The 57671-nt window shown below is 66.6% G+C and carries 49 protein-coding genes (1 of these 49 running past the window's edge); 25 read left to right on the top strand and 24 right to left on the bottom strand.

The window, feature by feature from the left end; translation table 11 throughout:
* From KBY97_RS06000 to KBY97_RS05990, 3 genes are all read right to left on the bottom strand, one after another.
* Positions 1-235, bottom strand: partial view of a glycosyltransferase family A protein gene (locus KBY97_RS06000; RefSeq protein WP_255145786.1) — the 5' end (the start) only. 449 nt of this gene lie to the left of the window's left edge; only the first 235 of its 684 coding nucleotides appear in the window; the start codon lies at positions 233-235; its stop codon lies off the left edge, out of view.
* The gene (locus tag KBY97_RS05995) at positions 232-2064 is read right to left on the bottom strand and encodes a PqqD family peptide modification chaperone (RefSeq protein ID WP_255145785.1); all 1833 of its coding nucleotides are present in this window, start codon (positions 2062-2064) and stop codon (positions 232-234) included. Before KBY97_RS05995 ends, KBY97_RS06000 begins: the two co-directional genes overlap by 4 nt.
* A gap of 170 nt (positions 2065-2234) precedes the next feature.
* Positions 2235-3548, bottom strand: a complete 1314-nt coding sequence (locus tag KBY97_RS05990; protein ID WP_255145784.1) for a nucleotidyltransferase family protein — start codon at positions 3546-3548, stop codon at positions 2235-2237.
* 91 nt (positions 3549-3639) lie between these two features.
* On the opposite strand from KBY97_RS05990, the gene KBY97_RS05985 reads away from it, so the two are divergent.
* A complete protein-coding gene (locus KBY97_RS05985; protein WP_255145783.1) occupies positions 3640-4638 on the top strand; it encodes a hypothetical protein in 999 nt (332 codons plus the stop codon).
* Positions 4639-4730: 92 nt separating this feature from the next.
* On the opposite strand, the gene alaS is transcribed toward KBY97_RS05985, so the two are convergent.
* Positions 4731-7433, bottom strand: a complete 2703-nt coding sequence (alaS, locus tag KBY97_RS05980) for an alanine--tRNA ligase (protein ID WP_255145782.1) — start codon at positions 7431-7433, stop codon at positions 4731-4733.
* 103 nt (positions 7434-7536) lie between these two features.
* Between alaS and KBY97_RS05975 the strand changes: the two genes are divergently transcribed.
* The 10 genes from KBY97_RS05975 to KBY97_RS05930 all read left to right on the top strand — a co-directional run bounded on the left by KBY97_RS05975 (position 7537) and on the right by KBY97_RS05930 (position 20493).
* Positions 7537-7959 carry a hypothetical protein gene (locus KBY97_RS05975; protein WP_261356347.1) on the top strand — a complete coding sequence of 141 codons (423 nt, stop codon included), beginning with the start codon at positions 7537-7539 and terminating at the stop codon, positions 7957-7959.
* Between the two features lie 21 nt (positions 7960-7980).
* Complete coding sequence (locus tag KBY97_RS05970) at positions 7981-11166, top strand: DEAD/DEAH box helicase (RefSeq protein WP_255145780.1); 3186 nt, start codon at positions 7981-7983, stop codon at positions 11164-11166.
* 70 nt (positions 11167-11236) lie between these two features.
* Entirely contained in the window at positions 11237-11899 is a 663-nt protein-coding gene (locus KBY97_RS05965) for a DUF47 family protein (protein WP_255145779.1), read from the top strand.
* A gap of 15 nt (positions 11900-11914) precedes the next feature.
* Positions 11915-13027, top strand: a complete 1113-nt coding sequence (locus KBY97_RS05960) for an inorganic phosphate transporter (RefSeq protein WP_255145947.1) — start codon at positions 11915-11917, stop codon at positions 13025-13027.
* Positions 13028-13504: a protein phosphatase gene (locus KBY97_RS05955; RefSeq protein WP_255145778.1), complete on the top strand. Its 477-nt coding sequence runs from the start codon at positions 13028-13030 to the stop codon at positions 13502-13504. It begins immediately after the preceding gene.
* Entirely contained in the window at positions 13501-14142 is a 642-nt protein-coding gene (locus KBY97_RS05950) for a 2OG-Fe(II) oxygenase (RefSeq protein ID WP_255145777.1), read from the top strand. Before KBY97_RS05955 ends, KBY97_RS05950 begins: the two co-directional genes overlap by 4 nt.
* 790 nt (positions 14143-14932) lie before the next feature.
* Positions 14933-16273, top strand: coding sequence for a hypothetical protein (locus KBY97_RS05945; protein WP_255145776.1), 1341 nt, complete (start codon positions 14933-14935; stop codon positions 16271-16273).
* Between the two features lie 204 nt (positions 16274-16477).
* Positions 16478-17158 carry a hypothetical protein gene (locus tag KBY97_RS05940; protein ID WP_255145775.1) on the top strand — a complete coding sequence of 227 codons (681 nt, stop codon included), beginning with the start codon at positions 16478-16480 and terminating at the stop codon, positions 17156-17158.
* 390 nt (positions 17159-17548) lie between these two features.
* Complete coding sequence (locus KBY97_RS05935; RefSeq protein WP_255145774.1) at positions 17549-19339, top strand: N-6 DNA methylase; 1791 nt, start codon at positions 17549-17551, stop codon at positions 19337-19339.
* Positions 19336-20493 carry a restriction endonuclease subunit S gene (locus KBY97_RS05930; RefSeq protein WP_255145773.1) on the top strand — a complete coding sequence of 386 codons (1158 nt, stop codon included), beginning with the start codon at positions 19336-19338 and terminating at the stop codon, positions 20491-20493. Before KBY97_RS05935 ends, KBY97_RS05930 begins: the two co-directional genes overlap by 4 nt.
* Positions 20494-20623: 130 nt before the next feature.
* Here KBY97_RS05930 and KBY97_RS05925 read toward each other — a convergent pair whose 3' ends face one another.
* Both KBY97_RS05925 and KBY97_RS05920 read right to left on the bottom strand, forming a co-directional pair.
* A complete protein-coding gene (locus KBY97_RS05925) occupies positions 20624-20893 on the bottom strand; it encodes a Txe/YoeB family addiction module toxin (protein WP_255145772.1) in 270 nt (89 codons plus the stop codon).
* The gene (locus KBY97_RS05920) at positions 20880-21155 is read right to left on the bottom strand and encodes a type II toxin-antitoxin system Phd/YefM family antitoxin (protein WP_399217421.1); all 276 of its coding nucleotides are present in this window, start codon (positions 21153-21155) and stop codon (positions 20880-20882) included. Before KBY97_RS05920 ends, KBY97_RS05925 begins: the two co-directional genes overlap by 14 nt.
* Positions 21156-21206: 51 nt before the next feature.
* On the opposite strand from KBY97_RS05920, the gene KBY97_RS05915 reads away from it, so the two are divergent.
* The 4 genes from KBY97_RS05915 to hsdR all read left to right on the top strand — a co-directional run bounded on the left by KBY97_RS05915 (position 21207) and on the right by hsdR (position 25543).
* Complete coding sequence (locus KBY97_RS05915) at positions 21207-21392, top strand: hypothetical protein (protein ID WP_255145770.1); 186 nt, start codon at positions 21207-21209, stop codon at positions 21390-21392.
* Positions 21393-21398: 6 nt separating this feature from the next.
* The gene (locus KBY97_RS05910) at positions 21399-21662 is read left to right on the top strand and encodes a type II toxin-antitoxin system PemK/MazF family toxin (RefSeq protein ID WP_255145946.1); all 264 of its coding nucleotides are present in this window, start codon (positions 21399-21401) and stop codon (positions 21660-21662) included.
* A gap of 150 nt (positions 21663-21812) precedes the next feature.
* Positions 21813-23069 (top strand): ATP-binding protein, encoded by a 1257-nt coding sequence (locus KBY97_RS05905; RefSeq protein ID WP_255145769.1) that lies wholly within the window; start codon positions 21813-21815, stop codon positions 23067-23069.
* Positions 23070-23203: 134 nt separating this feature from the next.
* Positions 23204-25543: an EcoAI/FtnUII family type I restriction enzme subunit R gene (gene hsdR / locus KBY97_RS05900; RefSeq protein ID WP_255145768.1), complete on the top strand. Its 2340-nt coding sequence runs from the start codon at positions 23204-23206 to the stop codon at positions 25541-25543.
* Positions 25544-25903: 360 nt separating this feature from the next.
* On the opposite strand, the gene KBY97_RS05895 is transcribed toward hsdR, so the two are convergent.
* From KBY97_RS05895 to KBY97_RS05880, 4 genes are all read right to left on the bottom strand, one after another.
* On the bottom strand, positions 25904-26341 hold the full coding sequence (locus tag KBY97_RS05895; RefSeq protein WP_255145767.1) for a hypothetical protein: 438 nt from the start codon (positions 26339-26341) through the stop codon (positions 25904-25906).
* The gene (locus KBY97_RS05890; protein WP_255145766.1) at positions 26322-26501 is read right to left on the bottom strand and encodes a DNA-binding domain-containing protein; all 180 of its coding nucleotides are present in this window, start codon (positions 26499-26501) and stop codon (positions 26322-26324) included. The genes KBY97_RS05895 and KBY97_RS05890 overlap by 20 nt, the downstream gene beginning before the upstream one ends.
* A 64-nt stretch (positions 26502-26565) precedes the next feature.
* On the bottom strand, positions 26566-27831 hold the full coding sequence (locus KBY97_RS05885) for a type II toxin-antitoxin system HipA family toxin (RefSeq protein WP_255145765.1): 1266 nt from the start codon (positions 27829-27831) through the stop codon (positions 26566-26568).
* Positions 27828-28205 (bottom strand): helix-turn-helix domain-containing protein, encoded by a 378-nt coding sequence (locus tag KBY97_RS05880; RefSeq protein ID WP_255145764.1) that lies wholly within the window; start codon positions 28203-28205, stop codon positions 27828-27830. The genes KBY97_RS05885 and KBY97_RS05880 overlap by 4 nt, the downstream gene beginning before the upstream one ends.
* 222 nt (positions 28206-28427) lie before the next feature.
* Here KBY97_RS05880 and KBY97_RS05875 point away from each other — a divergent pair, with 222 nt between their 5' ends.
* Positions 28428-31337, top strand: a complete 2910-nt coding sequence (locus tag KBY97_RS05875; protein ID WP_399217367.1) for a valine--tRNA ligase — start codon at positions 28428-28430, stop codon at positions 31335-31337.
* A 15-nt stretch (positions 31338-31352) separates the two neighbouring features.
* On the opposite strand, the gene corA is transcribed toward KBY97_RS05875, so the two are convergent.
* From corA to KBY97_RS05860, 3 genes are all read right to left on the bottom strand, one after another.
* Positions 31353-32270, bottom strand: a complete 918-nt coding sequence (gene corA / locus KBY97_RS05870; protein ID WP_255145763.1) for a magnesium/cobalt transporter CorA — start codon at positions 32268-32270, stop codon at positions 31353-31355.
* A gap of 15 nt (positions 32271-32285) precedes the next feature.
* On the bottom strand, positions 32286-32462 hold the full coding sequence (locus KBY97_RS05865; RefSeq protein ID WP_255145762.1) for a hypothetical protein: 177 nt from the start codon (positions 32460-32462) through the stop codon (positions 32286-32288).
* 222 nt (positions 32463-32684) lie between these two features.
* Positions 32685-32927, bottom strand: coding sequence for a type II toxin-antitoxin system Phd/YefM family antitoxin (locus KBY97_RS05860; RefSeq protein WP_255145761.1), 243 nt, complete (start codon positions 32925-32927; stop codon positions 32685-32687).
* 210 nt (positions 32928-33137) lie between these two features.
* Here KBY97_RS05860 and vapB point away from each other — a divergent pair, with 210 nt between their 5' ends.
* Together vapB and KBY97_RS05850 are read left to right on the top strand one after the other, a co-directional pair.
* A complete protein-coding gene (vapB, locus tag KBY97_RS05855; RefSeq protein WP_255145760.1) occupies positions 33138-33374 on the top strand; it encodes a type II toxin-antitoxin system VapB family antitoxin in 237 nt (78 codons plus the stop codon).
* 51 nt (positions 33375-33425) lie between these two features.
* Positions 33426-33866, top strand: a complete 441-nt coding sequence (locus KBY97_RS05850) for a type II toxin-antitoxin system VapC family toxin (protein WP_255145759.1) — start codon at positions 33426-33428, stop codon at positions 33864-33866.
* Between the two features lie 120 nt (positions 33867-33986).
* Here KBY97_RS05850 and mscL read toward each other — a convergent pair whose 3' ends face one another.
* On the bottom strand, positions 33987-34385 hold the full coding sequence (mscL, locus tag KBY97_RS05845) for a large conductance mechanosensitive channel protein MscL (protein WP_255145944.1): 399 nt from the start codon (positions 34383-34385) through the stop codon (positions 33987-33989).
* Between the two features lie 120 nt (positions 34386-34505).
* Positions 34506-35768, bottom strand: a complete 1263-nt coding sequence (locus KBY97_RS05840) for a M14 family metallopeptidase (RefSeq protein WP_255145758.1) — start codon at positions 35766-35768, stop codon at positions 34506-34508.
* Between the two features lie 253 nt (positions 35769-36021).
* On the opposite strand from KBY97_RS05840, the gene KBY97_RS05835 reads away from it, so the two are divergent.
* A complete protein-coding gene (locus KBY97_RS05835) occupies positions 36022-36636 on the top strand; it encodes a TVP38/TMEM64 family protein (RefSeq protein ID WP_255145757.1) in 615 nt (204 codons plus the stop codon).
* Positions 36637-36642: 6 nt separating this feature from the next.
* Here KBY97_RS05835 and KBY97_RS05830 read toward each other — a convergent pair whose 3' ends face one another.
* From KBY97_RS05830 to KBY97_RS05810, 4 genes are all read right to left on the bottom strand, one after another.
* The gene (locus KBY97_RS05830; RefSeq protein ID WP_255145755.1) at positions 36643-40821 is read right to left on the bottom strand and encodes an alkaline phosphatase D family protein; all 4179 of its coding nucleotides are present in this window, start codon (positions 40819-40821) and stop codon (positions 36643-36645) included.
* 175 nt (positions 40822-40996) lie between these two features.
* On the bottom strand, positions 40997-46444 hold the full coding sequence (locus tag KBY97_RS05825; RefSeq protein ID WP_261356340.1) for a choice-of-anchor I domain-containing protein: 5448 nt from the start codon (positions 46442-46444) through the stop codon (positions 40997-40999).
* Between the two features lie 248 nt (positions 46445-46692).
* On the bottom strand, positions 46693-48843 hold the full coding sequence (gene ligA, locus KBY97_RS05815) for an NAD-dependent DNA ligase LigA (protein ID WP_255145752.1): 2151 nt from the start codon (positions 48841-48843) through the stop codon (positions 46693-46695).
* 27 nt (positions 48844-48870) lie between these two features.
* Positions 48871-49293: a hypothetical protein gene (locus tag KBY97_RS05810; protein WP_255145943.1), complete on the bottom strand. Its 423-nt coding sequence runs from the start codon at positions 49291-49293 to the stop codon at positions 48871-48873.
* Between the two features lie 82 nt (positions 49294-49375).
* Between KBY97_RS05810 and KBY97_RS05805 the strand changes: the two genes are divergently transcribed.
* The 4 genes from KBY97_RS05805 to KBY97_RS05790 all read left to right on the top strand — a co-directional run bounded on the left by KBY97_RS05805 (position 49376) and on the right by KBY97_RS05790 (position 51417).
* Positions 49376-49918: a SprT family zinc-dependent metalloprotease gene (locus KBY97_RS05805; RefSeq protein ID WP_255145751.1), complete on the top strand. Its 543-nt coding sequence runs from the start codon at positions 49376-49378 to the stop codon at positions 49916-49918.
* A gap of 9 nt (positions 49919-49927) precedes the next feature.
* Entirely contained in the window at positions 49928-50056 is a 129-nt protein-coding gene (locus KBY97_RS05800) for a hypothetical protein (protein WP_255145750.1), read from the top strand.
* A gap of 63 nt (positions 50057-50119) precedes the next feature.
* The gene (locus KBY97_RS05795; RefSeq protein WP_255145749.1) at positions 50120-50797 is read left to right on the top strand and encodes a hypothetical protein; all 678 of its coding nucleotides are present in this window, start codon (positions 50120-50122) and stop codon (positions 50795-50797) included.
* Between the two features lie 98 nt (positions 50798-50895).
* The gene (locus KBY97_RS05790) at positions 50896-51417 is read left to right on the top strand and encodes a DUF1269 domain-containing protein (protein WP_255145748.1); all 522 of its coding nucleotides are present in this window, start codon (positions 50896-50898) and stop codon (positions 51415-51417) included.
* A gap of 14 nt (positions 51418-51431) precedes the next feature.
* Here KBY97_RS05790 and KBY97_RS05785 read toward each other — a convergent pair whose 3' ends face one another.
* The 4 genes from KBY97_RS05785 to mnmG all read right to left on the bottom strand — a co-directional run bounded on the left by KBY97_RS05785 (position 51432) and on the right by mnmG (position 55643).
* Positions 51432-51974: a hypothetical protein gene (locus KBY97_RS05785; protein ID WP_255145747.1), complete on the bottom strand. Its 543-nt coding sequence runs from the start codon at positions 51972-51974 to the stop codon at positions 51432-51434.
* 58 nt (positions 51975-52032) lie between these two features.
* Positions 52033-52731, bottom strand: a complete 699-nt coding sequence (locus tag KBY97_RS05780) for a chorismate lyase (protein WP_255145746.1) — start codon at positions 52729-52731, stop codon at positions 52033-52035.
* Positions 52732-52812: 81 nt separating this feature from the next.
* Positions 52813-53694, bottom strand: a complete 882-nt coding sequence (locus KBY97_RS05775) for a hypothetical protein (protein ID WP_255145745.1) — start codon at positions 53692-53694, stop codon at positions 52813-52815.
* Positions 53695-53729: 35 nt separating this feature from the next.
* Entirely contained in the window at positions 53730-55643 is a 1914-nt protein-coding gene (mnmG, locus tag KBY97_RS05770; protein ID WP_255145744.1) for a tRNA uridine-5-carboxymethylaminomethyl(34) synthesis enzyme MnmG, read from the bottom strand.
* 64 nt (positions 55644-55707) lie between these two features.
* Here mnmG and moaB point away from each other — a divergent pair, with 64 nt between their 5' ends.
* A complete protein-coding gene (gene moaB, locus KBY97_RS05765; protein ID WP_255145743.1) occupies positions 55708-56289 on the top strand; it encodes a molybdenum cofactor biosynthesis protein B in 582 nt (193 codons plus the stop codon).
* Positions 56290-56341: 52 nt separating this feature from the next.
* Positions 56342-57223, top strand: a complete 882-nt coding sequence (locus KBY97_RS05760) for an MOSC domain-containing protein (protein ID WP_255145742.1) — start codon at positions 56342-56344, stop codon at positions 57221-57223.
* A 169-nt stretch (positions 57224-57392) separates the two neighbouring features.
* On the opposite strand, the gene KBY97_RS05755 is transcribed toward KBY97_RS05760, so the two are convergent.
* Positions 57393-57671 (bottom strand): transposase (locus KBY97_RS05755; RefSeq protein WP_399217360.1); only part of this gene is annotated, 279 nt, incomplete at its 5' end.

The following is a 57671-nucleotide window of genomic DNA, read 5'->3' as shown; positions in this document are numbered from 1 at the left end:
CCAGCCCGGCATTGCGGGCGTGGGCGATGCCGCGGCACGGCTCCTGCACCAGCTGGACCCGATCGCCGAACGCCTGCTCCACCAGGCCCACCGTGCCGTCGTCGGAGCCGTTGTCCACCACGATCAGCTCCAGCTCCAACCCCGGCAGCTGGCGGGGTTGGACCAGCACGCTTTCGAGCGCCGCCGGCAGGAACCGTTCGCCGTTCAGCACCGGCACGATCACGCTCACCTTCATCGGCCGGTGAGCGCCTCGATCACAGCCGGCAGCAGCGAGGGGTCGGCGCCGAGGTGCAGCACGTAGGCGGGCAGGCCGGCGACCAGCTGCACCAGACGGCGGCAATCGCCGTCATCCGCGGCGGGCAGCTGGCCCACCGTGCTCGGCACCAGCGAGAGCAGCAACTCAGCAACGGAGCAGGGTTCGAGCCGCGGTGCGGGGTCGCTGCTCAGACGGGGCAGCAAAATCGCCTGCAGGGGCAGGCCTGCGGCCATGCGCTCGGGCCAGAGCGAGGCCACCGGCAGCACCGCCTTGCCGGTGCCGCCCCGCTCGAACGCATCCGCATTGATCGCCTGGCCCTCCAGCCCGGGCAGGCGCTGGAAATCCTCCGGGCCCTTGAGCTTGCCGGTGCCATAGAGGCTGTGGATCCAGCCGCGGGCAGGGTCCGCCAGGCAGTAGTCGTCGCCCACGTAGCGCAGGCCGGCAGCCACGCACATCAGGGCCGTGGTCGACTTGCCCGCACCGCCTGGGCCAGCCAGCAGCACTCCGCCGCGGGAGCCGCCCACGCAGGCTCCGTGCACGAACTGCAGACCCTCGGCCGCGAACCACTCGTGCAGCAGGAACCGCAACGGCGAGCCCAGCTCCCAGAACGGCAACGGGGCCTCGTCACGCTTCACCACCCAGGCCTGCCCACCGCTCCCGTCGAGCACCGCCAACAGCCGGGTGCCCGGGTCGTAGTGGCCGGAGAGCCCCGACCCCTGCAGGGCCAGCAGCTCCCCCCGCAGGCCGATCGCATCGGAAAAGTTGATGCCGAGGGTGAGCAACACCTGCGCCAACGGCGCCGACGCCGGCAGGTCGGTGGCGGTGAAGAGGGTGATCGTCAGGGCTGGCGGGTTGTCGGCTGGAGCGGCATGGGCTGGCGCGTGCTGGGCGGAGGGAGCCGTCTCGGCGCGATGGGCCAGGGCGGGCAGCAGGGCTTCGATGTCCTGGCCGGGGAGGGTGCGCAGAACCAGGTGGCGGTCGCCGAGACGGAAGCCCTGCTCCAGAAAATCGCTGCCGCAGCGCTCGGCCGTGGTGGCGGCATAGGCGTCGAAGGCGGCCGTGATCACCTGGGCAGGCAGTGGCTCGGCGGCAGGCAGGGGGCGGGGGCGAGTGATCCAGGGCCGCAGGGTGTCCACCAGGTCGCGGTGGAGGGTGGGGGCGAGCGGTGGGGCCGGCAGGGGCTCGGGCGTGGTGACGATCGCCTCACTGGAGGGCGCGAGGGTGCCGACCGGGGGTGCCACCACGGCGAATCCAGCCTGCAGCAGGGCAGCGGTGAAAGGGCCGGTGGTCAGCGTTGTGGGGCCGCTGGCGATGCGGCTCCAAAGCTGGTTCGCTTCCCCTTCAAGGGCGGCATAAAGGCCCGTGGTGCGATCAATCAGCAGCGTGACGTCGGGGGCGCGGGCCACCAGCAGTTCGTGGTCGGGGGCGACCACCAGGGCCACGCTGCTGCCCTGCCCAGGCAAATGGGGCCATCCAACCGCCGGATCCACCTCATGGACCGGATCCAGCAGAAACAGATCCTGCAGATCGCTGTGCTTCTGCAACGCAGGAGGCCCGTAGGCCTGCACCTGCCCTTCGGGGGCCGGCAACGGCGATGGGCATTCGGTGATGGGAACGATCAGATCATGGGCGAATAGCTGATCAACGAACTGGCAAACATCAGCTTCGATCACGTCAGTGGAATCGGGCCAGATGCTGCGCATGGCAGCAGCCAGGCCCGCTGTGGAGACCCCCTCGGGGCCCACCATCTGCCAGGCCGTGGCGGCGGAATCGCTGAATCCGAAATAGGCGCCGGAGCGCAGATCCACCACAACGACCTCATCCTCGAAGACCTGATGAATCACATCGGGTTCATTAATCTTGAATCCGCTGATCCCAGCATCACCCTGCCGCCAAGCCTCTTCATCCCGGCCCACAGGATCAGCCTCTTCAAGCATCAAATTCAAGCACCAATGCCAAGAACTCTAGCCTCATTGAGTTATGTCGAATCCGCCTGTCCAGAGGCCTGGGGCGTGGATCTCGCCCAACCCAGACGTCGCTGAAGCTGCGCCAGCGCATAGGCATCGAGCGACGGCAGATCCGGTGCCCCGAGCACGTGGCGGACAAACCGGTGGAAATCAGGCACCGGGTCTACGGCCCGTGTTCGCCGTCGCAGCTGGCGCCAGCGCCGGTGGAGATAGCGCACTTCCTCGACGCCACCACGCCAGTCGGGGCTACCCGGTTGCACCGGAGCCAGCAACCGCTCCCGCCGCGACCGGCGCACCTCCGCCAGCTCTCGCACCACTGCCGAGGGCACAGCCGCCTGCGCCTGCTCCTGCAGCAGCGCCAGCATCGGCGCCACCACGGCCGTGAGCCTGCGGCGGCGCGCCTCCAGCCGCAGGCGGTCCCAATCGAGGGTGGGGGCCGCGCGCAGCAGCAGCGCCGCATCCGCCAGCCAGCGCACCGCTGGCACCACATCCCAACGGGCCGCATGGCTGAGCACCAGCAACAGGTGATCCGCTGGATCGGGCACCAGCAGCAGCGGCGATGGTTGGCAGCCTGGGGCCCGGTTCACGGAGGCCAGAGCGGCGGCCCCGCGCCAGATCCCTTCGTCGACGCCGGGATCGCAGTGGCCCTGAAAGACAAACCAGTGCAGGTCGGCTTCCAGGCCGCTGGCATGGCGAAAGCCATGGCTGTGTCGCACCTGAAGGAACAGCGCATCGAAGGCCTGCAGCGGCCGCGGCTGCAGAGCCCAGGGCGGCAGAGCGGCTTCGCCCTCCTCACCGCTGGAGTGCTTGAGCGGCGTGGGCAGCGGCCGCCAGCCGGAAGCCGCCAGCACCTGCAGGGCCGGTTGCACCTGGGCGAACGGCACCACCAGGTCGAAGTCGCCCATAGGGCGCAGACCGAGGTCCCCGTAGGCCTGCAGGGCCAGGGGCAACCCCTTCACCAGCATCACCGGCACACCGACTGCCGCCAACTGTTCGGCCAAGGCGTTGGCGGCCTTGAGGCGGCGGTGGTTCTCCAGCCAGGTGCGCTTCACCTCAGCCAGGCTCTCCGCCACAAGCGCATGGGCAGCCGCAGCCTCGCCGGTGTGTGGCCACCGGCGCCAGCGCGACCACAGCAGCGGCAACAATCTCCAGGTGGCCGCATCGCTGAGCAGCGACGCGGTGTGGGGCGCTGTGTGGGCGGCCCAGGCGCGAAAGGCCGCCTGGGCCGGTGCCTCAGGCAGCAGACAGGCCTGCAGCAACTGCTCCTGCGCCGGGGTCGGTCGCCAGGTGGGAACAGCGGCAGGCGCAAAGCTGGATGCAGCCATCGGGCGCAGGCGGGGAAGCAATGGGCCGGGAACCTTGGGAGCGCTGGGGGGATCATCCTGCGGCAGGGTGGGCGCTGCCTTCCTGGCATCGATGACGGCCTTTGATCCCCGACGGGTCCGGCCCTGGGTCGGCCCCGCACCCGATCTGGCCCTGCGCCGGCTGCTCGCCGCCTGCCTGGCGGAACCACCGCTGGCTCTGCGCCGTTGGCAGGAGTGGCTGGAGCACGTCGACTTTGAGCACGAGAATGGCGCCGGCTTCGAGCTGGCCGCCCTGGCAGTGGCACGGCTGGGCAAGGCGGCCGGCAACGGGTCGGTGGCGGCGCGCTGCCTGGGGCTTCAGCGGCGCTCCTGGCTGCTGAGCGGCCTGGCCCTGCGAGCCGCCGAGCAACTCGGCGCAGCGGCCGCGCACAACGGCCTCACCCTGCTGGCCGAGGGTGACCTGGCCAGCCACCTGGGGCCGGTCCGCTGCGGTGATCAGCCCTTGCCGGTGCGGCGGCTGGAGCTGGTGGTGATGGGCGCGGCGGGGGGGATCACTGGCCGGGCGTGCCGCCAGGCGGTGGCCACCCTGGAGCGCACAGCGCTGGAGGGGGCGGCCGGCGAGGCCGTGCGCACGGGGCGCCTGCCCCTGCAGATCCGCTCCTTGCGGCTGCTGGGCTCGAGGCAGGCCGCCAGCGCCTGGCACGCCCCGCCGCAGCCCTCGGCCCTGCCGGGGGTGCTGCTGCCGGATTCCGGCGAGCATCTGGTGGGGCTGATCGTGCAGGGCTGGCGCTGCCATCCGCCCGCAGGGCTGCGCTGGATCGTGGAGCTCACCCACCGGTTCCAGCTGCTGTGCGGGGAGGCGGAGCCAGCAAGCGGTGATCCGGCGGCGGCAGCCCCTGACGCCGCAGAGCTGGTGGCTGCCGTGGTGGCCGCCATGGGGCGCCGCGGCGAGCGTGCTGCCGTGGGCAGCGCCGTGCAGGCGCTGTTGCAACTGGAATGCAGCGAAAGCCTGCTGCCCCTGCACAAGGCGATTGAGCAGGCAGGGGCACCAGGCCTTGTCTCCCGCTGGCGACTTCGACGCCGGCTGCCACGGCGGCTGCGCACGCGATAAAGGCAGCAATGGCTGTCTCACGCGCCTCAATGCCGGATCAATGCAGCCCCGAAGCCGGCTCAATGCCGCCTCAATGCAGCCCCTGAGCCGCCTCAGCCCAGGGCCGCCGCCAGGGCATCGCGCGCCTCAGCGAGGGCCGCCGGCAGGGCGGCGCCGTCGCGGCCGCCGGCCTGGGCCAGGGCCGGGCGGCCGCCACCGCCACCGCCGCAGCGTTTGGCGATGGTGCCGATGAAGGTGCCCGCCTTGGCGCCCGCCTGCACCACCGCCGCGCCGAAGGCGGCCACCAGGATCACCTTGGTGAGGTCGGCGGGATCGGACAGGCCGCCCAGCACCACTGCGCCGCCTTCGCCCAGCTGCTGCTGCAGCTGCTGGGCTGCCCCCTGCAGGCCGGCACCTTCCACGCCATCGAGGCGGGCCACCAGCAGCTGGAAGGAGCCGAGCGGTTCCGCCTGAGCCGCCAGCGCCGCTGCCTTCGCCAGCGCCAGTTCGGCGCGGGCGGCGGCCAGGGCCTTGCCGGTGGCCTTGAGCTCCTCGGCCATGGCGCTCACCCGCTCCACGATTTCCGCGGGCTGGGCCTTGAAGCGGTCGCCCAGTTCGCGCACCACCGCGTCCCGTTCGTTCAGGTAGGCCAGCACCGCCGGACCCGCCACCGCCTCGATGCGGCGGATGCCGGCCGCCACGCCGGTTTCGCTGACGATCTTGAACAGACCGATCTCGGCGGTGTTGGCCACATGGGTGCCGCCGCACAGCTCCATCGACACCCCCGGCACATCCACCACCCGCACCTGGGCGTCGTATTTCTCACCGAACATCGCCACCGCCCCGGCCGCCCGGGCCCGCTCCAGCTCCATCTCCTGCACCTCCAGCTCGTGGGCATCGGCGATCCAGCCGTTGATCAGCTCTTCAACCCGCTCCAGCTCCTCACGGCTCACGGCGCGGGGGCAGTGGAAGTCGAAGCGCAGGCGGTCGAAATCCACCAGCGAACCCGCCTGGGCGATCGCGGGATCCACCAGCTGCTTGAGCGCCGCCTGCAGCAGGTGGGTGGCGGTGTGGTGCGCCTGGGCGCGGCGGCGGCAGGCCCGGTCGACCCGGGCGATCACCCGATCACCGAGGCCCAGGCTGCCGCGCTCCACCCGGCCCTGGTGCACGAACTGCTTGCGCAGGCGGCTCACCGCCTCCACCCGCACGATCACGCCGGCGTCACCGGCGCCCTCGCTGCCGAGCACACCGCCCAGCAGCAGGCCCCGGTCGCCGATCTGGCCGCCGGATTCGCCATAGAAGGGCGTGGCATCCAGCATCACCTGCACCGCCTCGCCCGCCACCGCCCGCTCGGCCGGGCTGCCGTTCACCACCAGCGCCAGCACCTGGCTGGGATGCTCCAGGGCGCCGTAGCCCTCGAAGCGGGTGTCGGGGAGGTCGGCCGCCGCGGCCGCCAGCGCCCCCTGCACGGTGAGGTCCACACTCACGGCCGCCGCCTTGGCGCGCTGCCGCTGGGCCTCCATCGCCGCCTCGAAGCCGTCACGGTCCACCGTGAGCCCGTGCTCCTCGGCGATCTCCTCGGTGAGCTCCAGCGGGAAGCCGTAGGTGTCGTAGAGCTCGAAGGCCTGGGCGCCGCTGATGGCGGCAGGGCGGGAGGCCAGCACCTCCGCCAGCAGCTTCTCGCCGCGCTCGAGCGTGTCGAGGAAGCGGGCCTCCTCGCGGCCCAGCTCAGCGAGGATCGCCTCACGCCGCTCCAGCAGCTGCGGGAAGGCCGGCGCCATCAACGCAATCGCCGCCTCGCCCATGGCCTGCAGGAAGGGCTGATCGATGCCCAGCAGGCGGCCGTGGCGCACCACCCTCCGCAGCAGGCGCCGCAGGATGTAGCCGCGGCCCAGGTTCGACGCCGTGACGCCATCGCAGATCAGCTGGGTGATGGCGCGGCTGTGGTCACCGATCACCTTCAGGGAGGTTTTGCCCTTCTCTTCGAGCTGGCTGTAATCCACGCCGGCCAGGGTGGCGGCGGTGTGAATCAGCGGAACGATCAGATCGGTTTCGTAGTTGTTCGGCACGCCCTGCAGGATCTGGGCCATGCGCTCCAGACCAAGGCCGGTGTCGATGTTGCGGTTCGCCAGAGGGGTGAGTGTTCCTTCCGCATCGCGGTTGAACTGCATGAACACCAGGTTGTAGAACTCGATGAAGCGGCTGTCGTCCTCCAGATCGATGGCGTCATCGCCGCGTTCGGGGTGGAAGTCGTAGTAGATCTCCGAGCAGGGGCCGCAGGGGCCGGTGGGGCCCGACACCCAGAAGTTGTCGGCTTCATCCATGCGGATGATCCGCTTCGGGTTCACCCCCACGACCTCGCGCCAGATCGCTTCGGCCTCGTCGTCTTCGCGGAACACGCTCACCACCAGGTGGCGGGGATCCAGGCCGAACACCTCGGTGGAGAGCTCCCAGGCCCAGGCGATCGCCTCGGCCTTGAAGTAATCGCCGAAGGAGAAGTTGCCCAGCATCTCGAAGAAGGTGTGGTGCCGCGCCGTGCGGCCCACGTTCTCGATGTCGTTGGTGCGGATGCACTTCTGGCTGGTGGTGGCCCGCGCCGCCGGCCGTGGCGCCTGCCCCAGGAACACCGGCTTGAAGGGCAGCATGCCCGCGATCGTGAGCAGCACCGTGGGGTCGTCCGGCACCAGCGAAGCGCTGGGCAGGCGCCGGTGGTCGCGGGCGGCATAGAAGGCCAGGAACGCCTCGCGGATCTCGGCGCCGCTGCGGGGGCGCGGCTGGCCCGCCAAGGAGGCGCTGGAAGAAGGTGCGGCAGCCATGGCCCGTCGCGACGAAACAATGCGAAGCGCCCATCTTCGGCGAGCGCGCCCCTGAGCGGATCCGGGGCGGCGCTTACGCTGCGCCCGCCCCGCCGTCGCCGTGCTGCCCGCCTCCGACCCGCCCCAGCCCCGCGCGCGCCTGCGGCTGCAATCGATCAGCTGGGCGCTGCTGGCCGGGGGCGCGGCGGCGGCACTCGGCCTGGGCGGGGGCCTGGAGCCGGCCCTGCGGGCCGGGGGCTGCGGCTTCTTCTATGGCCTGCTGGCCTTTCACCTGCAGCGCGTCGACCCGGATGACGGGCACCTGCAGGCCGGGCTGGTGGGGGCGGTGTGCGGCCTGCTCAGCCTCGGCGCCGCCTTGGATCTGCCCGCGTTCGCGCCGCTGCCGTGGGGCCGGAACCTGGCGCCGGGCCTGTCGTCGTTGATGATGGCGCTGATTCGTGCCTGGCTGCCGCTCTGGCTGCCTGTCGCGGGCGCTGCCCTGCTGCTGCAAGGTGCCCAGCGTCTGCTGCCCGCACTCCGGCCTTGATCAGGTCCTGACCCCCCGGCCATGAGCCTGCTGCATGCCACCTGGCTGACTTCCGGTATCGCCGCAGGGGCGACGGTGGGCAGCTTCGACCGGCCCGGTCTGCTGATCTGGGCCGACACCTGGCGGGTGGCGGCGCCGGTGGCACCGAAACGCACGCCGGAGCCCCATCCGCTCAGCCTCGACCAGGACGACCTGGGCGCCTGGCTGGAGGAGCACGAGCTGTGGTCGGAGGCCTTCCGCCCCGCCGTCGCCACGCTCACCCTGCCGAGCCGCAGCCAGAGCGCCCGCGGCAGCAAGAGCAGCGCCAGCGGCCCCTGGAGCGGCCTGCCCCTGCAGGCCGGTGAACCGATCCCGAAAGCGCTGAGCTGGTGGCCGTGGCAGGTGGAGGGCCTCTGGCTCAAGCCCGCCGCCGCCGCCGACTGGCTGGGGCAGCTGCCCCTGTCCGGCCATCACCCCGATCTGGCCGATGAACTGCGCTGGTGGAGCCACCTGCAGCGCTGGGCGCTGAGCCTGATCGCCCGCGGCCGCTGGCTGCCCCAGGTGGAGCCCAGCGCCGGCGCCGCGGGCGGCCGGGCCCGCTGGGTGCCGCTGCTCAACCGGGAAGAAGATCGCCGGCGGCTGGAAGATCTGGCCGCGCAGCTGCCCCAGGTGGCGGTAGCGGCGCTGGCCCCCTCCGGCAACGGCCCTGGCGGTGGCGGGAGTGCTGGCGGCGGCCTGGGCCTCAGCAATGGCGCCGCGCCGCTGGCCTGCTGGCGGCCGGGATCGGGCCGGTTGCGGGTGGTGGCGATCCTCGCCGACCTACTCGATGGCCAGCTGCGCGAGAGCTTCGTGCCGGCCACCGAAGGGCTGGATCCGCTGCTGGCGGCCTGGCAGCGGGCGCTGGGCCCCGGCGATGGGCGGCTCGATCTGTCGGCGGAGGACGCGGAACGGCTCGCCACCGCCACCCACCACTGGCGGGAAGCGGTGGCCGGGCGCGTGGCGCCGGCCCACACCTGCCTGGAGCTGGAGATCCCGGCGGAAGGCGAGGAGCTCTGGCCGCTGCGCTTCAGCCTGCAGGGGGAAGCCGATCCAAGCCTGAAGCTGGCCGCCTCGGCCGTGTGGGCCGCCGGAGCCGGCACCGTGCAGCTGGGCGAGATCGCCGTGCAGCAACCCGGCGAGCTGCTGCTGGAGGGCATGGGCCGGGCGCTGCAGGTGTTCGAGCCGATCGAGCGCGGCCTCGACACCGCCACGCCGGAGCAGATGGCGCTGACCCCCGCCGAAGCGTTCGTGCTGGTGCGCACCGCCGCCGCCCGCCTGCGCGACGTGGGTGTGGGCGTGGTGCTGCCGCCGAGCCTGAGCGGCGGCCTGGCCAGCCGCCTGGGGCTCTCGATCGAAGCGGAACTGCCGCCCAGCTCGCGCGGTTTCAGCCTGGGCGAATCGCTGGATTGGCGCTGGGAGCTGATGATCGGCGGCGTCACCTTGAGCCTGCGCGATCTGGAGCGCCTGGCGGGCAAGCGCAGCCCGCTGGTGCAGCACAAGGGGGCCTGGATCGAGCTGCGGCCTGGCGATCTGCGCAACGCCGAGAAGTTCTGCGCCCTCGATCCACCGCTCAGCCTCGACGACGCCCTGCGGGTGACGGGCAACGAAGGGGAAACGCTGCAGCGGCTGCCGGTGCACCGCTTCACGGCGGGGCCCCGGCTGCAGGCGGTGCTGGAGCAATACCACCAGCAGAAGGCGCCCGATCCGCTGCCGGCCCCGGAAGGCTTCGCCGGCCAGCTGCGCCCGTATCAGGAAAGGGGCCTGGGCTGGCTCGCCTTCCTGCACCGCTTCGATCAGGGCGCCTGCCTGGCCGACGACATGGGCCTGGGCAAGACGATCCAGCTGCTGGCCTTCCTGCAGCACCTCAAGGCGGAGCAGGAGCTGAAGCGGCCGGTGCTGCTGGTGGCACCCACCTCCGTGCTCACCAACTGGAAGCGGGAGGCGGCGGCCTTCACCCCGGAACTGGAGGTGCGCGAGCACTACGGTCCGCGCCGTCCCGCCACCGACGCCGCCCTGAAGAAGGCGCTCAAGGGGGTGGATCTGCTGCTCACCAGCTACGGCCTGCTGCAACGCGACAACGAACTGCTGGCGGCGATCGACTGGCAGGGGATGGTGATCGATGAGGCGCAGGCGATCAAGAACCCCAGCTCGAAGCAGAGCCAGTCGGCGCGGGATCTGGCGCGGGCGGGCAAGCAGAGCCGTGAGGGCCGTTTTCGGATCGCCCTCACCGGCACGCCGGTGGAGAACCGGGTGAGTGAGCTGTGGGCGCTGATGGATTTCCTCAACCCGCGCGTGCTGGGCGAGGAGGAATTCTTCCGCCAGCGCTACCGGCTGCCGATCGAGCGCTATGGCGACACCGCCTCCCTGCGCGACCTCAAGGCGCGCGTGGGGCCGTTCATCCTGCGGCGCCTGAAAACCGATAAATCGATCATCTCCGACCTGCCCGAGAAGGTGGAGCTGAACGAATGGGTGGGGCTCTCGCCCGAGCAGGTGACGCTCTACCGCAAGACGGTGGACGACAGCCTCGATGCCATCGCCCGCGCGCCGCTGGGCCAGAAGCACGGCCAGGTGCTGGCGCTGCTCACCAAGCTGAAGCAGATCTGCAACCACCCAGCGCTGGCGCTGAAGGAAACGGGTGTGGGCAACGGCTTCGCCAGCCGCTCCGCCAAGCTGCAACGCCTCGACGAGATCGTGGAGGAGGTGATCGACGCAGGCGACCGGGCGCTGCTGTTCACCCAGTTCGCCGAATGGGGCCACCTGCTGCAGGCCCACCTGCAGCAGCGCTTCCGCCAGGAGGTGCCGTTCCTGTATGGCAGCAGCAGCAAGAGCGAGCGGCAGGCGATGGTCGACCGCTTCCAGGAGGATCCGCGCGGCCCGCAGCTGTTTTTGCTGTCGCTGAAGGCCGGTGGGGTGGGCCTCAACCTCACGCGCGCCAGCCATGTGTTCCACATCGACCGTTGGTGGAACCCGGCGGTGGAGAACCAGGCCACCGACCGCGCCTACCGCATCGGCCAGACCAACCGGGTGATGGTGCACAAGTTCATCACCAGCGGCTCGGTGGAGGAAAAGATCGACCGCATGATCCGCGAGAAGGCCCGCCTGGCCGAAGACATCATCGGCAGCGGCGAGGAATGGCTCGGTGGGCTCGACCCCGGCCAGCTGCGCGACCTGGTGGCGCTGGAGGACTGAAGCGTCACAGTCCGGCCCGGCCGCCACCGGGTACGGTGCCAAGACGGCTGGATCGGGGAGAAGGCGACTGGTGGCGAATGAAACTCCACCGCTGTTCGGCAAGACCCGCTTCCTGGAGGGCCTGATCGATGAGTTCCTCGACAAGATCACCGAAGGGGTGATCGTGGGGGAGCTGGGCCTCAAGGCCTACCTCTGCGGCCAGGAAGGAGAGGAGATCTGCCTGGAGAAGCTGCACCAGCTGATCGAGATCAAGCGGCGTTGCAGCGAACTGCGCCGCACGATCGTGACCATGCTCTACACCGAGATGCTGCTGCCTGATGCCCGCGGCGATGTGCTGCGGCTGCTCGGCAGCCTGTTCGCCCTGCTCGATGACATGGGCGACGACTTCGAGGAGCTGATGATCGTGCAGCCCCAGCGGCTGCCAGAGTTCGGCGCGGATTTCGCCGAGCTCACGGCAATGGCGATCCGCAGCGTGCAGGCCGTGCTGGTGGCGGCACGCACCTTCTTCCGTACGCCGGCGGCGGTGCGCGAGCACATCAACGAGGTGCGGGTGTTCGAGGACGAAACCGACAAACTCGCCAGCCGCATCAAACGCCGGATCGTGGCCGCCGATCTGTGCTTCGAGCAACGCACGCTGCTGCGGGAAACCGCGGCCATGCTCGATGCCCTGGCCGACAAGGCGGAGAACATCGGCGACGACCTTTCCATCTTCGCGATCAAGCGATCCCTCTGAGCCGCCGCCTTGACCATGGCCCTGATCGTCACGCTCATCTTTCTCTCCAGCGGCCTGTTCCTGGGCTGGTCGATGGGCGCGAACGACGCCTCCAACGCCTTCGGCACCGCCGTGGCCACGCGGATGGTCCGCTTCCCCACCGCCGCCTTTCTCTGCAGCACGTTCCTGATCATCGGGGCGGTGACGAGCGGCAGCGGCGCCGCCGAGGGGCTCAGCCAGCTGGGCGCGATCAATGCGCTGCCGGGGGCGTTCACCGCCGCCCTGGCCGCCGCGCTCACGGTGGCCTGGATGAGCGCCGTGGGGCTGCCGGCCTCCACCGGCCAGGCGGTGGTGGGCTCGATCATCGGCTGGAACCTGTTCAGCGGCTCCCCCACCGACCTGGGCACATTGGGGCGGATCGCGGCCACCTGGGTGGTGTCGCCGGTGCTCGGGGCGATCTTCGCGATGCTGCTCTACAAGCTGCTGGTGGCGTGGATCAGCCTCACCAAGCCCCACCTGCTCTCGCTGGATCGCAACACCCGCAGCGGCCTGCTGCTGGCGGGGATCTTCGGCTCCTATGCGCTCGGCGCCAACGGCATCGGCAATGTGATGGGTTTCTTCGTGGAGGCCTCACCGTTCCGTGATCTCAATCTCGGGCCGTTTGAGGTGTCGTCGGTGGAGCAGCTGTTTCTGATCGGCGCCATCGCCGTGGCGGTGGGTGTGTACACCTATTCCCGCCGCGTGATGATGACCGTGGGTGACAGCCTGCTGACCCTCTCGCCCCTGGCGGCGCTGGTGGTGGTGGTGTCGCACTCGCTGGTTCTGTTTCTGTTTTCCTCCACGGCGCTGGAGAGCCTGCTGGCGGGCTGGGGGCTGCCCACGATTCCGCTGCTGCCGGTGTCGGGATCGCAGGCGGTGATCGGCTCGGTGCTGGGCATCGGCCTGCTGCAGGGCATGAAGGGGGTGCGCCAGATCCGCTGGGGGGTGCTGGGCGGCATCGCCTCCGGCTGGATCACCACGCCCTTGATCGCAGCGGTGATCGGCTTCGTGCTGCTGTTCGTGGTGCAGAACGTGTTCGGCCAGGAGGTGTACCAGGCGAGCCGGCCGCTGGCGGTGGCAGTGTTGGCGGCAGGTCCCGCTGCGCTCTGAATGTCAGCCCCTCCCACGGCGTCCGATCCCGCAGTGCTGCAGGCGGCGTTGTTTCAGTTCGCCATCGACGAGCTGGTGCGCCAGCACCGCAACAGCTTTCCGCCGCTGTGGACCACCGAAAGCTGGGCCAAATTGATGATCTGGCTGGCACTCAGCTGCGGCTGCAGCGGCGACGACGAGGGCCTGCGCCAGTTCGCGGCGGCGCTGGAGCCGGCCCTGGCCCGCCGGCTGCGGCAGACCTTCTTCGAGCGCACATTGGAGGACCTGGAGCTGCGCCTGCTGGCCGATCCGGCCGACAGCCAGGTGGTGGTGCTGCCGCTGCACCCCTCCGTGGCGCTGCCACCCGAGCGGGTAGCCGAAGCGCTGGCCCGCGTCGGGCTCAGCGAGCGGGTGGTAGCGGATCCAGCCGGCTGGAAGCAGCTGGAGGGTCTGGTGGCCGTGCCCTGGGCCCAAGCCAGCGAGGCTGCCCACTCATGAACCTGATCGGCACTTACCGCAACGCCGGCTATGCGGCACTCGCCGACGGCATCTGCGCCTTCTACGAACGCCGCACCGACCTGCAACGGCGTGGCGTCGCCTTCGGCGAACCGGAAGCCGGCGGCGGTGCGCCCGCCACACCCGCCAAGGTGTCGACCGACATCAGCCTGGTGGCGATCGACCGCAGCGATCCGGAGGCCTTCGCCCTGGCTGAGGTGATCGTGCGCGGCGTGAACGCCGGGCTGGAGCGCTACCTGCAGGAGCGTCCGCTGCTGCGCCAGTGCGCGCCAGAGCAGTCGCTGTTCGTGTTGCCGATCTTCAACCTGCAGCGCTACGCCCCCGGCGAAGCCTTCCACGCCTGGCACTGCGACTGGACCACCAGCGAAGAAGCCACCGAGCCGATCCGCCGCCTGCTGGCCTGGATCCTCTACTGCAACGACGTGCCCGACGGCGGCACCGAATTCCACTGGCAAGACCACCACGTGGAAGCCGTGAAAGGCACCCTGGCAATCTTCCCGGCAGGCATCTCCCACATCCACCGCGGCCGGGTGAGCCACGAGCACAGCAAGACGATCGCTACGGGCTGGATCAACGCTGGCCGGCGGGAGGATTACATCGCTCGGCTGGCGGCCGGCTGAGGGGCGGGGGGATGGGAAGGCTTTGGAATGGGCATGGCCCGTGGAGTGGTACGACCCGATAGCCCCAGGCCTTCGGCCCCAGTGTCAGTAGAACTTTGCGCTTCCGATCAGCCATTTTGCATGGAACTAACCACGCAGAGACTGGGCCCAGCATTCCAGATAGATTACGGCGAATAGGCTATCCACGGATCCGCATAAGATCCTATGGCGCATTCGCATCCAAGGGCAGAACCGTTGCCCCCAACCTGACTATTTGATCGCCGGGAGATGCAACTGGAGCGAGTTCGCCCTCAGCAGCATGAGACTTGGGATCGCATCAGTTCAGCCATGGCACAGCCCCCTCGGGGCCCTTCAAGGAGCTAAACACCGAGCCGGGCCAAGGCTTCCGCGTGGTTGAGCTTCAGGGCCCACAGCAACCAGTGCTCCGACCGCAGGTCAGCATTGGGTACCAGCGGCTTGTCTTCCCCTTGGGGAGTGAGGTGAGGTGCAGGGGGGGGTTATGCCGACAGTACCTTGGCATCGGCGGGACGGGGGGACTGGTTCAGGGGGAACGGTTCGGGGGTGGGGGCGGTGGCGGAGATAGGCATTGGCTATCAGTGTGTCAGTTGCGAATGCAGAGATTCAAGGACGTTTATGACATTTATGCTTCATTGGCCCTTGACAAATAGAGGCGGAGGGCATGCGGGCTGCAGAATCACGAAATTGCAGTTTTGAGCATGTTGCCATTCGTCATTGCAGGTGATAGATTGCCTGTAGATAAATGCAATGGCCTGGCGGCTGTCATCAAACAATGACCTATTCGTTAAGCCTCGAACAGGATGAACCTGGCATCTCACAAGAGATTGACCTTTTTATCAAGCATATCGACTCAATTGGCCATGTACTTCCAGGCATGGTTATTGCCGTTCAAGGAATGACAAAAAGTACGTTTGAAGAGCTAAAGAAGTTTGAAGACCTTCATTGCAAGATAGAAGAAGCTGAAAGCGAGCGAACGGTTACGGTACCTTATCTAAAGCTTAATAAGTGGAAAAAGCTTGCACGAAAACACGAGGATTTTGCACTTGCCAGCAAATTGCTGCCAAGAAGTTTAATTGTTTCTCTCGTTTCCCAGTACGATGCATATCTTGGAAGACTCCTGAGAGCTCTTTTTATTGGAAAGCCTGAGATCTTAAACAATTCAGAGAGAAAGCTTTCGTTTGAAGATATTGCCGGCCTAGCAAGCATTGACAACGCCCGGGATCTCATCTTGGAGAAGGAAGTAGAATCAATTCTTCGTTCGAGCCATGCAGATCAGTTTAAATGGATGGAAAACGCATTTAAGCTACCACTTGCAAAGGACTTGAAGTGTTGGCCTGCGTTCATTGAGCTGACAGAACGTAGAAATTTGTTCGTTCATACAGATGGCATCATATCTTCGCAATATCTATCTGCCTGCACAAAGCATGGATGCAAGATCGACGCATCCTTTGATGAAGGCATTACATTATGGGTTTCTGCAAAATACTTCCACGAAGCTCATGAATGCATCTTTGAAATTGGCACAAAATTGGGCCACGTATTGTGGAGAAAACTTTTCCCGAGCGATAGGGAGAGAGCCGATAAAAACCTTAACGATCTTACATATGATCTAATTGACCAAGGGCGCTACAATCTTGCAATATGTCTGTTGGATTTTGCCTTTGAAGAAATAAAGAAATACTCAAACGAAGCCTCAAAACTCTCCTTTCTGATTAATCGCGCGCAAGCTTACAAATGGAATGGAGATGAGAGGCAATGCAAGGAGATTCTAGATCAAATTGATTGGTCGGCTAAATCTGACAACTTCCAGCTTGCCAATGCTGTACTAACAGATAGATTTAGTGACGCCCAGGCGATTATGGAACGAATTGGAAAGAGTGGATCAATATCATCGAACTGCTACAGGGACTGGCCTTTATTCAAGAGGTTTAGAGAATCCGAAGTGTTTTTGACAGCATATAAAGCAGTCTTTGATGAAGAGTTTGCAACAAGTGCAGAGGCAGTTGCTATTGAGCCTCTTGCCGATGAAGCATCTGGAATCATTGAATCAGATGATAACGAATATCGCGTAGAGCATGTTCCCCCTTCAGTAATCCAGGATGCAGGTGACTGACTTGATCATCATGATCAATACGAAATGAGTATCTTCTGCTGCTTTCAATGTGCTAATGCGGTAGCTCTGCTGAGTGGCGTCTTGGTAACCTTGTAATTGGAGCCACCCTCGGCGATGGAATCATCTCTCCATCTTAGCTGAATGTACTCACTGGACTGTTCTCTAGACCTACTTAGGAGCTAAAACTGGGTTTCAATTATGGACATGTCAAAATTGCCGCCATTCCCCGGGTACGTAACTTCAAAACAGTTCCTTCCATCCTTTCAAACTCTCTTTAAGGATCTCGGAGATCAAGACGCATGTATCCAGCTACAAGAAGTTTCTCAGCGCTTTCTTGAAGATACCGCTAGAAATACTAGATCAAGTGCAGATGAATTTCTTAAGTCTCTTTATCAAGATTTCCAAGTTCCACACGGCACTTATCACTTTAGCACAATGAGAAGTGTAGCATACCACTCATTTATTATCCTCACTCATGCAGCCTTTGAGGCCGCGCTTAAAGAAGCAATCAAACAACATTGTATCTTATACCGGGTCGAAGGATGGGAAAAGAAAGTGGGAGGCAAGGACCTTGCGCCAATGCAGCAACTTGAACATAATCTTTCCTCCTCTATAAAGTCTAGGCTTGTTGCGGCTCCAGAGTATCGCCTAATCGAGTATTACAGGCATCTTAGAATTGCTAGCTCACATCGAACGCAAGAGACAAGCGAAAAGGCGGTTCGCGCCTTTTCAAAAATCAAAGAGACTGACATACTTCATTTTAAGAAATATCTTCACGCAGGCGACGCCCCTAACGCCCCAGCTGGTCTTTCCTTTGATGACTTCAAGCTATTTACTAGGGCGATTAAATACTATAGCAACCTATTAAATGAAGCGCTTGCGTAATCAATGCTAGTCACGGAATATTCGATGGTGCTTTACGGGCACATCTACGGGGTGGCTATATCATATCAACTGATTCTGCGCAGCAAAGAACAGCGCCTTGGCTCATTACATACGATGGACTTTTAGCTTGCTGATTTAGATGATGCTGGATGTTGTGATAGTGATCCAGAATTGGCGAGAGCCATATCTAAGTGACCTACAGAAGACTTCTTTCTGCTTGAAACGTGGTTCTGTTGCTCGTAAACTAGAAATCTTCTTCAAGTGATTGCCCTAATTCTGATACGATTTGCACGAGAGATTCGGCAGGCCGCCTCTTCGAAAGATTATCGTCATGCATCGCATATATTTAATCCCCTCTGCCATCCTTAACTACACCACCCCCACCCCTCCTTGACCACCGCCTCAGCCCCTGACCTCACCACACCCAACTCCGTCGACGACCTCACCGACGAGTTCCTCGGTGCGCTCGCTGCCCTGGGCGGCTCAGCCGGCAACGGCCGCCTGCGGGAAACCTTGGAGTGGGACGAGTCCACCTACGAAGCGGTGAAGGCGGATCTGCTGAGCCGCCGACTGATCGCGCCCGGTCGAGGCCGAGGTGGCTCGGTGGCCCTGGCGGATGGGTCGGCTGTGGAAGCCTTCGGCAACGGCCAAGCCGCCAGCCGCGCCCCCCGCACTCGCGCCCCCAACGGTTCCCGCGCCGCCTCGGCCCCCAGTTCCTTCGAGCAGGCGTTCCGCGCCATCGACGACTGCCTGCGCAAGGAGGCCGGCTGCGGCACCGAGCTCGACTACACCGAGCAGACCTCCTGGCTGCTGTTCCTCAAGTATCTCGACGGGCTCGAAGACGACCGGGCCGCCGTGGCCGCCCTGGAGGGCCGCGCCTACAGCCCGATCCTGGAGGAGCCCTACCGCTGGAGCCGCTGGGCGGCGCCGAAGAACGCCAGCGGCCAGCTGGATCACCACGCATCCCTCACCGGCGACGACCTGCGCGATTTCGTGAACGTGCGCCTGTTCCCCTACCTGGAGCGCTTCAAGCAGAGCGCCAGCGGGCCGAACACGATCGAATACAAGATCGGCGAGATCTTCGGCGAACTGCGCAACAAGATCTCCAGCGGCTACAACCTGCGCGAAATCATCGATGGGCTCGATGGCCTGCGCTTGCGCTCCCAGGCCGAGAAGCACGAACTCTCGATGCTCTATGAGGAGAAAATCAAGCGCATGGGCAACGCCGGCCGCAACGGCGGTGAGTACTACACGCCCCGGCCGCTGATCCGAGCGATTGTGCAGGTGGTGAACCCGCAGATCGGTGAGTCGGTCTACGACCCAGCCGTGGGTTCCGCCGGCTTCCTGTGCGAAGCGTTCGAATTCATGCGCAAGGGCGGATCCACAGGGGCCGAACTCAGCACCGCCGATCTGGACACGCTGCAGAACCGCACCTTCACCGGCAAGGAGAAAAAGAGCCTCGCCTATGTGATCGCGATCATGAACATGATCCTCCATGGCATCGAGGCGCCCAAGGTGCTGCACACCAACACCCTCACCGAAAACCTCAGCGATGTGCAGGAGCGCGACCGCTTCGATGTGATCCTCGCCAACCCACCGTTCGGCGGCAGCGAACGCAAGGAGGTGCAGCAGAACTTCGAGATCCGTACCGGCGAAACGGCGTTTTTGTTTCTGCAGCACTTCATCCGCCTGCTGCGGGCCGGCGGCCGCGCCGGTGTGGTGATCAAGAACACGTTTCTCTCCAACACCGACAACGCCTCGGTGGCCCTGCGCCAGAAGCTGCTGTCCGACTGCAACCTGCACACGGTGCTCGACTGCCCCGCCGGCACCTTCCAGGGGGCGGGGGTGAAAACGGTGGTGCTGTTCTTCGAGAAGGGTGCGCCCACCCGCAAGGTGTGGTTCTACCAGCTCGATCCCGGCCGCAACATGGGCAAAACTAAACCGCTTAACGACCGCGACCTGGCGGAGTTCGTGGAGTTGCAGCAGTCGTTTGCCGATTCGCCGAAGAGCTGGAGCGTGGATGTGGACTCCATCGATCTAGAGAGCTGGGATCTGTCGGTGAAGAACCCCCACGGGGGTGAGCCAGTGGCGCGGCGGAGTCCACAGGAGATCATGAACGAGATTGCGGCGCTGGATGCGAAAAGCACGGAGGTGCTGGGGAGGATCAGGGCGTTGGTATGAGGGAGGGTTGGCAGATCAAGAAGGTGAGCGAGATTGCCAAGCATTCGCTCGGCAAGATGCTGGATAAGGCGAAGAACAAGGGTGAGCCCAAACCGTATCTACGAAACCTCAACGTCCGATGGTTCGACTTTGATTTGTCCGACGTTCTTAAAATGCCATTTCTCCCGATGGAGGTGGAGAAATACACCGCCGTCAAAGGCGACGTGCTCATTTGCGAGGGCGGTTATCCGGGTCGCGCAGCCATCTGGGAACAGGACGAACCCATCTACTTTCAGAAGGCGCTTCATCGCGTGCGCTTTCATGAGCCTGAACGAAACAAGTGGTTCATCTATTACTTGCTTTCGAAGGATCTCGATGGAACGCTGAAGAACCATTTCAACGGTGCAGGTATCCAGCACTTCACTGGCGAAGCACTGGCGCAGTTTCCCGTTCCCCTACCCCCTCTCCCCGAACAGCACCGAATCGTCGCCCTGCTCGACGAAGCGTTTGCGGGTCTCGCCATCGCCAAAGCCAACGCCGTACAGAACCTCCAGAACGCCCGCGCGATCTTTGAGAGTCATCTTCAATCCGTTTTCAGTGAGCGGGGGGAGGGGTGGGTGGAGAAGGAGCTCTGCGAAGTATGCACACTAATCAACGGACGAGCATACAAGAAGGATGAGATGCTTAGCGCTGGACCATATCCTCTTCTTCGCGTTGGAAACTTTTTCAGTAATCGGGACTGGTATTATTCTGATCTTGAGCTTGAAGCAGACAAGTATTGCGATAAGGGCGACCTGCTCTATGCCTGGTCAGCTTCTTTTGGTCCGCGAATCTGGGATGGAGATAAGGTGATTTATCATTATCATATTTGGAAGGTGCTTCCGAAGAAGACGATCGTTGAAAAGCGATTTCTTCTGTATCTTCTTGAGTGGGACGTTGATCAGATCAAGCTCGCTCACGGAACCGGGACAACAATGATGCACGTCAGCAAAGGCTCGATGGAGAGTCGAGTAGTTCCAATCCCACCACTGCACCTGCAATCTGGCATTGTTTCGAAGCTCGATTCTTTGAGAGAAGAAACCCAACGCCTTACCCGCCTCTACGAACGCAAACTCGCCGCCCTGGAGGAACTGAAGAAGTCCCTCCTGCACCAGGCGTTCAACGGCGAGCTCTGAGCTCCAGGCTTTGGCCTCCAGTTCATCGTGCCTTCCGCCAGCCAACCCGTTCAGACGCTGCCATGGCGGCTGCCGTGTTTTCACTCTGCCCGGACGCACGGTCGACCTGCTTGCACCTCGCCGTGCCGCCTTACCGGTAGTGATACCGGCAGGCCAGGATCACAAGAAGCTCACCATCCAACCGGTAAACCAGGCGATGTTCCTCGTCGATGCGACGCGACCAGCACCCAGCCAGGTTTTCCCGCAGAGGCTCGGGTTTGCCGATGCCATCGAAGGGATCGCGCAGGCAGGCCTGGATCAGCTGGTTGATGCGTCGCAACTGCCTGCGGTCCTGGCTCTGCCAGTGGAGGTAATCGTCCCAGGCGGCAGCCGTCCAGGCCAGTCGCTCAATCGCCGGCATCGGCCAGATCCGGATCGATCAGCCCATGGGAGAGGAGCTCCCCACGCCCGGCCTGCTCCAGCGACCGCTGCAGATGGGCCGAATTGGCCGGGGAACGCAGCAGGTGCACGGTTTCCATCAGGCTGTTGTACGTGTCGAGCGACATCACCACCGCCCCCTTGGCGTGCCGCCGGGTAATCAGGGTCACGTCCGCATCGGCCTCCACCCGATCCAGCACGGCCTTGAAGCTCTCCCGGGCCTCCGAAAAGCTGACCACCTGCATGGCGTTGTCCAATAGCCTGTACATCAGGATAATCAGGTGCCCGGTGTGAGGGTGGAGCCAGAGCTTGAGCGCCAGATGGGCAAAACCCGCAGCGCCTGCATCCGCGAGGCCGTCAGCCACGATCTGGCCCGCCATGGCAACGCTGGCGAGGCACTAAGGCAGTCGGAACACCTCGCCCAGGTGGAGCCGCCGCACTGGAGTGAGCAGCTGCCCGACTGGAACGACTGGACCGCATGACACCAGCTGTTCTCTGTCGCGGATCGCTGGCTTCAGGCCCATCCCAGCGTCACTCTCTGCCCGCTCACCAGCACCCTCCGGCAGGCTCCCCTGGTGCGGATCGCCGTGGAGCCCTCTGGGCGCAATGGCCTGCGCAAGCCCTCCCAGCTGATGGTCGACAAACTCTTCACCGTGCCGGTCCAGGCGGTGGGTGAGGTGGTGGGGCAGCTGGAGCCCCAGGTGCTCGTGGATCTGGTTCTGGCCCTGCGGGGTTGGCTGGAGCTCCCCTGACGGCTCCCGCGCCCAGCCACCGTGGCCACGGAACTGACCCACGACCTTGTGTTCGTCGTTTCCTGCATCGACCGGCCAGCTTTTCCTGCATCAGAAGCTCCATTTTTCCTGCATTAGGATTCCGGCATCTTCTGCATTGGCTGCTGCCGCATGGCCTCCGGCTACCGCCCCCGCATCGCCGACGGCGAGCTGCGCGCCTGCCTGGGCTCCGCCGGAGCGGTGGTGATCGAAGGCCCAAAAGCCTGCGGCAAGACCCGCATGGCCCAGCAGCTGGCCGGCTCCACGGTGCTGCTGGATGTGGACACCGCCGCCCGCCAGGCGCTGGCGGTGGATCCGGCCCTGGTGCTGGCGGGTCCCCGGCCGCGCCTGCTGGATGAGTGGCAGGTGGAGCCGGCGCTCTGGAATCTGGTGCGGCGGGCCGTGGATGCCGTCGAGGCGCCTGGGCAATTTCTGCTCACCGGTTCGGCGGTGCCGGCCGATGACGCCGAGCGCCACACCGGGGCGGGCCGCTTTTCGTTTCTGCGGCTGCGGCCGATGAGCCTGGTGGAAAGTGGCGCCGGCCACGGCGGCGTCTCGCTGGCGGCGCTGCTGGAGGGGGAGCCGCCGAGCTGCGCCGATCCAGGGCTGGGAGTGGCAGATCTGGCCGAGCTGGTCTGCCGCGGCGGCTGGCCGGCCCAGCTGGAGCGGCCCCTGGCGGCGGCATCCCGAGCCGCCCGCGACTACCTGGAGCAGGTGCGCCAGGTGGACGTGCAGCGGGTGGATGGGCGGCGGCGGGATCCCCAGCGGCTGGGGGCCCTGTTGCGCTCCCTCGGCCGCAACGTGGCCACCGAGGTGAGCCTGGCCACCCTGGCGGCCAATGCCGGCGGCGCCGATGGGCCGCTCGACCCGCGCACCGTGGCCGATCACCTGCAGGCCCTGGAGCGGTTGATGGTGCTGGAGAACCAGGTCGCCTGGCGGCCCCATCTGCGTTCGAAAGCGGCCCTGCGCCAGGCACCCCGGCGCCACTTCTGCGACCCCTCCCTGGCGGTGGCGGCCCTCGGCGGAAGCCCCGATCGCCTGCTCAAGGATCTGGAGTGGCTGGGGTTGCTGTTCGAGTCGTTGGTGATCCGCGACCTGCGGGTGCTGGCCCAGGCGCTCGAAGGCGAGGTGTTCCACTACCGCGACGACTACGGCGTTGAGGTGGACGCGATCGTGCAGCTGCGCGATGGCCGTTGGGGCGCGATCGAGATCAAGCTCGGCCCGGGCCAGGTGGACGTCGCCTCCGCTGGCCTGCTGCGCTTTCGCCAGCAGATCGATACGCGCCGCACCGGAGAACCCGCCTTCCTGGCGGTGGTGTGCGGCAGCGGCTATGGCTACCGACGGGCGGATGGCATCAGCGTGGTGCCTGTTGGAGCGCTAGGGCCGTGATCAGGCAGGAGGCAAAGCCAGGCAACCCACGCCAAACTAGGCCCACGCCGCCCACGGCCCGCCTCTCCAGCTATTGCCCCGGCCAGAAACTCCATGACCGCTGATCTGCTCGATCACGTGGCCTCGCAGATCGGATGAACGAGGCTGAAACCCGCGCTGAGCTGATCGATCCGCTGCTGGTGGCGGCCGGTTGGGGCGTGGTGGAGGGCAGCCGCATTCGCCGCGAGTTCCCGATCGCTCCTGGTCGCATTGAAGGGGGCGGACGCCGAGGCAAGTGCCTCAACGCCGATTACGTACTCAGCTACCGCAACACCGCCCTGGCGGTGGTGGAGGCCAAGGCCGATTCCCTGCCGCTCACCGAAGGCGTGGGCCAGGCCAAGGAGTACGCCGCCAAGCTCCAGCTGCGCTTCACCTACGCCAGCAACGGCAAGGGCATCTACGCCATCGACATGGATTCGGGCGAGGAGGGGGAGGCCGAAGGCTTCCCCAGCCCCCAGGAGTTGTGGGCGCGCACCTTCGCCGAAGAGAACGCCTGGCGTGATCGCTTCGCCGCCATCCCCTTCCCCGACAAGGGCGGTAGCTGGCAGATCCGCTTCTACCAGGAGATCGCCGTGAAGCGGGTGCTGGAGGCGATCGCCTCCGGCCAGAACCGCATCCTGTTGACGCTCGCCACCGGCACCGGCAAGACCTCGATCGCCTTCCAGATCCTCTGGAAGCTGTTTGCCGCCCGCTGGAATCTCTCTGGCGAACCCACGCGCCGGCCGCGCATCTTGTTTCTGGCCGATCGCAACAACCTCGCCGATCAGGCCTTCAACGATTTCACCGCCTTCGCCACCTTCGAGGAGAACGCCCTGGCGCGGATCGAACCCGATGACCTCCGCAAGAAAGGCCGGGTGCCCACCAACGCCAGCGTGTTTCTCACCATCTTCCAGACCTTCATGAGCGGTCCGCCGGTGGACGGCAAGCCCTCTCCCTGGTTCGGCCAGTACCCGCCTGATTTCTTTGATGTCATCGTGATCGATGAATGCCACCGAGGTGGCGCCAACAACGAATCCACCTGGCGCGGCATCCTCGAGTACTTCGCCCCCGCCGTGCAGCTGGGCCTCACCGCCACCCCCCGCCGCGCCGGCAACACCGACACCTACGCCTACTTCGGCGAGCCGGTGTATAGCTATTCGCTCAAAGAGGGCATCAACGACGGCTTTCTCACCCCCTTCCGCGTCAAGCAGATCACCACCACCCTCGACGAGTACGTCTACACCCCCGACGACACGGTGGTGGAAGGGGAGATCGAAGCCGGCAAGCTCTACAAGGAGGCCGATTTCAACCGCATCATCGAGATCGAGCAGCGCGAGCGCCAGCGGGTCGAGATCGTCATGGCTCAGATCGATCAGCGCCAGAAGGCGATCGTGTTCTGCGCCACCCAAGACCACGCCCTGGCGATCCGCGACCTGATCAACCAGCTCAAGAGCAGCACGGATCCCAACTACTGCCAGCGAGTCACCGCCAATGACGGCGAACTGGGCAACACCTGGCTGCGGGCCTTCCAGGACAACGAGAAGACGATTCCCACCATCCTCACCACGTCGCAGAAGCTTTCCACCGGCGTGGATGCCCGCAATGTGCGCGCCATCGTGCTGCTGCGGCCCGTGAACTCGATGATCGAGTTCAAGCAGATCATCGGCCGTGGCACCCGCCTGTTCGACGGCAAGGATTACTTCACGATCTACGACTTCGTGAAGGCCCATCACCACTTCAGCGATCCGGAGTGGGATGGGGAGCCGTTGGAGCCTGAGCCTGTCGCGCCCAAGGCTGTGGTTCCTGATGGCGAACCCGATCCTCCCAAGGAGGGTGATGATGAGCCAGAAGGGCCCAAGGCCCGCCCCGTCAAGGCCCGCATCAAGTTGGGCGATGGCAAGGAGCGCTCGATCCAGCACATGCTGGTGACGTCCTTCTGGCATCCCGATGGCCGGCCGATGAGCTCCCAGCAGTTCATCGAGCTGCTCTACGGCCAGCTGCCGGAATTCGTGAAGGATGAGGCCGAGCTGCGGCAGCTCTGGAGTGCGCCCGACACCCGCCGCAAGCTGCTGCAGGGGCTGGAGGAGAAGGGCTTTGGCGCTGATCAGCTGGCGGAGATGCAGCGGATCATTGAGGCCGAGAACAGCGATCTGTTCGATGTGCTGGCCCATGTGGCCTATGCCCTGCCACCCGTTCCCCGCCAGGAGCGTGCAGAGAACGCCCGCCTCTATATCCACTCCCGCTTCACCAGCAAGCAGCAGCTCTTCCTGGATTTTGTTCTCCAGCACTATGTGACGATGGGCGTGCAGGAGCTGGCCCAGGAGAAGCTCACACCGTTGCTGCAGCTCCGCTACCAGAACTCTATTGCTGACGCCGTTGCCGATCTGGGAAGGCCAGAACAAATCGGCCAGCTCTTTTCAGGGTTCCAGAGGTATCTTTACGAGTGTGCCGTTTGATCCATTCTGCTTCCAGAAAGCCTGTCATCAAGAATAGACGGCGCCTTACGCAACCATGCGCCTAGCCTGCCACCGAATCGGGGTAACCCCACTTGATGGCCCACCCGTCAGCTCGTGGCGGACAGTGAACCCGCGGCGTTAGCGACACAAGAACAGAAGAAACGGAATAGAACTTCCGAGCTAAGATCCTGCTTAAGCGCCACGCCAGCCTCGCTCATGAACGTTGAAGAGCGTTTCTTTGCATTCGACCGTGGAGAGATTCCTTCTTGCTCGGCCGAAGGAGTGTTCGCGTACTTGCCTACCCCCTCACAGGAACACCCATTCAGACCATTCCCCTGGTTCCCCCCCGCCGAATAGCCATCAGCTGCAGCCCACCTCAAACCCACTCACCCAACCGCGCGCCACAACCATCGGCAGCAACACGGCGGCATCCACGCGCAGCTGCCCTTCCACCTCCAGTGAGTTGCTGCCTGGATCCAGCTCGCTGCAGAGCTTGCCAAAGCTCGTTCTGGCAGCAAAACCCTGCAACAGCTGCCACGCTCCAGCGTCAAGCCGCTCCATGCGCGTGTTCACGCCATCCCTCCTGGTAAGGAGCGTCGCGCCGCCCTGATCCAGATCAATCGGTTCGGGATCCGTGGCGTCTGGCTGGTTGGCGGCCCAGATCAGGTCCACCGGATAGGCCGAGGCCAGCAGCGCGCTGGCTTGAGGCAGCTGGAACACCAGGTGTTCCCACTGCTCTGGAGCCACGCGGGAGAGGGCCGTCAGGTCGAGGCCGTTCTCATCGGGGGCATTGAACACCCGGTGCCATTGGGGTGAAGGCGCGCAGAAAGGCCGGTAGCTCGCCGCCGTAATCCCCCAGATCCGGTGAGGTGGAAGCGTGTTCGGTTGCGTAGCGACCGGCCATGGCCGCAAAGAAGGGCTCACCCACCAGGCGCTCACAGACGGGATCGATCTCCAAAGGAGCCCTTGTATGCCCCAAGGCCTCCTTCCGGCCAGGTGATGGCGAGCGATCGGCTGACGCGTCAAGCTGCAGAGCCTGACCTGTACTCCGCATGCGCAGAGAACGCGCTGCCGGTGAGTTCGATATCGCTACGCGCGATGCCGGCCTTCTTTGCCGCGAGCTTCCATCCATCGATGGCACTCACAACATCCTCAACAATCTGCCCTCCGCGTTCTTCCTCCAGCCCATAGAACAGCGCGGTGGATAGCACCGTTGTGAGACTCGGCCGGTTGTCCGAGTCGTCGATGTTGAGGACGTGTTCTGCCTCATCGACGTTGGGGTTCACGTCGAAGGCAGGTGCGAGACGCCAGCCGTTATCGGCCAGCACAAATCCGTGGTTGCGCAGATGGTCGTCGCGATTGCCGATCGCCACATTGAATGTGACGCGCCGGAACAACTGCTCCAGGTCAGCACTCGTATGCGCACCATCGCCTCGCGTCCGAAGGAGCTGGGCCAGTTCCAGATAGCTTGCGCCCTCGCTTTGCTCCTTGCGAAGCAAGGTCATCGCGGAGGCATAGAAGCGCCGCATGCCCTTGGCGCGGTCGAAGCGCTGCACGCAGAACGTATGGAACTCGTTGCTCAACCGCACGACCTTGGCTTCTGGCACGTCCACGCCGGCTTTCTGCGCCAAGCCGTGCACAACGTGTTCCCAGGCGCCGACGTCCCGGTCGTCGTTTCGTGCCGGGAACTTGCCGATCCAAAGCGAACCGTCTGCGTCCGTAAAGTTGGCTTTCGGGCGTGCACCACCCAAGGACGCACCCGGTGCAACCAGCACGGCCAACCACTTGCGCAGCTCGTCCAGGTCGTCGATGCGCCGGTCGCTGAGCTGATACGCGACCGCCTCCAGATCCCGCAGCGTGGTGACGGGCGGTGCGGCCATCTTCTCGTTGCCCAGGAACTCCTGCGTTCCGACCCCCCGAAAGCGCAGGCCGCCTTGCCGGGTGAAGTCCTGGACTCCGAGCAGGAAGTCCCACGCGTACAGCGTCCGCGGAGGGCGTTTCTCGTCCTTGGCTTGCAGGGCCTCGCGACGCTTCATCAATGTCTGGCCCCAACGGTCCGGGGATGAGTCCAGAAAGATGCCGAAGTTACCCAACTCGGGATTGGGAAAGAACGGTGCTTTGTCCAGCGACAGGTCCGGGTCGATCGAGAACGCGCGTGCGTCGTTGAGCCACGCTTGTTCGTAGTGGAAGCGGATCTGCCCACGGTCATGCGCCAGGGTGCCGACCCGGCAGGGCGGCCCCAGGTCACAGTCGAGCCAGACCTCTACGGCGTTGTCCTGGCCGCTCATGATGCGTTCCCCGTGCCGTTCATGCGGCCGCCAGGAGCCTTGGGTGCATCGGCGGAGGCTTGTCTGCGCCGCGCCAGTGATGCGGGCGGTTTGAAGACCAGGTCTTGCAACCTGCGGCCCACCTTGTCGTCTGCCGCCAAAGCATTGAAGTCGGCTTCAAGCCCGAGCACCGCCATCACGCGCAGGTAAGTGCCCAAGGTGGCTCCCGGGTCGCCCGCCTCCACTTTGTAGAGCGACGTTCTGGAGATGCCGGCCCTCTGCGCCACGACGGCGTTGCTCAGCTTGCGCCGCAGGCGTGCGAGCCTCAGCCGCTCGCCCAACTGGGAAAGCAGCCATTGCTCCTGCGGGAAGACGACCGGGGGCTTGCTTGGCATTCAGCCATTATGGACATTCTTCAGAGCAAATGTCCATAATGGCGGACTTTTGCATGGAATCGGCTGCGTGCAGGCAACTTTCTCGCAGTTCCTGCGCCGTAATCCCCCAGATCCGGTGAGCTGGAAGCGTGCGCGTTCACGTAGCGGCCGCCCCCGCAAGCCGCCCTCACCGCTTGGCTCGCCGTCCTTTGAGAGCATGGGCGGATCTCCCTGACCCCAGCTGTGACCGAGGCCTCCGCCGCCCCCAGCCCTGATGGCGCCGCTGCCGCCGAGGCCCTGGCCCTGCCCAAGACCTACGACCCCAGGGGCACGGAAGCCCGCTGGCAGGCGGCCTGGGAGGCGGCGGGCGCCTTTCACCCCGACCCCAACGCTCCCGGTGAGCCGTTTTCGGTGGTGATCCCGCCGCCGAACGTGACCGGCAGCCTGCACATGGGCCACGGCTTCGAGACGGCCCTGATCGACACGGTCGTGCGCTTCCAGCGCCTGCAGGGCAAGAACGTGCTGTGCCTGCCCGGCACCGACCACGCCTCGATCGCGGTGCAGTCGATCCTGGAGAAGCAGATCAAGGCGGAAGGCGGCAGCAAGGACGACCTGGGCCGCGACGCCTTCCTTGAGCGCGCCTGGGCCTGGAAGGCCGAGAGCGGCGGCACGATCGTGGGTCAGCTGCGGCGGCTCGGCTATTCGGTGGATTGGCGGCGCGAGCGCTTCACGCTCGATCCCGGCCTCAACAAAGCGGTGGTGGAAGCCTTCGTACGGCTGCACGAGCAGGGGCTGATCTACCGGGGTGAATACCTGGTGAACTGGTGCCCGGCCTCGGGATCGGCGGTGAGCGATCTGGAGGTGGAGATGAAGGAGCTCGACGGGCACCTCTGGCACTTCCGCTATCCACTCACCGAGGGCGCTGCAGGTGACGCCGCTGGTGACGCCGCCGGCCTGGATCATCTGGTGGTGGCCACTACCCGCCCCGAAACCCTGCTGGGCGACACCGGCGTGGCCGTGCACCCCACCGACCCCCGCTACGCCGCCCTGGTGGGCCGCACGATCACCCTGCCGCTGGTGGGTCGTCAGATCCCGATCGTGGCCGATGCGCATGTGGATCCGGCCTTCGGCACCGGCTGCGTCAAGGTCACCCCCGCCCACGACCCCAACGACTTCGCGATCGGGGCCCGCCACGGCCTGCCGCTGATCACCGTGATGGCCAAGGACGGCTCGATGAACGCCGCCGCCGGCCGCTTCGCCGGGCTGGATCGCTTCGAGGCGCGCACGGCGGTGGTGGCGGCGATGGAGGCGGAAGGGTTCCTGGTGAAGGTGGAGCCCCACCGCCACAGCGTGCCCTTCTCCGATCGCGGCAAGGTGCCGGTGGAGCCTCTGCTCTCCACCCAGTGGTTCGCGCGGGCTGAGCCGCTGGCCGCCCGCTGCCGCGCCGCGCTCGATCAGGGCGAACCGCGCTTCGTGCCGCAGCGCTGGGAGAAGGTCTACCGCGACTGGCTCACCGACATCCGCGACTGGTGCATCAGCCGCCAGCTCTGGTGGGGCCACCGCATTCCCGCCTGGTTCGTGGTGAGTGAAACCGGCGGTGTGATCAGCGACGCCACCCCCTACGTGGTGGCCCGCGACGCCGAGGAGGCCCAGGCCAAGGCCGAGGCCCAGTTCGGCGCCGCCAGCCGGGCGGCGGGCCGCGCGCTGCAGCTGGAGCAGGACCCCGACGTGCTCGACACCTGGTTCTCCAGCGGCCTCTGGCCCTTCTCCACCCTCGGCTGGCCCGATGCGAACGCCGCCGATCTGGCCACCTGGTATCCCACCAGCGTGCTGGTCACCGGCTTCGACATCATCTTTTTCTGGGTGGCGCGCATGACGATGCTGGCCGGTGCCTTCCTGCAGGAAGACGGCGTGCCGGTGGGCGGCCGCGACACCTGGATCCCCTTCCGCGACGTGATGATCCATGGCCTGGTGCGGGATGAGAACAACCGCAAGATGAGCAAGAGTGCCGGCAACGGCATCGATCCGCTGCCGTTGATCGAGCGCTACGGCGCCGATGCCCTGCGCTTCGCCCTGGTGCGCGAAGTGGCCGGCGCCGGCCAGGACATCCGCCTCGACTACGACCGCGCCAGCGGCAATTCGGCCACGGTGGAAGGGGCGCGCAACTTCGCCAACAAGCTCTGGAACGCCACCCGCTTCGCCCTGATCAACCTGGGCGGCGAAACGCCCGCCAGCCTTGGAGAGCCGGATCCGGCGGCATTGACCCTGGCCGATCGCTGGATCCTGTCGCGGCTGGCGCGGGTGAACGGCGAAACGGCGGAGCGCTACACCAGCTACGCCCTGGGCGAAGCCGCCAAGGGCCTCTACGAGTTCGCCTGGAACGAGGTGTGCGACTGGACGATCGAGCTGCTCAAGAGGCGCCTCAACCCCCGCCCCGCCGTTGAAGGCGAGCCGCTCAGCGCTGAAGTGATGGCGGATCAGCGCGTGGCCCGCCAGGTGCTGGCCAAGGTGCTGAACGAGCTGCTGGTGCTGCTGCACCCCCTCATGCCGCACCTGAGCGAGGAGCTCTGGCACGGGCTCACCGGCGCCCCCGAAGGCACCTTCCTGGCGCTGCAGGCCTGGCCGGCGGTGGACGCCGCCGCTCTTGATGCGTCGCTGGAAGCCCAGTTCGCCGAACTGATCGAAGCGATCCGGGTGGTGCGCAATCTGCGCGCCGTGGCGGGGCTCAAGCCCTCACAGGCCGCGCCGGTGGTGTTCCTCACCGGCCGGCCGGAGCTGGCCACCGTGCTGCGCGCCGGCAGCGGCGACATCACCGCCCTCACCCGGGCGGCGTCGGTGGAGGTGCGCGAAACCAGCACCACCGACGCGGCCGGCAGCACCCCCATGAGCGCCCGCTGCCTGGCGGCGGTGAGCGGCGAGCTGCAGGTGCTGCTGCCAATCGAGGGCCTGGTGGATCTCGACGCCCTGCGCGGCCGGCTGGAGAAAGACATCGCCAAGGCCGAGAAGGAGATCAAAGGCCTGGCCGGCCGCCTGGCCAACCCCAACTTCGCCGGCAAGGCGCCGCCGGAGGTGGTGGCCGAGTGCCAGGCCAACCTGGCCGAAGCCGAAGCCCAGGCTGCCCTGGCCCGGCAGCGGCTGGCGGATCTGGACTGAGCCAGCGGCGCTCACTTAGAGCCAGCGGCGCTTTCGGAAATAGAGGAGCAGCAGCACACCGGTCGACACCATCACCGCCCACACCAGGAAATAGCCCTCTTTCCACTCAAGCTCGGGCATGTTTTTGAAGTTCATGCCATACACACCGGCAAGGAACGTGAGGGGGATGAAGATCGTGGAGATCACGGTGAGCACCTTCATCACTTCGTTCATGCGGTTGCTGAGGCTGGAGAGGTAGGTGTCGTGCAGGCTGGCCAGGGAATCGCGTGAGGTTTCCACCATGTCGATCGCCTGCACGGTGTGGTCGTAGAGATCGCGCCAGAACACATTGGTGCGCTGGCCCAGCAGATCCGATTCGCTGCGCACGATCGCCCCCACCACCTCCCGCAGCGGCCACACGGCCCGGCGCAGGGCGAGCATGTGCTGCTTGAGGCGGTGGATCTTGTGGATATCGCCCGGCTTGGGGTGGCTCATCACCTCGTCATCGATCAGTTCCACCCTCTCGCCGATCTGCTCCACCGCCAGCACGTAGTGGTCCACCACGGCGTCCATCAGGCAGAAGGCCAGGTAGTCGGCCGGCATCTTGCGGATGCGGCCGCTGGCCGTGCGCAGACGCTTGCGCACACTTTCAAACACATCGCCCTCGTCCTCCACGAACGAGAGCACCCAGATGGGTCCGAGGATCAGGCTCACGTGCTCGACCGTCACCCCCCGGTCATCTCCCGCGTTGTCGAGCATCTTCATCGCCAGGAAGGCATAGCCGTCGAACTCCTCCCACTTCGGCCGTTGGGAGGTGTTGGCGATGTCTTCGCGGGTCAGCGGGTGCAGATCAAAGGCATCGCCCAGTTGCTCAATCAGAGCGGTGTCGTGGATGCCGTTCACGTTGATCCAGCTGATCATCGGCCCGGCGAGGCAGGCGCGGCAGGTGTCCATGTCCGCGCGATGCCACTACTGGATCGTCTCGGCGTTGAATTGGAGGATGTCGATGCTGGCCAGCTCGCGCCGCTGACGCCCAACGAACACCGTGGTGCCGGGCACCTGGAAGGCAGATTCGCTGCTGTCGCTGAGCGCCCTGCCCTTGCTCTTGCCCTTGCCGCTCGTTCCCAGGCTGCTCCTGCTCACCATCCTGTTGCCGAGCTGTTGATAGGGGATTCTGTGCCCGCTGCCACCCACGTGCAGCAGCTTCTTGCTTCTGATGAAGTTTGCGGCTAGCAAGGCCCAGATCCCTGGACTGGATTGCAGTTGCCGCCCGGTGGGGCCTGGACGTTGACCTTCAAAAAGCCAACAATGCGTCTGCGAGCTTGCGGGCCTCCTTCTGGGCTTGCCGTGTGAAGCAAACGCCCCTTCTCACCAGCCCGGCTGATCCCTGAGCTCTTCCACCGGCACAGCCAGGCCCTCGCGGATGGATTCGCGCATGCCCGTCATCGAGAGCAGATGGAGGGTCTCCTGGATGGCCTGCCAAGCCGATTGCGAGAGCAGCACGGCATTCCCGCCTTTGCCTGTGATCTGCACTGGTTCGTGGGAAGCGGTCACCTCATCGATGAGCGCATACAGCCGCTTGCGGGCTTCCCGGACGGAAAGGCTGGCCATCGGAAGTCGTCTGGCAGCAGCTCACATTAATGCGTCCTTTTTGGGCTCCGACCGGCGGCTTCCGATGCCACTTTTGGCGGCACAGGCGCGGAGACAGAAGCTCGGACGGCGCGGGGGCGGCCAGCAGCTGGCGGAACTGGGGCGGGGGCGCCAGGCGGATCTGGACTGAGCCCGAACCGCCCAGGATGCACAGGTACATCCATGCTGGCCATGGCCACCACCCGCCTGTTTCGCAACGGCCATTCCCAGGCGGTGCGCATCCCGGCTGAGCTGGCCTATGCGCGCAACGACCTGGAGCTCGAAATCGAGCGGGTCGGGGATGAATTGCGCATCCGCCCTGCGGGCAAGCCGATCACCGGAGCTCTGGCGGCCCTGGCCAGCTTTTCGCCGGATTTCCTGGCAGCAGGCCGCGGCGGTCAGGAGCAGGCGGAGCGGGAGCAGCTGTGACGGGCACGGCTGTGAGCAGAACAGCTGTGAGGGGCGCTTGATCAGCCAGCCATGAGCCTGCGTCCCCTCTACCTGCTGGACACCAACATCTGCCTCTACCTGATGAAACACCAGCCCCCCCAGGTGGCAGAGCGCTTTGCTCGCTGCCTCGTGGGAGAGGTGTTGATCTCGGCCATCACCGCAGCAGAGCTGGAGGTCGGCGTGATCGCCTCAGGGGACCAGGCGGAACACAACCGCCTGGCTCTGCAGCGGTTTTTACTGGAGGTGCCGGTCGCCCCTTTCGATGGCCGCGCCGCCGGCGCCTATCGCCCCATGCGCCTGGCCAGCCGCGAACGGCGCCGCGATGCACTCGACAAACTGATCGCCGCCCATGCCCTCGCACTGGGCGTCACGCTGGTGACCAACAACCTGGCCGACTTCCGGATCTATCCGGGCCTCGACGTCGAGAACTGGGTGGCGGAAGCCGGGAGTGGCGAAGATCCGCAGGGCTGAGCCAGGACGTTGGCCGTGAAGGGCGAGGGCGAGGGCATGGCGTGGTCAAGAACGGCGAGGTGAGCTGTGCTCAACTGCGGCGGAGCAAGCCGCGCTCAGCTGCGCCTCGCCGCCACTGGCCTACAGCCCCTTGCGATCGAGCGCGTCCGCCAGGCGGGTCACCGCTGAGGCCAGCTGGGCCTGCACATCGGGGACAGCGGCCGCCTCGGCCTTGGCCTCCTCCTTGCGCCTGGTGGCCTCGATGGCCTTGACGATCAGGAACACCACGAAGGCGATCACGATGAAGTTGATCAGCGCCACGATCACGGCGCCGGCCGGCCAAGAATTGATCGAATCGACGTTGGCCGCCTTCAGGGCAGGGGTGAGCAGGCTGCCCATCACCAGGCTCACCACCGCATCCACCACCTTGCCGAAGGCGCCACCGATCACCACCGCCACGGCGAGATCGACCACATTGCCCTTGTTGATGAAAGCCTGGAAATCGGCCAGGAAACTGGAGCGGCTGGGGCCATCACGGATGAGCAGAAGGTCGCCGACAACCTACGTGTGAAGCCACCTGAGCGCCCTCCATCCCTCCCGATCCCTCCCCATCGGCTCCCAGCCTGGGAGCGCCGGTGAGCTACAGGCGGGCCATCGCCCTCACCACGGACCCAGCGGCCCTGGCCTTCCTGCGAGGGCGATGCCCGTAGCCAGGGGCGGCGGGGGAGCGGGCGTGCCAGCAGCAGCAGCGGCCATGCCGGCGGCCAGGCCCCGACCGGCGCGCAGCACGAAGTCGGCGGCGCGGCCGTACACCGCCGCTTTCCAGGCCGGTGTGTCGACGTAGAAGGCCTGCTGCATCTGCGCCTGGATCGGCGCGCGATGGGCGGTGTCACGGCCGGGAACCGCATGCAGCCAGCTGTCGGCGCGCAACGCCCCCAGCACTTCCAGGATCGGGCGGGTGCCGAACTCCAGCGCCAGATAGGTGACCGCGGTGGCGGGCTCCAGGGCACGGAACGCCCCGACCATGGCGCCGGAGATGGGCGCGGAGGCCGAACGCTGGCCCGCCGCCGGGAGCTGATCCTCCAGCGCCAGAGCCGCCAGCAGGCCTTCGTGCAGGCCCTCATCAAGGGCGGCAGGCGCCTCGCCCTCGCTGCTGCGGGTGACCTCCGGGCCATACCAGCGCACCGCCCGCGCATACCCGTCGCCGGCATGGATCGGCTCGCCGTAGCCCATCGGGCCGAGGCCGGTGTGGATGTCGAGCACCGCCAGCTGGGCCAGGCCGGCGGGGATGTGCTCCCGCAGCAACTGGCGCAGCATCCGGTTCGACCAGCACGGCTCGGTGCCGCCATAGAACAGACCCGTGGGGCGGGTGTACTGGCCGCGCTGCAACAGGGCCTGATAAGCGGGAATGCCATCCGCCGCAATACGCTGCAGCAGCGCCGCATCGGCCTGCTCCCGGACCGGGCCATCCCACTCCGCAGGCACGAGCAGGTCGTGCACGGCCTCGTAGGCGGAGCCGTCCGGCAACGGCGCGCTGAAATCGCGGAAGTTGCGGTTGAGGTCGATGCTGTCCTCGTTCACCCGGCGGCGCCAGGCGAAGCCATAGGGGTTGAGGGCATGGATCAGCAGGGTGGCGGTGCCAGGCGGCAGCGCGTCGTGCAGGCGATCGGTGAGATACCCCACCTGCACACCCGATCCGCAGAATCCCTCCACCCCGTGGGTGCCGGAGATCAGCAACAACATCGCCCGCGGCGGGGTCTCGCCCGCCAGCAGGGCCACATCGATGGAGAGCGGTTCGCCGTCCGGACCGAGCTGGCCGGGCAGGCGATGGGACGTGAGCCGGGCGCCAGCCCCGCCGGCGGCCGTGAGGAACCTGGCGCGGGCATCGACGTAGCTGGAGGCGAAGAAATCGCAGGTGGACATGGGAGAGTCCGCCGGTGACAACGGCGGGAGGCGGCGCTGAATAGGGAGGGGAACGGGCCCGGAGGGCTTGACACAGCGGCCGTTCATTGGATCGCCGACGGATCCGGACGACGGATGGGATCGACTGTACGGGGATGGCCGTCGCTTGGGCTTTGGGTCAGAGGAAAGGCCCTGGCCCCAGCCATCAGCCCCTGAGCCCAGCGGCCACCGCCGGCGGGTTGCCCCTGCCAGGCTGGCGCGGACGGCATGGTTCATGGATCTTCACCCCTGGCTCGAGCAGGTTGTGCCCGCCCTGCGCTCCCCCGCCGGGGCCCTGGCCTTTGTGCCGCTCTATGCGATCTGGGTGAGCCTGCTGCTGCCGGGCGTGTGGGCCTCAATGCTGGCCGGCGCTTTGTACGGCACGTTCTGGGGCAGCGTGCTCGTGTTCGCCGGGGCCTGCCTGGGGGCGCTGGCGGCCTTTCTGCTGGGCCGGCACCAGCTGCGCCATTGGGCCCGGCGGCGCCTGGCCACGCGGCCGAAGCTGCAGGCGATCGAGCGGGCCGTGAGCCGGGAGGGCCTGAAGCTGGTGCTGCTCACGCGCCTGTCGCCAGCGTTTCCCTTCAGCCTGCTGAACCTGGCCTACGGGCTCAGCGATGTGAGCCTGCGCAACTACGCGATCGGCCTGCTGGCAATCCTGCCCGGCACGGTGCTGTTCTGCGGGCTGGGGGAGCTGGCCGGCGACGCCTCCCGCTTCGGCGAGATGCTCGCCGGCGGCTCTGGCCCGGCCGGCCAGGCCCTGAGCCTGCTCGGTATCGCCGCCACCGTGGCCGCCATGGTGGTGGCGGGCCGGGCCACGCGGCGGGCCCTGCAGCGCCACGGGTCGTCCTGAGAGGGCTCAGGCCAGCAGAGAGGTGTTGCTGAGCGAAGTGAAGGAGAAACCGAGCACAAGATCGTCAAAATCGAGATCACCGCCACCCTTGAGATCCTCCAGGCCGAAGGTGTTGGTGCCGAGCGTGCGGAAGTGGCTGAGGCCATCGCTGTTGGCCGCGCCGAAGGCGAAGAAGGTGTCGCCGTTCACGCGGGCGAAGGGGGCGAGGAAGCTGGATTCCGAAAGGCTGATCGGCCTGGTGCTGGTCTGGTTGTCCGCCACCTGCAGGTTGGAGAGTTCACCCACCAGGTTGTCGGCCCGCAGCGCCGTCGCTTCATAGCCGAGATCCCCGGGGCGCAGCACGCTGCGGCCATCAACATCCAGCACCGCTCCTTGAGCATCGAGGCTGCGGTAGAAGCCGATGATCGAATCAAAGTCAGCTTCGCGGGCCAGCATCAGCGAACCGAACACCGTTTCAGAGGGGGAGAAACTGGAGAAATCCAGCACCGGTGCCGCTCCCTGTTCCTGGCCGATCAGGTCATCAAGCCCTTGATCGGTGGTCGGCACCGTGAGCGAGAAGGTCACGCCGCTAGTGGACGCCACCGACGCCTCTGTCTCCGTCACGCCGGCGGGCGTCAGGAAACGGAAGCGGGGATCATTCAGGCTGGTGAGCTGATCCAAGGTGCCATCCACAACCTCGAAGAAGCGCACGCTCTGGCCGTTGAGCAACAGGATTTCCCGCTCAAATGTGGTCCCCGTGGGAAGGGTCACATCGGTGGATTCGAGGTTTGAGAAGAGCGTCTGCGCCCTCGATTGCACCGTGTTGAGATCAGCCAGCAGGGTGTCTGCCGTGGCCACCTCGGCGCTGTTGAGCACCACATAACCGATCTGGTTCGACGTGGTGGCCCGGTTGCCGAGGCTGGCCCGCAACGCCAGGCCCGCTGGGGCGGTGGTCTGGGCCGGATCGCCCAAGGTGAGCGTTTTGCCCGCGCCGCTCAGAACGGGATTGAGATCAACAACCGCAGCCACGGAAGGATCCACGATCACCCCGTTCACCGCGCCATCTTTATCGCCAATGCCCCCATCTTTCAACGTGAGGTTGAGGAAATCGGCCGTGCCATCGCCGTCAAGGTCGTAGAAGCGGGCGCCAGTGCCCTGTACTGGGTCGTAGGTGAGGGGCGCCAGATTGCCGGACTCCTCAATCGAGAAGAAGCCAAAACGCCTGGAGGGGATGCGGCCTTCCCCATCGGTGAACAGCGGGGAATCCAGCACCGCCGCAAGCGCCACGCTGACGTTGGCCTGGCCAAACCCGGGATTCAAGTTGATGGAGAAATCAAGGGCCCGCTCGCTCAGCTCAAACCCCTCGCCACCAATGGCTTGCTGGAATCCAGCAGATGCCGGCGACACCTCCTGATCGGTGGCCACCACCCGCACCGGCGCCTGGAAGGTGCCGCCATCGACATTGACGGCAAAAAAGTTGACCGCACCGTTGGGTTGCGTGATCGCAATGAAGGTCGTATTCGCATCCCCAACCGGAGCACTGAGAAGCGTCAGTTCCGGCACGAACGGGGTCACGGCCTTGCCGTCATAGAGGCCGAGGGTGATGCTCAGCCCCGCCAGATCCGCCGCCGTCAATCCCGCCGGCGCGGAGGCACTGAGGGTGTTGTTGAAACCCACCAGCCAGTCAGGGCCGTCAATCACCACAACCCGCAGCGCGTCGTTGTCGGGATCCGTGCCGAGCGTGCCGAAGCTCTGCAGGCCCTGGACGCCGGGGAACAGGTTCAGCACCGGGGTGACGCCCGTGGCAAGGAGCTGGGGAGCGGCATTGGCCGCCACGCCCGCTGCCGCCAGGGCTTGCTTGATCTCCTCCCAACTCCCCTGGGCCAGCACACCATCGATCAGGGCAACGTCGCGGTTCACCTCGAAATCGTTGATCTGGAGCAGATCGGCGCCCGCGTTGGCCTCGGAGCTGTCGATCAGGAACAGATCGGCCTCCCCATCCACCAAGGCGGAGCCGGGCGCGAGGCCGCGGCTGCCGGTGATCAGGCTGCCGCCCACCACGAGGTCCTTGGCCTGGCGCAGGAAGAAACGATCGGCGCCAATCCCGCCCACCAGCCAGTTGCCGCCAAGGCTCTCGGTGTTGAACAGGTCGTCGTCGCCGGCCCCGCCATCGGCGCTGGAGCCCACACCCACAAAGAGGCGGTCGGAGCCGTCAGAGCCGCGCACCTGCACGTCGGCCAACTGGATGCCGTCGCGGGGAGCGGTGGCGAACGCGGCCGGGTCCAGCAGCGTCTGGGTGCCATTCGCCTCCACCACCAGCCCGGTGACCAGGTCCAGCTCCTGCCAATCCGGTTGCCAGTCGATCAATGAGCGCGCCTCGCTACTCAGCGTGAGGGTGAAATCGCTGGCGGCCACCACGGTTTCGCTGGCCCACTGGGGCGCCACCGCCAGCGGGTCGAGGCGATCGAGGAACTGGAAGGTGCCGGTGGCCTCCGTTGGCGTCACGGTGAGCTCAAGGAAGCCGCGCCGGTTCACATCGGCATAGCCGAGGCCCTGTGTGTAACCAAGGAACAGGCCATCGAGGCCGCCCACGTCTGGGTAGCGGGCGCGGATGTAGGCGTCGGCGCCGGGCAGGTATTTCTCGAAGCCGGGGGAGGTCACCCCAGGAGCAGCAAATTCCACCCCAGCCAGCGTTCCGGCCGGCTGCGAACCGGCGCTCATGGTGTCGAGCACGCCAGCCCAGGCGTTGTGGGTGTCGCCGGCCAGGCTGATCAGCCGTTTGCCCATGCCCAGCGCCATCTGCAGGATGGTTTCCCGTTCCACCCCGTAGCCGTCCCAGGCGTCGAGGTTGTAGGGGATCTTGGCCTGCTCGGCGAACAGGGCCTGCTCCGCTGGGGTCAGATCGGAGAAGGCGGTACCGGTAGCGAGTTTCTGCAGCGGTGCGCCATAGGTGTCGAGCAGGGCGGGATTGCCGGGATCGAGCAGCAACGCGGCGGGGATCGCCATCGATTGCATCAGCACCTGTTGGCCCAGCACCTGCCAGCTGGCGGTGGAGGCGGCCATCTGCTGCTGCAGCCAGGCCAGCTGGGTGTCGCCGATCATGTCGCGGCTGGGGTCGCCCCAGGCCAGCTGCACCGTGGCCAGCACCAACTCCTGGGTCACCAGCGGCGCCAGGGCGGCAGCGAAGGCCGGAATGGCGGCGGGGTCAGCTGGGGGCGCCAGCCCGAGCTGGCCGGCGTACGCCACCACCAGGGCGGGATCGGCCAGGATCGCGCCGATGCGGGTCTGCACCGCCGCCGCATCCGGATACTCCAACGGCTCATCGCGGGCGGTGAGGCGGGTTTCCAGCAGGTGCAGGGAGAGCACCTCACCGAAATCAAAGGAGCGGTAGCCCTGGGTGAGCGGGGAGAGGGCGGTGGCACCGTCCTCGGGCCGGCGCAGACCGGGCTCCCGGATCGGCAGCCATTCGTGGTAGGCCTTGAGCGCGGCATCGCGGCGCACCAGCCAGTCGCCTTCCGTGTCGCTCTGGTGGTTCTGGGCGCCACCGGCCCAGCTGTCATTGGCGGTCTCGTGGTCGTCCCAGATGGCGATCAGCGGCGCGGAGGCGCGCAGCGCCTGGAGATTGGCATCGGTGTGGTACTGGGCATAGCGCTGGCGATAGTCATCCAGGCTCACGATTTCGCGGTTGGGCAGGAAACCACGTTCGTCGGCGGCATCTTCCGCCTCCTCAAAGCCACCGGGGCCGTATTCGTAGATGTAATCGCCCAGGTGCAGGAAGGCGTCATAGGGGTTGGCGGCGTGCAGGGCAGCCGCCCGGCCATACACAAGAAACTCCTCGGCCGCCGTGAAGTTGGCGCAGGAGAACACCGCCAGCCGCACCGGATCGTTGCCCACCGGCAGGGTCTTGGTCTGCCCCACCTGCGATTCCGCCGCTCCGACGCTGAAGCGGTAGTGGTAGTTGGTGTCGGCCGTGAGGCCATCGGCCTCCACCTTCACGGTCCAGTCGCGGTCGCCACTGGTGCTGAACACACCGCTGTCCGCGATCGAACCCGACTCGAACCCCGCGCTGGTTGACACCTCCCAACGCACATCCACCAGCCCTGCAAACTCCTGCGGCGGCGTGATCCGGGTCCAGAGGATCACCGAATCCTGGTAAGGGTCACCGGAGGCAACGCCGTGGGAAAAGCTGATGGCGGGAACTGACATCGCGTGGATGGCTCTGGTATGGGCGGTGGTTGGACGCAGATCCAGCCGGTGGATCTGTTGGGCGCATGGCCGTGGCTGATCGCCCATGGCGATCAGGGCTTGCCCGATCCGATCTGCAGTGCCGGAGCTGATGCCGGTCTCCCAGGGGCGGAGACCGGTATCAGCCCGCACGCACTCAGACCAGGGCGAAGTTGGCCTGGTTGTTGAGCGTGGTGGCACTCAGATTCACGAAGTGGCCCACTTCGGTGTCATTCACCTTCAGCAGGGTGTCGCCACCCACCTGGGTGAAGCTGAGGGCGCCGAAGGCCACACCACGAAGGCCCACGAGGTCTTCACCGGGGGTGAAGTCCATCACGAACTGCTTGGCGCCCGGCAGGTCACCCACCGCACTCACCAGCCAGAACTGATCGGCACCGGCGCCGCCGTTGAGGAAGTTGGTGCCAGCACCTTCAAGGATGGTGAACACGTCGTTGCCATCGCCGCCAAGCACCCGGTTGCCGGCGCTGCCGATGATGAAGTCGTCATCACCGCTGCCGCCACTCAGGCGGTTGTTGTCACCACCGGTGGCCCAGATCTGGTCATTGCCGCTGCCGCCGGTGATCACGTCACGGCTGCCGGCGAACACCACATCGGCGCCAGAACCGGTGAACACCGTGTTGCCCGAACCACCGGTGATCTCGATGTCCACCGTGTCGTTGCCGGCGCCGGTGAACACCGTGTCGAGGCGGCCATCGAAACCAGGAATGGTGGACGTGCCCGGCAGGGTGGTGTCGTCAGCGGCGGTGCCAAGGCGCACCGGATCAATCACCGCATCGCTGCGCACCGCCAGGTTCTGCAGGCGGGTGTCGAGGGGCTGAGCCGTGTCCGCCGCCCTGAACGGGTTGGCGGGGGAGTGATTGGCCACCAGGAACTCGGCCAGGGCGTCCTGCTCCGAACCGTTGGGGGCGAAGGTGGCGGCGCCGGTGGCGGGGGCGTCCTCCTCCGTGATGTCGACCCGGTTGGGATTGCTGAGGCTGGCGAAGGGGTAGCCGTCACCGCCACCAGCCAGGAAGTCCAACGTCACCATGCGGATGGTGCGGCTGGGGTCGCCCACCACCTCGCCGCCGCGCACCACGATGTCGAGGTCGTTGCCGTTGGCGTCCTCAATGGCCAGGGTCACCACCCGTGAGCCGGCGGGGCGGGAGAAGTCGTAGCTGATGGCCACGCCGCCCACCTGGGGGAAGCGGCCACCGCCCGCACCAGCCGCGAGACCGTGCTCGATCAGCGCCTTCAGTTCCGAAGGGGTGACGCTCACCAGCGACAGGCCGTTGTTGAAGCTGAGGGCGTTGGCGATGTCGTTGCGGGAGATGCCACCCGCCGGCTTCACCACGTTGCCCTGGGCATCGAACACCGCAGCGGTGGGCAGCAGTTCAGGCACACCATCCACCGAGCCGGTGGGGATCACCGACTGGCCGATCGAGTTGCGGATGCCGCCGCCGTTCTTGAGCGACACCAGCACGGTGGGATCGATCTGGCGGGCGTAGGCCAGGTTGGCGTCGGCGGTGAGGTTGCCAAGGTTGGTTTCCTCGCTACGTACACCGGGGTTGCGGTTGCCGTTGAGGAACACCTCGCTGATGCCGAAGGTTTCCGATTCCTGGGCAATGATCACCTCGCGCAGGTTGTCGACCACCTCCTGAACGCGGGCATCGATGAAGGCCTCGGCGTTGAGGGCCGCCACACCCGCCGCATCGGTGCGGAAGGCGCCGCTGATGGTGGGGTCGTAGCTCTCGGGGATGATCACGCCGGCGGCATCGAAATCGAGCACCAGACGGCCCAGATACTTGTAGGTGCCGTCGGTGCTCACCACCGCCACGGGCCTGCCATCGGCGTCGGTCCTCACGATCGGATAGATGCCCTGGTTGGTGTCACCGGGGCGGGCCTGATCGTTGCTGTCGAACAGGCGGGTGTTGGAACCACCGGCCACGATGATGTCCACGTGCCGCAGGCGCTCGGCCAGGGCCAGCTCGATGTTGAGCTGCTGCATGTGGGCCAGCAGGATCACCTTGTTCAGGCCCGGATTGGCGGCGATCAACGCATCCACATCCGCCTGGATCTCGGCGGCGAGGGCGTCGAGCTCGGCAGCGGTGGGCGGGCCGCTGAAGGTGGCCGGAGTGATGCCGACGCTGCCAGGGCTGGAGATGCTGCGCAGCCAGGGGGTGGTGGCTCCCACCACCCCCACCTGCTCGCCATTCACATCGAACACCACGCTGCTGGTGATGCTGCCGGGCAGCGGCGCCTGGCCGGCGGGCACCACCAGGCCGGCGAGGTTGACGTCAGTGGAGAAATCAAGGTTGCCGCTCAGATACGGGAAGGCGGTGCCAGGGAAGCCCGCGGCGCTGTCGCCGGCGATCAGGTCCCTGATCACCGCGGTGCCCTGATCAAACTCGTGGTTGCCGAAGGCGATCGCCTGCACGCCAAGGGCGTTCTGGATCAGCACATCGCCGCGGCCCACGGCGCCGTAGGCCTGGGCGGAAGCGCCATACACCAGGCCGGGAATCCAGGCGTCGCCGCTGGAGAGGGTGAGGGTGTTGGTGAAACCGGGGATGCCGTCGAGATCGATGTCCTGGGCGCGCAGGGCGTTGAGCACGCCGGAGAGGCGCGGCGCATCATCGAGGGCGGAGATGCCGGCTTCCTGGTCGGCCAGGTGGAACAACTGCAGACGGAAGGCGCTGCCGGTGGGCAGCGGCGCGGCGGTGGTGAAGCTCACCACATCGTTGCCTTCGCTGCTGGCGACAACGCCAGCCGGCTCGCCGGCCTCACTGCGCAGGAAGGTGATCCCCTCGATGCGACTAGCGCCAGGGAACACCACCGGGTCCACTGCCGCCACGTTGTACGGATCGGTGATGTCGAACACCGCCGCCACGCTCTCGGTGGTGCGCTCCAGGGCCACGAAGGCATAGGTGCGGCCGGCCACGGTGGCGATCTCCACCATTTCGGGCTCGGTGCCCTTGTCGTCGTCGCGGTTGCCGGCCATCAGGCCGAGGCTGTTGGCCAGCTCTTCGAGCTGATTGCCGGAGTCGAACACCACATTGCCCTGGTCATCAAAGATGCGCAGCGAACGGGAACCGATCGTGAAGGGCTTGTCGATCAGACCATCGCCGTCAATGTCGCCGTAGTCGTTGAGCAGGTTGAGGCGGGTGCGGCTGATGCCGGTGGCGGCTTCGAAAGCGGCATTCAGGGCGGCCACACCGGGATGGTCGCGGAAGGAGGTGCCATTCACCAGCGCGTCGCTGTTAGCGCGGGTGAGGTCGGAGAAGACATCTCCCTCCTCAATCAGTGTCCCGTTTACGGTGACATCCTCGCCAGGGTAGCTACGGGAATCACCTTCCCCGGCAGCCAGCAGGAATCGCCGTCCCTGGGGGTCGGTGAAGGTCGCGATGCCATCCGGCATGGTGAGGCCAAAGACCGGCAGACCGGAGATGGGGAAGTAGCGGTTGCCGCCGGCTTGGCTGCCGTCCACATCGCGGTCGGAACTGTCGAGGCCGATGCCATCGAAGTTCACCACCGTGATGGTGTTGCCGCTGGCACCTTCGGTGCCGAAGTCGTTGTCGTAGTTGATCACCAGCGCGCCGTCGTCGCGCAACGCCAGGCCCTCGGCCTTGTCGAAGGCCAGGCTGCCGCCGATGGAGGGCAAGTTGAAGAGCTCCGTCTTGTAGGCCAGGCGGATGCCGGCGTTGGCCAGCACGTCGGCGCTGGAGAGGCTGAAAATGTCAGGCGTGGTCGGATCGCTGTCGTGGTCGATCAGAACGCGGCGGTTGTCGAGGTTTTCCGGCTGGGCCACGCCGATGGCAGCAAGCCAGCCATCGGTGGCCTGATTGGCGGCTGTGGTGAGAGCGAGCGTGTTGGTGGCCCCGCGCAGATCCACCTCATAGACGTGCTTGGCAGCGGTGAGGCTGTCGCGACCACTGTCGCGCTCCAGCACATAGAACACCCCTCGGGCTGGATCGAACACAGCGTCACCGAGCTTGTCCTGGCCGGGGCGGCCACTGAGCAGATAGAAGTGCTCCTTCACCGCCACACCGGTGGCCGGATCAATGGCCAGGATGCGCGTGAGCTCGGAGCGGCTACGGCTGCGGGCGCCAGCCTCCGTGACCACATCCAGGGGGCTCTGCATGAAGGCGTAGAGCAGACCGTCGGCGCTGTTGAACGCCATGGCCTCGATGCCACGGTTGGCCCAGCGGTTGGCATAGACAGCGGGCAGGCTGTCGATCGTTTCAGCGCCGATCTGGCCGGGGTGCTGGGCTTCCAGCAAGGCCTTCTGGCCGGCAGGGATGTAACGCTGAATCAAATTGCCCGTAGTGAAATCAAACAGAGCGATCTGTCCACGGTATTCATCGCCGACCGCAAACACTTTGCGTGATTGACCAGCAATGGTCACATCAAAGATGGAGACCGTTTCCGAATCGATTCCGAAAGGGTCAAAAGCAAGATCTTGGTTGTTGGCGTCGATGGGGGTGTCATCGACACCGGAAAGCTGGGGACGTCCAGTGAGCGGCGTGCCATTGGCACGGTTGAGCCCGATGCGATCCAACTCCACGATCGAACCGGTGCTGCGATCCTTGCCAAGCTTGTAGATCGTGGGCTGAAAATCGGGATCGAGGAACTGGCGCTTGCCATCGATCAGGTCACCGTTGGGGCCCCGATCGGTCACCGTGAAGTAGATGTCCAGCTCCTGGCCAGCAACGGTTTCACGGCCCGCGAAGAACAACCCAGACAAACCGCCGGCCAGGACACCCTCAGGGCGATTGGCCTCCCCATTGGCGTACTCAAGCTCCACCGAGAAGTTGGTTGCGCTGGGGGTGCCCCGGCTCCAGTCCTTGATGCCGGCAGAGAAGATGGTGCTCACCACCGGCGCGGCGCCACTCAGGTCAAGCACGGCGATGGCATTGTTTTCCTGGAGGGAGATCCAGGCGGTGTTGCCGTCGTCGCTGATGGCAACAGCCTCCGGCTCGATGTCCTGAGCCACCGTGGTGGTTACCCCCAGGCGGGTACCAATGCGGATGCCGCGGTTGATCAACTCGGCGCGGCGACCCTCCCAGGCCGCGAAGCCCACGGTTTGCACATCCGCCTGGCTGGGTGCGACGGGCGTGGCGGCGAGATAGCTGCTGGTATCGATGACCGAAATAGACCCCTCGGGATCGATCGTGTAGAGGGAATTCGGTTCGCCCTCGTTGGTCACCAGCAGCTTGGTGCCGTCGGCACTGAACTTGACCGCATCAGGCAGGGCGCCGACCGTCACGGTGCTGACGTGAACAGGAATGGCTGGATTCGTCAGGTCATAGAACTGAACGAAACCAGTGCCGACAGAATCTTCAACGGCAATCGCCAGGAGATTGCCGGAAACGGCTGCGCTTTGAAGGGTTTGGAGCTGCGTATCGGGGCGCGCGACTGAAACCACCTGCGCGCTGGCCGGATTGCGCAGATCGCTGACGACAATCGCCCCAGATCCGCCGCCTACGGTATAGAGGAATCCAGACTGAGGGTTGTAAGCGGATATCTCTGCGTTGGCATCCAGTGAGCCAATGTCCAAGATGCCCCCATTTGCCGCAATTGCAGGATTAATCGCGGAAAAAATCAGAGACATTGCCCAAAAAGTGCGTTGACTTCACCCCTCATTGATCCACATAACCCACCGCCCCATCTCAAGAGCCGATTAACGCCTGGCTAAGTCAGTGCCGTTCTGTAGCGAAATGTGCTCTCTGGCACAGGTCACCGTGATAGCCCTCACGTTTGCAGATCCCTGGGTCGCAGTGATGCCTGGAGGCTCATTTTGCGTTCGAAGTACTGATCTCCATTCGCACAGATTTCACAGCAGGCGCTATCGGCGCCGTGCTATCGGATGGGCGCCAGCAACTCCAGCAGGGCCGCCTCATCCAGCAGCGGCACCCCCAGGCCCTCTGCCTTGGCCAGCTTGCTGCCGGCCTCGGCGCCGGCCACCACGTAGCTGGTTTTCTTGCTCACGGAGCTGCTCACCTTGCCGCCGGCCGCCTCGATCAGCGTCTGCGCCTCGCTGCGGCTCAGGGTCGGCAGGGTGCCGGTGAGCACCAGGGTCTTGCCGGCCAGGGGTTTGTCAGGCCCTTCAGCCACCTCACCGGCACCGGCCAGCTCCGCCGCCGCCTGCCGCTCGGCCTCGCTGGCCTGCAGCGTCAGGCCCAGCTCCGCCAGGGCCGCCAGCATCGTGAGGTTGGCGGGGGTGCCGAACCACTGCGCCAGCGATTGGGCGATCTCCTCGCCGATGCCGAACACCGCCGTGATCGCCTCGGGCTGCTCGGTGGCGGCCGCCTGCAGTTCCGCCGCACCGAGGAAAACGCGGGCCAGAGCCTTGGCGTTGACCGCCCCCACGTGATGGATGCCCAGCCCGTAGAGCACCCGGTGCCAGGGGCGCTGGCGGGAGTCCTGCAGGGCCGCCACCAGCTTGCCGGCGGAGGTTTCGCCCATGCGCTCGAGGCTGGCCAGCAGGTCCGCATCCAGCCGGTAGAGATCGGCGATCGAGCGCACCAGGCCCCGGTGCACCAACTGCTCGATCAACTTGCTGCCCAGCCCGTCCACCTCCAGGGCCCCCTTGCTCACCCAGTGGCGCAGCGAGCCGCGCAGGATCGCCGGGCAGCTGGAATTGACGCAGCGGGTGGCCGCTTCCCCCTCCTCCCGCACCAGCTCCGAGCCGCACTCCGGGCAGGTGTGGGGCAGGCCCAGCCGCTCGGCCCCCGCCGGCCGCAGCTCGCTCAGCACCCGCACCACCTCGGGGATGATCTCGCCGGCCTTGCGCACCACGATCGTGTCGCCGGCATGCAGATCCAGCTCCGCCACCCGGTCGGCGTTGTGGAGCGTGGCGCGACTGACGCTCGTGCCCGCCAGCGGCACCGGCTCGAATTCGGCCACCGGCGTGACCGCGCCGGTGCGGCCCACCTGCACCGTGAGCCGCCGCAACCGCGTGGGCGCCTCCTCAGCGGCGTACTTGAGCGCGATCGCCCAGCGCGGCGCCTTCTGGGTGAAGCCGGCCCGCTCCTGCAGGGCCAGGTCGTCGAGCTTCACCACCACCCCATCGGTGGCGTAGGCAAGGGCCTTGCGCCCCTCCTCCCACTGGGCGAAGAACCCCTCCACCGCCGCCAGCGAGGGCAGCAGCTCGGCGTTGGGGTTCACCTTGAAGCCAGCGGCCTGCAGCCACTGCAGGCTCTCCCACTGCGTGGTGGGCCGTGGAGGATCCGATGGGTCGTTGCCGATCTCAGGCGTCCAGTCGTCCGGCAGATGCAGCGTGTAGGCGAAGAAATCCAGCCGCCGCGCCGCCACCACCTTCGGATCGAGCTGGCGCAGGGTGCCGGCGCAGGCGTTGCGCGGATTGGCGAAGGCCGGTTCGTCGCGGGCGAGTCGTTCGGCATTGATCGCCGCGAAGGTGGCATCGGGGATGAAGGCTTCCCCGCGCACCTCCACCCACTCGGGCGGGTCGGCCAGTTGCAGCCGCAGCGGCACGCTCTGGATCGTGCGCACATTGGCGGTGATCTCCTCGCCGCTGCTGCCATCGCCGCGGGTGGCGGCCCGCACCAGCACACCCCGCTCGTAGCTGAGCGCCAGGGCATTGCCGTCGATCTTCAGCTCACAGACGAGGGCCAGATCCCCATCTCCTGCGCCATCCCGCTGTCGGGCCCCAGCGTCAGGCGCTGCCACCCCCTTCTCGAGCACGCGCAGCAGGCGTTGGTGCCAGGCGGCGAACTCGGCCGCATCGAAGGCGTTGTCGAGGCTGAGCAGCCCGATGCGGTGCTCCACCGCGTGAAAGCCAGCGGCGGGGGTGCCGCCCACCCGCTGGGTGGGGCTGTCGGGGCGCACCAGCTCGGGGTGGGCCGCCTCCAGCTCCAGCAGCTCGCGGTAGAGGCGGTCGTAGACCGTGTCCTCCAGCTCCGGAGCATCGAGCACGTAGTAGGCGTGAGCGGCCCGCTGCAGCAGCCGGCACAATTCCTCCGCCCGGGCCTCAGGCGATGCGTCGGGCATGGGCGGCGGCGCAGGCAAGGAGCGGTGTCAGGCGGCGGCGAGTTTGTTGATGCGGTCCACCCGCCAGGCTTCCTCCACCTTCACGAAGGTGAAATCGAGCGGCAGTTCGTCTTTCGCCTCCGACTTCAGCTTCACCGTGAGGATGATCTGGCCGTCCTGGATGCGGGGCCGGCCGGATTTGAGGTTGCGGTATTTGTTGAGCTGCAGGCCCGCCAGGAAACGGATGAACTGCTGCCGGGTCACGTGGGAGCGGTAGTTCTTGGTGGTGAGCAGATAGGCGCCATCGATCTGGCCCGAGGCCACCTGGGTGAAGAACTGCTTGAGCAGGGGGTTGATGCCGCGGGCGCTGATCACCAGCTTCACGGCCGTGTAGGTCCAGTAGAGAAGCAGGGCGCCGGCGCCGGCCAACAGAACCTTGGTGCCGATCGTCTGTGCCAGACCCCAATCCATTGCCAAAGCGCGCATCTCGAGCGTGGAGTCTGACCGACGGCCCCGCCAGACTGCCGGCTTGGTGCCAACGCCCTGAAGCGGCATGCCCCTTGAGTCCCTGCTGCCGCTGTTCCACCGCCTCGACCGGGAACACTTCGACGGCACCCTGGCGCCCCAGGGCCGCAGCCTGGTGGCGGTGCGCTGGAGCGATGGCCGCATGAACCGCACGGCCGGGCTCTACCGCAGCGGCCGGCAGCGCGATGGCACCCCGCTCTGCGAAATCGTGCTGTCGCGGCCGGTGCTCGAACCCCTGCCCCGCGAGGCCACGCTCGGCACGCTCTGCCACGAGATGATCCACGCCTGGATCGACCGGGTGCTGGGCGTGCGCGAGGTGCATGGGCCCCACTTCCGCGCCCGCATGGCCCGCATCAACGCCGCCCAGTCGGCCTTCGAGGTGAGCCTGCGCCACTGCTATCCGGTGCCGGTCTCCGCGGTGCGCTGGATCGCCCGCTGCCCCAGCTGCGGCGTCACGGCCCCCTATCGGCGCCGGGTGCGGGGCGTGGCCTGCCGCCTCTGCTGCGACCGGCTGCACGGGGGTCAGTGGCACGCCAGCTGCCAGCTCGTGTTCGAACCCGGTGGCGCCTAGGGTTCGCCGATGGATCACGCCCTTGGCATGGAACTGTTCCTGGGGGTGCTGCAGTGCGGTGGCCTGGCGATCGCCGTGGTGGGTCTGGGCCGCGAACGCTGGCTGCGCCGCCGCTGGGCCCTGCGCCTCAGCCGTTAGGGTCGAGGCAGAACGGTTCTCAGGGCAGAGCCGGGCCCATCAGGACGGACACAGGACAGAGCCATGAACGGTTCCGGCGACCCTTCCCGCCGCGGCAGACGCCGCCAGGGATCGCCCGCGACGGGCGGAACCTTCGATCAGTGGATGGTGGCGGGGCGGCAGCTGGTGAACGGCGTGTCCGGGGCTCGCCCGGGCTCGCGTGCCCAGGCGCGTGGAGCCGGGGGCCGCGCCGGTGCACGCCCGGGCCTCGATGATCTGGGCCGCTGGGTGGGCGAGCGCTTCGACTGGTTTCTCGAAGGCGACGACGACTGGCCCGAACCCTGGCAGGAGCGCCCGTCGCCGCAGGAGCGCGACGGGCAGGCCCCACCGCCCCGCCGCGGCAGCGGCCTCCCCGCCGATGAGCCTTTCCGCGGCAGGAGCCGCGAACCCGACAGCCGCAGCGCCGACAGCCGCAGCCCCATCAGCCGCAGTCCCCGCAGCGACAGTCCCGGCAACGGCAGCCCTGGCGGCGTCAGCACCGGCGGCGGTGGGCGCCGCCCCCTGGAGGCGATCTCCCGCCGCAGCGCCCCGCTGCTGCCGCCCGCCTCCGACAGCAACGATTGGCCCGAAGACGACAACTTCCGCCTGCCCCGCTGGCAGCGCCCCAGCGAGGCACCTGCCGCACCACCGGCCGCTACGGATCCTGCGCCGACACGCACCCCCCAGCGCCCCCTGCCCCGTTCCAGCCGCCGGCGCGATTGAGTGGGCTTGCGGCGGAGCACAACCGCTCGTCCCGGCGAAGCGCCACCCCATGCCACCTACATTCAATGGTGATCAACCGCTTCCAAGGATCTGCGTCCATGAGCAACCTGATCGTGGTGGGATTTCCGAAAACCGAGGACGCCGACGCTGTGCGGCGCGAGCTGGTGAGCATTCAGCAGGAGCACCTGATCTCGTTGGAAGATGCGGTGGTGGTTGAGCACGACGCCGCCGGTGAGGTGCATCTGCGTCAGGCGATCAACCTCACCGCCGCTGGCGCGCTGGGCGGTGGCTTCTGGGGCTCGCTGGTGGGGCTGCTGTTCCTCAATCCGCTGCTGGGCGCCGCCCTGGGCGCCGGGGTCGGGGCCGCCTCGGGCGCGCTCAGCGATCTGGGCATCAGCGACAGCTTCCTGCGGGAGGTGGGCGAAACCCTGCCGAAGGGCAGCGCCGCCCTCTGCCTGCTGGTGCGGGAAGCCACCCCCGACCGGGTGGTGGAGCGCCTGCGCGGCTTCGCCCCCCACGCCAAGCTGCTGCGCACCAGCCTCAGCCACACCGACGAAGACCGGCTGCGCGAGCTGCTCGACAAGACCCGCCAACAGGCTGAAGCGCTGCGGCTCGGCTGATCACCGGCCGGCCTTCAGCCGGCCGATTTGTGGTGGCGGCGGGCCAGTTCCTCGGGATGGTTGCGGGGGCGCGCGCTGGAATTGGCGTGACCCTCACCGGTGCTGCTGCCGCCAGCTCCGGCGCCACCGCCGCTGTGATGGGGGCGGGGCACCTGGAAGTCCCAGCCGTTCACCCGCAGCTGCTGGTTGACGGGCTCCACCAGTTCACCGGGGAGGTCTTCGGCCATCTGCTCGGCGGAGGTGCTGATCGCCGCTGAGCCTTGCTTCATCGCCCAGAGCAATTCAGCCCACTGTTCCACCAAGGTGCGCTGGGCCAGGGGCACCTGGCCGCGCGCTTCCAGGGCGGCGCGGCAGCCGTTTTCGTGCCAGAGGGTGTCCCCATTGCGGTGGCTGGAGCAGGCCACCTGGGCCACGCCGTTGGCCAGGGCTTCGGCGCTGGGGCGTCCGTCGTGATTGCGCAGACCGGCCTCGATCAGCAGGCGGCCGCAGTAGATGGCGGAGATGCCGTAGAGGCGGCCCAGATCGGTAAGGCTGAGCCAGGACGTGGACGGGGCCATCGGGCGAACCGAAGTCGAACGTCAACATGCTGCCCGGGTTGGGGCCTCTGGCAACTTGTCAATGCGTCCGCGGGGCGGCCGCCGGCAATATTGATGAATCTTTACAGTGGCTGCTCGGGCCCAGCCAACGCTCCAGCGCTGGGGAGAAGACCTCCCGGATCACCGTGAGCTGACGCCCGCCGCGGAAGAAGCGGTAGTGGCGGCTCCAGAACGGACCGCTGCAGCCAAAACCCTGTTCCAGCCAAGGTTCCGTCACCCTGGCCAACCCATCCACCTCGCGGAACAGCTCCGCGCGATCTGCCGTCAGGCTTTGCCAGATCGGCAGCTGGCGGTCGCGCAGATTTTCCTCGGCCTGGGTCTGGTTCCACCAGCTTTCGGCCCAGGCCAGCGCCTCTCCGTGACAGCGAAGCCACACCTGACGCCGCAGCAACGGCGAGGCCAGACCGGCCACTTCCGCAGGCATCCGCTCGCCATTCCCCGCATCGGGCGCCATGGCGATCAGTTCCACTTCCACCGGGGCACCGGTGAGCAGCTGCAGATGACGGGTGGGGCTGCCATCGCCCAGCAGCAGCAGCTGCCAGGCACCGCTCAGGCCCGCTGCGGTGCGGCCGGCCTCCACAGCCGTCCGCGGCGCCGACCAGAGGGCGTGCGGCGAGGGGAACGGCGTGCCGTCGGCGCCGGCTGGCGGCTCCTGGCGGGGAAGGACGGAGCGCTCCCCATGGGAGGGGGCGGAGGACGGGCAGAGCGTGCCGCTCATCGGGCTGAGCACCGGTGATTCAAGCTACGCAAGCCAGAGAGGGCAACGGGAGGGGAGAAACCGCCGCAGCAGGAACCCCACTCAGGGGCCATAGGTGCTGATGCTTACCTGACGCTGCTGGCCCTGGCGTTCAATCACCACCGAATCGCTGCTGGCGGATTGCAGCCGCCAGCCACTGGCGCCGATCGGCTCTCCCACCGACACGTTTGTGGTGGTGTCGCCCACCTGGAAGATCGCCGAGCCGGAACGGCCCTGCACCTGCACCACGCCCATCAGCTGGGGGGCCGGGCCGGAGCTTGCGCTTGACGCCGGCGAGGCGACAGCGGGTTTGGGGCTGGCTGAGCCCCCCACGGTGTCACCCACCGCCCAGCCGTTGCCGCCGGCAGCGGCAGCGGGGGCCGCCCGGGTGATGGTGCCGTTGACGGGCACCCGCAGGGGCCGCGCGGTGGAAGCCTGGCCGGCGGTGCCACCAGAGAGGGGCGCCAGTTCCTGCACCCAGGGCTCCTCCAGGGGCGGTGGCGGCAGGCTGGGATCAGGGGTGGCGACCGCCCCGGCCCCTTGTCCAGCGGGCAACGCGACAGGTTCAGCGGCGGCTGGCACCAAATCGCGCAGACGCTCCAGCAGCTTGAGGTTGCGTTCCTGATCAAGCGCCCGGTTGGCCACCTGCCAGTTGCGCCACAGCAGCAGCGAGGAGGTGAGCCCCACCAGGGCAAGGGCAGCGATGACCAACAGCCAGGGGTGCTGCCAGAAGGATGTGGGGGTGGCCGTGCGGGTGGCACGGGATGGTGGCGGCGGGGCCGGTGCCCGCGGCGGAGCCTCGCTCACCACCACATCGATCGGCGTGTGGTCGAGCAGCGCCACGCTGGTGCGGTTGGCTCCATTGGCGAACACCCGGTCCATCACCTGCTCAGCCTTCAGATCCCAGAAGGCTCTGGAGGTGGGGACGGAAGGAGGGCTCGCCATGAAAGCTCAGGCTCAGGCGTCAGTGACGGGGGATATTAGGGCACTGGTGCCCGTTGCGCTGCCTCCCGCCGCCGGTTCAGCTCCAGCCACAGCAGCAGGGCGTTGGCATCGGCAGGGCTGACGCCCGGCATGCGGGAGGCCTGGCCGAGATTCAGCGGCCGCACCACCGCCAGCCGTTCGCGCGCCTCCTTGGAGAGGGTGGCGATGGCGGCGTAATCGATGCCGTCCGGAATCGGCCGGTGATCCTGCTTGCGCACCCGCTCGATCTCCTGCTGCTGGCGGGCCAGATAGCCGCTGTATTTCACGTCGATCTCGGCGCTGTCGCGCACATCGGCCGGCAGCTGCGGATCACAGAGGCCGTGGCGCACCAGATCGGTGGCATGCACCCCGGAGCGGCGCAACAGATCGGCCAGGGTGATCGAGCCGCGGATCGGCGCTCCCGTTTCCACTTCGATCGCGGCGGCGGCTGGGTCGGACGCCTTCAGCCGCACGGTGTCGAGGCGGCGCTGCTCCGCCTCGATCGCCGCCTGCTTGGCCTGGAAGATCTGCCAGCGGCGGCCATCCACCAGGCCGAGCTCATGGCCCAGCGGCGTGAGGCGCCGATCGGCGTTGTCGCCCCGCAGCACCAGCCGGTATTCGCTGCGGCTGGTGAGCACCCGGTAGGGCTCCTTGAGGTCCTTCGTCACCAGATCGTCGATCAAGGTGCCGATGTAGCTGCCCTCGCGCGGGAAGTGCACGGGGCTCTGGCCGCGCAGCAGCCGCGCCGCATTCAGCCCCGCCACCAGCCCCTGGGCTGCCGCCTCCTCATAGCCGGTGGTGCCGTTGAGCTGGCCGGCGCTGAACAGCCCCTCCACCCGCTTGGTCATCAGCGAGGGCAGCAGCTGGGTGGCGGGCAGGATGTCGTAATCGACGGCATAGGCGGGGCGCAGCATGACGCACTGCTCCAGCCCCGGCAGCGTGCGCAGCAGCTCGAGCTGCAGCCGTTCGGGCAGGCCGGTGGAGAAGCCCTGGATGTAGAGCTCGGGCGTGTCGCGCCCCTCCGGTTCCAGGAAGATCTGGTGCGAGTCCTTGCCTTCGAAGCGCACGATCTTGTCTTCGATCGAGGGGCAGTAGCGGGGCCCCTTGCTGTCGATGAAGCCGCCGTAGATCGGGGTGAGGTGGAGGTTGTCGCGGATCAGCTGGTGGGTGGCCGCAGTGGTGCGGGTGATGTGGCACGCCATCTGCTCGCCGCTCACCCAGGCGGCCGGGTCGAAGGAGAAGAAGCGATCGGCGGCGTCGCTGGGTTGTTCCTCCAGCTGATCGAGGCGCACGCTGCGGCGATCGACCCGGGCCGGGGTGCCGGTCTTGAGGCGATCGGTGCGGAAGCCCAGCGCCTGCAGCGCCTCGGTGAGCCCCTCGGCGCGGGCTTCACCGGCGCGGCCGGCGGGCATGGAGCGGTTGCCCACCCAGATCGTGCCGCCCAGAAAGGTGCCGGTGGTGAGCACCACGGCGCCGGCGGCATACACGCTGCCGAAATAGGTGCGCACACCGATCACCCGGTCGTCGGCCACCTCCAGGCCGGTGACCATCGCCTCTCGCAGGTGCAGGTGCGGCGTGTGCTGCAGCAGCTGCAGCATCTGACGGGCGTAGGCGCGCTTGTCGGTCTGGGCGCGCAGGGCCCACACCGCCGGCCCCCGGCTGGCGTTGAGCACCCGCTTCTGCAGGGCGGTGGCATCGGCCAGCCGCCCGATCACGCCGCCGAGGGCATCCACTTCATGCACCAGCTGGCTCTTGGCCGGCCCGCCCACCGCCGGGTTGCAGGGCTGCCAGGCGATGCGGTCGATGTTGAGGCTGAACAGGGCGGTGTCGATGCCGAGCCGCGCCGCCGCCAGCGCCGCCTCGCAGCCCGCATGGCCGCCGCCGACGACGATCAGTTCAAAGCTTTCGCTCGGTGCCGCGCTCAGTGCCATCCGCCCAGGCTATGGGCCTGGCAACGGCGCTGCCTAGCCTCAGACCATCGCCGCGCGTTGCCCTGTGAGTCTCGCCATCGCCCTGCTCACGGTCTCCGACCGGCGCAGCGCCGATCCCAGCGCCGATGATCCCTCCGGCGATGCGCTGCGCGAGCGCCTGGAACGGGATGGCCACGAGCTGGTGGAGCGCCTGTGCGTGCCCGACGACCGCTACGCGATCCGGGCGGTGCTGAGCCGCTGGATCGCCACGCCGGCGGTGCAGGTGGTGATCAGCTGCGGGGGCACCGGGCTCACTGGCCGCGACGGCTCGCCGGAAGCGGTCGCGCCCCTGCTCGACAAGACGATCGAGGGCTTCGGCGAGCTGTTCCGCCTGCTGTCCTTCGAGACGATCGGCACCAGCACCCTGCAGGGCCGCTGCCTGGCGGGGGTGGCCAACGGCACGGTGATCTTCGTGCTGCCCGGCTCGCTTGACGCGGTGAGCACCGCCTGGGACCGGCTGATCAGCGCCCAGCTGAACCCCGCCACCCGCCCCTGCAACCTGGTGCAGCTGCTGCCGCGGCTGCGCGAAGACCCCCACACCCCGGCCTGGAGCCCGCCCCCAGCCACTGGCACGGGTACCGACACCGGCACGAGCGGTACGCCCTGAACGGCGGCCGGAGCCGCTGAACGCTTGGATGAGCCCGTTACGGGCGGGCCCCATGAACAGCAGGCTGGTGGGACGGGTGGAAGCGCTCTGGCGTTACCCGGTGAAATCGATGCTGGGCGAGTGCCTGCCCCAGCTGGAGATAGGCGAAGGGGGAGTCTGCGGCGACCGCGCCTATGCCCTCTGGGACCATGCCACCGGCCGGGTGGCCAGCGCCAAGAATCCGCGCCTGTGGCGCTCCCTGCTCCAGTACCAGGCCAAGTTCGTGGTGCCGCCCCTGCCCGGCCAGGCGCTGCCCGTCGCCGCGATCAGCGCCGCCGGCAGCTCAGGCGGCGGCAGCGCCGCAGCTGGTGCGGCAGCAGGGCCGGAGGCGGCGCCCCTGCTCACCAGTGATCCACAGGCGGGCGCCCAGCTGTCGGCGTGGCTGGGGCGGCAGGTGAGCCTGCTGGATCAGCCCCAGGAGGGCGCCAGCCTGGATCAGTACTGGCCACCGGTGCAGGAGCGGGAATTTCAGGACGTGGTGAATGAGCTGGTGCTGCCCGCCGGCACCTTCTTCGATTCCTGCCCGATCCATGCGATCAGCACCGCCACGCTCGACCGCCTGCGCCAGCTGGAACCCGACCTCGATTTCGCCGTGGAGCGCTTCCGCCCCAACCTGCTGATGGCGCCGCTGGAAGGCGACGAGGGGTTCGTGGAGGAGGCCTGGCTGGGCCACCGCCTGCGGATCGGTCAGCGGACTGTGCTGCAGGTGGACACCGCCTGCCCCCGCTGCGTGATCACCACCCTGGCCCAGTGCGGCCTGCCGGAAGACATCGAGATCCTGCGGGCCACGGCTCGCCACAACAAGGTGATCGCCGGCATTCGCCTGTCGGTTCTCACCCCCGGGCCGGTGGCGGTGGGCGATCCGATCACCCTGCTGGAAGAAAGGCCGGGCTAGGGAAGCTCTGGGCAACAAGCCCGCAAGCCAAGTTTCAGGCCCTCAAGTGGTTGGGATGGACCACTGCAGTGCAGATCAGGTTTGAATGGGCCTGATTTCACCTCTCTTAGGTGAATTATGCTTTCCATGGAAGACGGTCTTGTCCCCAATCGGCACACCACTCTCCTGATCATGTCCTGCATAGCAGTTCATGACGCACCATAAATAGGTTCGTAAGGGCTGCCAGCACGTTTACCTTGCAGCGGTTCTTGAGCATGCCCCGCAGCCGGGTCTTCTGAAATCCGAACTGCTGCTTGATCACGCGGAACGGGTGCTCACCCTTGGCACGGATATGAGCTTTGGCTGTTTCGATCAGATCATCCATTCGTCCATCCGCTGTATTGGGCAGGGCGCGCCGCTTGCCTGGTCGCATGGCAACCCGGAAGGTGGTGGGCTTGCCCTCCATTTC

The organism is Synechococcus sp. ATX 2A4 (assembly GCF_024346375.1).
Lineage (GTDB): Bacteria > Cyanobacteriota > Cyanobacteriia > PCC-6307 > Cyanobiaceae > MW101C3.
This window is presented reverse-complemented; position numbering and strand designations above follow the sequence as displayed.

Excerpts from the sequence above, each read along its gene's own strand:
- KBY97_RS05865 (WP_255145762.1), bottom strand. The coding sequence starts at position 32,462 with ATGGTGAGCAGGAGCAGCCTGGGAACGAGCGGCAAGGGCAAGAGCAAG.
- KBY97_RS05955 (WP_255145778.1), top strand. The coding sequence starts at position 13,028 with ATGTCAGCCCCTCCCACGGCGTCCGATCCCGCAGTGCTGCAGGCGGCG.
- mnmG (WP_255145744.1), bottom strand. The coding sequence starts at position 55,643 with ATGGCACTGAGCGCGGCACCGAGCGAAAGCTTTGAACTGATCGTCGTC.
- KBY97_RS05920 (WP_399217421.1), bottom strand. The coding sequence starts at position 21,155 with ATGCAGGTGGTCAGCTTTTCGGAGGCCCGGGAGAGCTTCAAGGCCGTG.
- KBY97_RS05885 (WP_255145765.1), bottom strand. The coding sequence starts at position 27,831 with ATGAGCGGCCAGGACAACGCCGTAGAGGTCTGGCTCGACTGTGACCTG.
- KBY97_RS05930 (WP_255145773.1), top strand. The coding sequence starts at position 19,336 with ATGAGGGAGGGTTGGCAGATCAAGAAGGTGAGCGAGATTGCCAAGCAT.
- KBY97_RS05800 (WP_255145750.1), top strand. The coding sequence starts at position 49,928 with ATGGATCACGCCCTTGGCATGGAACTGTTCCTGGGGGTGCTGCAGTGC.
- KBY97_RS05840 (WP_255145758.1), bottom strand. The coding sequence starts at position 35,768 with ATGTCCACCTGCGATTTCTTCGCCTCCAGCTACGTCGATGCCCGCGCC.
- ligA (WP_255145752.1), bottom strand. The coding sequence starts at position 48,843 with ATGCCCGACGCATCGCCTGAGGCCCGGGCGGAGGAATTGTGCCGGCTG.
- vapB (WP_255145760.1), top strand. The coding sequence starts at position 33,138 with ATGGCCACCACCCGCCTGTTTCGCAACGGCCATTCCCAGGCGGTGCGC.
- KBY97_RS05880 (WP_255145764.1), bottom strand. The coding sequence starts at position 28,205 with ATGCCAAGCAAGCCCCCGGTCGTCTTCCCGCAGGAGCAATGGCTGCTT.
- KBY97_RS05860 (WP_255145761.1), bottom strand. The coding sequence starts at position 32,927 with ATGGCCAGCCTTTCCGTCCGGGAAGCCCGCAAGCGGCTGTATGCGCTC.
- KBY97_RS05775 (WP_255145745.1), bottom strand. The coding sequence starts at position 53,694 with ATGGCGAGCCCTCCTTCCGTCCCCACCTCCAGAGCCTTCTGGGATCTG.
- KBY97_RS05940 (WP_255145775.1), top strand. The coding sequence starts at position 16,478 with ATGTCAAAATTGCCGCCATTCCCCGGGTACGTAACTTCAAAACAGTTC.
- KBY97_RS05760 (WP_255145742.1), top strand. The coding sequence starts at position 56,342 with ATGAACAGCAGGCTGGTGGGACGGGTGGAAGCGCTCTGGCGTTACCCG.
- KBY97_RS05990 (WP_255145784.1), bottom strand. The coding sequence starts at position 3,548 with ATGGCTGCATCCAGCTTTGCGCCTGCCGCTGTTCCCACCTGGCGACCG.
- alaS (WP_255145782.1), bottom strand. The coding sequence starts at position 7,433 with ATGGCTGCCGCACCTTCTTCCAGCGCCTCCTTGGCGGGCCAGCCGCGC.
- KBY97_RS05970 (WP_255145780.1), top strand. The coding sequence starts at position 7,981 with ATGAGCCTGCTGCATGCCACCTGGCTGACTTCCGGTATCGCCGCAGGG.
- KBY97_RS05790 (WP_255145748.1), top strand. The coding sequence starts at position 50,896 with ATGAGCAACCTGATCGTGGTGGGATTTCCGAAAACCGAGGACGCCGAC.
- KBY97_RS05925 (WP_255145772.1), bottom strand. The coding sequence starts at position 20,893 with ATGCCGGCGATTGAGCGACTGGCCTGGACGGCTGCCGCCTGGGACGAT.
- KBY97_RS05960 (WP_255145947.1), top strand. The coding sequence starts at position 11,915 with ATGGCCCTGATCGTCACGCTCATCTTTCTCTCCAGCGGCCTGTTCCTG.
- KBY97_RS05835 (WP_255145757.1), top strand. The coding sequence starts at position 36,022 with ATGGATCTTCACCCCTGGCTCGAGCAGGTTGTGCCCGCCCTGCGCTCC.
- KBY97_RS05950 (WP_255145777.1), top strand. The coding sequence starts at position 13,501 with ATGAACCTGATCGGCACTTACCGCAACGCCGGCTATGCGGCACTCGCC.
- KBY97_RS05780 (WP_255145746.1), bottom strand. The coding sequence starts at position 52,731 with ATGAGCGGCACGCTCTGCCCGTCCTCCGCCCCCTCCCATGGGGAGCGC.
- KBY97_RS05810 (WP_255145943.1), bottom strand. The coding sequence starts at position 49,293 with ATGGATTGGGGTCTGGCACAGACGATCGGCACCAAGGTTCTGTTGGCC.
- KBY97_RS05805 (WP_255145751.1), top strand. The coding sequence starts at position 49,376 with ATGCCCCTTGAGTCCCTGCTGCCGCTGTTCCACCGCCTCGACCGGGAA.
- KBY97_RS05825 (WP_261356340.1), bottom strand. The coding sequence starts at position 46,444 with ATGTCTCTGATTTTTTCCGCGATTAATCCTGCAATTGCGGCAAATGGG.
- hsdR (WP_255145768.1), top strand. The coding sequence starts at position 23,204 with ATGAACGAGGCTGAAACCCGCGCTGAGCTGATCGATCCGCTGCTGGTG.
- KBY97_RS05905 (WP_255145769.1), top strand. The coding sequence starts at position 21,813 with ATGGCCTCCGGCTACCGCCCCCGCATCGCCGACGGCGAGCTGCGCGCC.
- KBY97_RS05985 (WP_255145783.1), top strand. The coding sequence starts at position 3,640 with ATGACGGCCTTTGATCCCCGACGGGTCCGGCCCTGGGTCGGCCCCGCA.
- KBY97_RS05785 (WP_255145747.1), bottom strand. The coding sequence starts at position 51,974 with ATGGCCCCGTCCACGTCCTGGCTCAGCCTTACCGATCTGGGCCGCCTC.
- KBY97_RS05830 (WP_255145755.1), bottom strand. The coding sequence starts at position 40,821 with ATGTCAGTTCCCGCCATCAGCTTTTCCCACGGCGTTGCCTCCGGTGAC.
- KBY97_RS05795 (WP_255145749.1), top strand. The coding sequence starts at position 50,120 with ATGAACGGTTCCGGCGACCCTTCCCGCCGCGGCAGACGCCGCCAGGGA.
- corA (WP_255145763.1), bottom strand. The coding sequence starts at position 32,270 with ATGGACACCTGCCGCGCCTGCCTCGCCGGGCCGATGATCAGCTGGATC.
- KBY97_RS05850 (WP_255145759.1), top strand. The coding sequence starts at position 33,426 with ATGAGCCTGCGTCCCCTCTACCTGCTGGACACCAACATCTGCCTCTAC.
- KBY97_RS05945 (WP_255145776.1), top strand. The coding sequence starts at position 14,933 with ATGACCTATTCGTTAAGCCTCGAACAGGATGAACCTGGCATCTCACAA.